Source organism: Bradyrhizobium sp. McL0616 (assembly GCF_049993385.1).
GTDB lineage: Bacteria > Pseudomonadota > Alphaproteobacteria > Rhizobiales > Xanthobacteraceae > Bradyrhizobium.
In genome coordinates, this window is sequence record NZ_CP188255.1 from 7684495 (window position 1) to 7738426 (window position 53932).

A 53932-nucleotide genomic window follows, 5' to 3' on the forward strand; every position below is an offset into this window, starting at 1 on the left:
GGCGAACTGTCAAAACCAAGACCAAAGGTGCCCACGCTGAGATTCGGGTTCTGGGCAGCGGCGCTGTCGATGCTCTTGGCGCTCTGGTTGGTCATGCCGACGTCGCCGCGCAGATACCAGCCGCCGAAATCGGAGGGCGGGGCGACCGGCGCGTACATGGGGGGCGGAGCCGCGATCGGCATATCGGCGGCGAACGCCATCGACGAGATCAGTGATGCCGCACCCGCGGCAAGGAGAGACTTCACGCTACGCATTGGCTTCGTCCTTTTGGCCGGTGAGGCAATACGGGCGCCTCACTTTCTGGAAACTCACAGGCCGGACGATCGCACCAAATGTTTAAGCGCCACTTAACCCTAATTTTTAAGGTTGATTTTTTCTGACTGCACACGCGGATGCGACAGAAGCGTTGCAAAAATGCGGCGCCCGCGCTCCGCATTTGCTAACGATTGATGAAGCCGCGTTGCGGCGAAACAGGATTTGTTAACGTACGTGCCGCGGCAGCTTCGGCAGGAACACGGCAAGCAGGCCGATCGCCGGCAGATAGGCGCAGACCTGATAGACGAACTCGATCGAGGTGTGATCGGCGAGCTTGCCGAGCACGGCGGCACCTAAGCCGCCGATGCCGAAGGCAACGCCGAAGAACACACCGGAGATCATGCCGAAGCGATGTGGCACCAGTTCCTGCGCGAACACGATGATCGACGACGTCGTCGAGGAGATGATCAGGCCGATGATGACTGACAGCACCGCGCTGGCGTAGAGGCCGACATGGGGCAGCGCCAGCGTGAACGGCAGCGCGCCCACGATCGAGATCCAGATCACGATCTTGCGGCCGAAGCGATCGCCCAAGGGGCCGCCGAAGAACGCGCCGACCGCGTTCGCCGCCAAGAAGATGAAGAGATAGATTTGCGCGGCCTGCGTCGACACACCGAAACGGTCGATCAGATAGAAGATGTAGTAGCTCGACAGGCTCGAGACGTAGAGCTGCTTCGAGAACAGCAGCGCCACGAGCACCAGAAGCGCAATTTTGACGCGGCGCGAACTCGGCGCGTCCGGATGGGCTTGGGCCACCGCCGTCTTCTTTGCCTTGATCTGCGGCTCGTACCAGCGGCCGATGCGCCACAGGATGACGATGGCCAGGAACGCTATCGAGGAGAACCAGGCGATGCTGCCCTGCCCAAACGGCACGACGATCAGCGCGGCCAATATCGGCCCCATCGAGGTGCCAAAACTGCCGCCGAGCTGGAACACCGATTGCGCGAAACCGTAACGGCCGCCGGAAGCGAGCCGCGCGATGCGCGCGGATTCGGGATGAAACACCGCCGAGCCGAGACCGACCAGGGCTGCGGCGATCAGGATGACGAGATACTGGTGCGCGGCGCTGAGCAGCAGCAGGCCGAAGAAGGTCGAGGCCATGCCGATCGAGAGCGAAAAAGGCTGCGCCTTCTTGTCGGTGTAGTGGCCGACCACCGGCTGAAGCAGCGAGGCCGTGAACTGGAAGGCCAGCGTGATCATGCCGATCTGCGCGAAGTCGAGCGCGTAGGTATCCTTCAGGATCGGATACACCGAGGCGATCAGCGACTGCATGGTGTCGTTGAGGAAGTGCGAGAAGCTGATGCCGGCAAGCACGACATAGGCCGGCCCTGCCGCGGCCGTGGCAGCCACATTGGCGACGGACGGTGCAACGTCGCTGACGACGACCGGCTCGGTCAGCGTTTCCGCAGATACGACGACTGGCTTGTTCAATGGAGCATCCCGGCAGGCGCGGCGAACCGCCGCATCCGCTAATTACGATGCAGGCGGCGGTGGAACCACCGCCAAACGTCGATGGCAGGAATGCGCGAGTGCCCGGATCACTGCGCAGCAGCGTAGCCTGCATGGTTCGCCCGGCGATGCAGAGCACCGTCCGGAGACGCCCGCTTAGGGCGCGCTCCTCACCATGAGGGCTTAGGATTTCGCCGAGCAGAAAGACCTCATCCTGAGGGCCCGCCAAAGGCGGGCGTCTCGAAGGATGGCTGCAAGCTCAGGCCGCGGCTTGTCCCAGCGCCGACACGATGGTGTCGACGACATCCTCGACCAGGATGCGGTCTTCGCCTTCGGCCATGACGCGGATCACGGGCTCGGTGCCGGAGGCGCGGATCAGCAGGCGGCCATGGCCGTTGAGCCGCTTCTCGCCATCGGAGATCGCCGACTTGACGTCGGAATCGTCGAGCGGCTTGCCGCCCTTGTGGCGGACGTTCTTGAGGATCTGCGGCAGCGGATCGAAGCGATGGCAGACCTCGGACACGGGCCGGCGCAGCCGCTGCACCACCGCCAGCACCTGCAAGGCCGCAACAAAGCCGTCGCCGGTGGTGGCATAGTCGGACAGGATGATGTGGCCGGACTGCTCGCCGCCGAGATTGTAGCCGCCGTTCAGCATCTGCTCGAGCACGTAACGATCGCCGACCGGCGTGCGCACGAGATCGAGCCCCTGCCCTTTCAGGAAACGCTCGAGCCCGAGATTGGACATCACGGTGGCGACGATGCCGGGACGCGACAGCCGCCCGTCTTCCTTCCAGCTCTGCGCGATCACCGCGAGCAGCTGGTCGCCGTCGACGAGGTGGCCGCGCTCGTCGACCAGAATGACGCGGTCGGCGTCGCCGTCGAGCGCAATGCCGATATCGGCGCGCATCTCGCGCACCTTCCTGGCCAGCGCCTCCGGCGAGGTCGAGCCGCATTCCTTGTTGATGTTGAAACCGTCGGGGTCGACGCCGATCGGGATCACGTCGGCGCCCAATTCCCACAGCGCTTCCGGCACCACCTTGTAGGCCGCGCCATTGGCGCAATCGACCACGACACGCAGGCCGTCGAGCGAGAGATCGCGCGGCAGCGTACGCTTGGCGAATTCGATGTAACGGTCATGGACGCCGTCGATACGGCGGGCGCGGCCGAGGCTCGCGCTTTGTGCGAGACGCTTGTCGATGGGCTCGTCGAGCAACTGCTCGATCTGCTTCTCGACGTCATCGGAAAGCTTGAAGCCCTGCGGGCCGAACAGCTTGATGCCATTGTCCTCGAACAGATTGTGCGAGGCCGAGATCATCACGCCGAGATCGGCGCGCATCGACTTGGTCAGCATCGCGACCGCCGGCGTCGGCATCGGGCCGACCAGCAGCACGTCCATGCCGACCGAGGTGAAGCCCGCGACCATCGCGTATTCGATCATGTAGCCGGACAGGCGGGTGTCCTTGCCGATCACGACCCGGTGGCGGTGCTCACCGCGCTGGAACGCAAGGCCTGCGGCCTGACCGACCTTGAGCGCGAGCTCCGGCGTGATCAGTCCGTTGGCGCGGCCCCGAATCCCGTCCGTCCCAAAATATTTGCGGCTCATATCGTCCCCCACGCAACAACCAGGGCTCCCCACTATACAACTAGCGGATGCCTTGTGCGGCTCCGCCATCCCTGATTACGCTGGGGTCTTTATAAAGCCTTCGCGGCTAACTTGGCTTCAAAAAATATGATGAATCATTACGGAACCGGGGTCGCCTTCGCCCCTGTAACTTATTGTTAATATTATATTTCCCAGTGAAGGGCCGGTTCGGGCCGGAACCCGCCTGCTAGTCCGTGCGCTTGACGTGGCGGTCCCCGCGGCTCGGCGCCGGCTGGGTGACGTTGACGGGATCGGAGCCCGGAAAGGTCTCTTCCAGGCCCTCTTCCAGCGCTTCCTCGAGGTCACGCTTCTCCTTGATTTCTTCCGGCGTCGGTCCGACGTGCGGCTTGGTCATGGCGCCCTCTCGCAAACGATTTGGCTGTGCATCCAACCATGCTAGATGACCCCTAAACCTTCCGATGCAAGACTTCCGATGCAAGACGGGCCGGGAAACGTTCATGAAGCACATCACCTGTATCGACGACCTTCGCACACTGCATAAGCGCCGCGTGCCGAAGGCGTTCTTCGATTATTGCGACCGCGGCTCCTATGCCGAGGAAACGCTGCGCGCCAACCGCGACGATCTCCAGGACATCAAGTTCCGCCAGCGCATCCTGGTCGACGTCTCCAAGCGCGACACCGCGACCACGATCCTCGGCGAGCCCTCGACCATGCCGCTGATCCTGGCGCCGGTTGGCCTCCTCGGCATGCAGCATGGCGACGGCGAGATCTACGCCTGCCGCGCCGCGCAAGCAGCCGGCATCCCGTTCACGCAATCGACGATGTCGATCTGCTCGATCGAGGACATCGCCGCCAATGTCGAGAAGCCGTTCTGGTTCCAGCTCTACGTGATGAAGGACCGCGGCTTCATCAAGGAACTGGTGCAGCGCGCGATCGCCGCGAAATGCAGCGCACTGGTGCTCACCGTCGATCTCCAGGTGATCGGACAGCGCCATGCCGACATCAAGAACGGCATGACGATCCCGCCCGAATGGACGCTGTCGAAATTCCTGGATTTCGCGACCAAGCCGGCCTGGGTCTCCGGCGTGCTGCGCGGCAAGCGCCGCACCTTCGGCAACATTGCCGGCCACGTGAAGAACACCGAGGACCTCAATCGCCTCGCCGAATGGACCGCGTCGCAGTTCGACACCTCGCTGAGCTGGAAGGATGTCGCGTGGATCCGGAGCATCTGGCCGGGCAAGCTCATCATCAAGGGTATTCTGGACGTCGAGGATGCCGAAGAAGCCGCCAAGACCGGCGCACAGGCGCTGGTGGTGTCGAACCATGGCGGTCGTCAACTCGACGGCGCACCGTCCTCGATCGAAGTGCTGCCGGAGATTGCGGACGCGGTCGGCTCCAAGATGGAGATCATGTTCGACGGCGGCATCCGCTCCGGCCAGGACGTGATGCGCGCGCTCGCGCTCGGCGCAAAGTCCTGCATGATCGGCCGCGCTTATGCTTACGGGCTCGGTGCCGGCGGCCAGGCCGGCGTCGCCAAGGCGATCGACATCATCCAGAAAGAACTGCTCACGACCATGGGCCTGTGCGGCGTCAACAGGGTCGAGGAGATCGACGATCACATCATTGCGGTGCCGTAGGGCGGTAGCCAACGAAAGCCGTCGCTACAAACTCCGCAGTCGTCCCGGCGAAGGCCGGGACCCGTAACCACATGGAGTGGTTTGGCGAAGACTGGTTGTTCAGTCTTCCGCGGTACTGATAGCTGCACCCAGCGATAGATCACGCGGTATGGGTCCCGGCCTTCGCCGGGACGACACCAAGCCTCACATCGGCGGTGTCACACCATCCCGGCCGACATTGACCCGGTTGGCTTCCAGCGAGCCGTCTTCCTTCTTCGTTGCACCGAAGATGATCAGCTTGGCACCCGGCTTGATCTCGGACTTGTCGCTGGCGACGAAGGTGACGATCGGGGTCTCCGGCGGCACCACGACTTTCTTCTCGCCGTCCTTGTATTTGACCGTGATGTTCTGGCCGTCGGTGCCTTTCACCGTCTGCGCCACAGTGGCGTTGGTCATGGTCGAATTGGCGCGGGCATCCCAGGGACGGAAGCCTTCGGCCGCGCCGCGCTGGTTCTCCGGGAAGATGTGCACGGCAATCGCCTTCTGCGTGCCGTCGGGCTCGGGCATGGCGGTGACGCCGATGTAGGAGCCTTCCTTGATCTCCGCGAGCGATGTCTTGACGACGGCGAAGACGGCGACGTTGTCGGTCATGTTCACCTTCACGTCGCTGCCCTCGCGGGTCTTGATGCCGAGCGTGTTGCCGTCGACGCTCTCGATGGTGCCGCGGATACGGACCGTCGGCGTCTGCTGCGCCGAGACGGACGAAACCGCGATAATGGTGGCGAAGGCAGCCACGACGGCGCGTGGCATCCAGTTGCTCTGTTTCGGCATGGGTCTCTCCAGACGTGTTGCGGCGATCACACGCAAACCCCGTGCGACCGCCTCTATTCCGTGACTTCCTGATCACATCGGCGGGGTCAGGCCGTCACGGCCGACGCTGACACGGTTGGTCTCGAACGAGCCGTCCGGCAATTGCTTCATGAAGGCGACGATCCTGGCGCCGGCCTTCAGGTCGGATTTGTCGCCGGGCACGAAGGTCACTACCGGTGTCATATCGGAGACGAACACCTTCTTCTCGCCCTCCTTGTACTTCACGAGCAAGGTATGGCCGTCATTGCCGACCACGCTCTCTGACACCGTCGCATTGGTCATGCTGGAGTTGGGTTTCAAATCGTAGGGCCGCGAGCCCTCGCCAGTGCCGCGCATGCTCTCCGGAAACACGTGCACCTCGACAGCGTTCTCGCCACCGTCCGGTCCCGGCACGGTGGTGGCGCCGACGAAAGAGCCGACCTTGATGTCGGTGAGAGAAATCTTGGTGACGCCGGCCACGCGCACGTCAGTTGCGATGTGGAGCTTGACGTCTTCACCGCTGCGCGACTTGACCAGCATCGTGTCGCCCTCGACGCTCTCGACGGTTCCGCGCACGCGGGTCGGCACCGGCGCCTTCTGCGCGAAGGCCGCGAAGGTCGAGATCGCCACCATCGCGACGGCAAGAATTGGGCGTGTGAAAGTGGCACGTTGAACAGGCATGACGGTCTCCAGATTGTCCCTACGAACATAGAACTCCGAAGACCGCGCGCTATTCGCTCAAGTCTTTGTGAGATCGGCCTCGACCAGCGCGCGCAGCTCTGCAGTCACCTCCGGCCTCCGGCCGAACCACAGCTCGAAGCCTCGCACGGCCTGGTGCAAGAGCATGCCGAGCCCGTCGGCGGTCTTCAGCCCGCGCGCCTTGGCTGCGGCCAGCAGCGGCGTCACCAGCGGGACATAGACGAGGTCGGCGACGACGGCCGCCTGCGGCAGGCCTGCCACATCGACCTCGAGCGGGGGCTGGCCGTGCATCCCGAGCGAGGTCGTGTTCACGAGAAGTTTTGCCCGCGGCAAGACCTCATCGATCCCGTCCCAGGAAAGCGGATGCACATTTGGCCCGAACTGCTTTGCCAGCGCCGCGGCCCGCGCAGGCGTGCGGTTGGCGAGATGGACGCGGCCAAAACCGCGTTCGAGCAGGCCGAACACGACCGCGCGCGAGGAGCCCCCGGCGCCGAGCACCAGCGCCTCTCCGGAGTCATCCCAGCCGGGCGCGCTGGCATCGAGATTGTTGATGAAGCCCTCGACGTCGGTGTTGGTCGAGCGCAGCTCGCCGTCCGCGAACCAGAGCGTGTTGGCGGCGCCGACGGCCTTTGCGCGCGCATCGGGCGCGGACAGCGCCAGCACGCCCTCCTTGTGCGGGATGGTGACGTTGGCGCCGACAAAACCGCGCAGCGACAGCCGCAGCACGAAGTCGCGGAGATCATCCGGCGGGACCGCCTCGATGACATAGCCGCCTGCGATCCCGAGCGTGCGCAGCCAATAATGATGGATCAGCGGCGAGCGCGAATGCGCTGCCGGCCATCCGATCAGACAGGCCGCGGGAGCCTTGGTCACGGTCATCCTTCCCTTAAGGAATGTGGGAGGCGATCCATTTCGCGTCCAGCCGGCGCTGTCAAGCGCGCGGGTGCCGCTCCTTTGCCGCGGCACCATCGGCAGCTGGCAGAGCCGCGCCGCCCTTGATATCGGCGACGGCGCGCGCGATCGTCGCGCGATAGCGTGCGCGCGGCGGCGTCACGCCATGGGTCAACAGCGCGCGGCGGACCGCGGGCGACGCCCCGGTGATGAACAGCCTGATGCCCTGGCGGTGAGCCTTGGCGGCGACGCGGCCGAGCACGTTCGCCGCCGTCGAATCCAGGAATGGCACCGCGGCAAAATCGACGACAAAACCCTTGCGGCTGTCGGCGATGCCGTCGAGCACGCCTCCGATCGCGGACGCGGCGCCGAAGAAGAACGCGCCCGTGATGCGATAGACCAGCACGTCAGCATCGACCGCGAGGCTGGGATCGTAGCGAACGCGCTCGCCATTGCCGTCATCGGGGCGATCGGTGGCCACCAGGGGCGAGCGCTCCTCGATCCCGGTCATCTCCGCCATGCGATGGATGAACAGTACCGCGCCGAGCGCGAAGCCGACCAGAATGCCTTCGGTCAGATCGCGGAAGATCGTGAGCAGGAAGGTTGCAAGCAGCACGATGGCGTCGCCCCATGAGGAGCGCAGCAGCGTGGCAAATTCGTGCTTCTCCGCCATGGTCCAGGCCACCACAACGAGCACGGCGGCGAGCGCGGCGAGCGGGATGTAGCTGGCGAGGGGTGCCGCGATCAGCATGAACAGCAGCAGGAACACCGAATGCAGCATGCCCGCGAGCGGCCCTCGCGCGCCCGCGCGGATATTGGTGGCGGTGCGCGCGATCAGGCCGGTGACGCAGATGCCGCCGAACAATGCCGAGCCGATATTGGCAACGCCTTGCGCGACCAACTCGCAATTGGAGCGGTGACGCCGTCCTGTCATGCCGTCGGCCACCACCGCCGACAGTAGCGATTCGATCGCGGCGAGCAGTGCGAACGCGATTGCATCGGGCAGCACCGCTTGCGCCTTCGCCAGCGAGAACGCAGGCAGCGCCGGCGACGGCAATTCGCGCGGAATTCCGCCGAAGCGGCTGCCGATCGTTTCAACCGGCAGCGACAGCAAGGAGCTCACCACCGCCGCGAGCACGACCGCGATCAGGATGCCCGGCCAGGACGGCCGCCAGCGCCGCAAGCCGGCGATGATGGCGATGCTGGCCATTGCGATGGCGACGGCGGACGGATTGACCGTGTGTAGACCCCCGGCCAGCGCGACGAGTTTCGCGACGAATTCGCTCGGCTCCTTCGAGGCCAGCGTGATCCCGCCGAGATCGCGGAGCTGGCTTGCGAAGATGATCACGGCGATGCCGGCGGTGAAGCCGACCGTCACCGGATAGGGAATGAACTTGATGTAGGTGCCGACGCGCAGGAAGCCGGCGGCGACCAGGAACAGCCCCGCCATCAGGGTGGCGAGGATCACGCCGTCGACGCCGTGACGGTCGGCGGTCGCCGCCACCAGCACAATGAAGGCGCCGGCCGGTCCGCCGATCTGGAACCGGCTGCCGCCGAGCAGCGACGCAATGAAGCCGCCGACCACGGCGGTGTAGAGGCCGCGATCTGGCGTCACGCCCGAGGCGATCGCGATCGCCATCGACAGCGGCAGCGCGACAATCGCAACGGTGAGGCCTGCGAATACGTCGGCCTGGAAATCCGAAAGGCCATAACCCTCGCGCCACACGGTCACGAGCTTCGGCAGATACAGTTCGGTAAAGGTTGGCTGACGAAGCTGGTGCAGCTTGCCCGCGTGTTCGCCCGTGATGCTCATGCCCCACAATGCTCCGATGCATCGTGCGGCCGCGGTCTCGGCGCGACGGTGCGTTAGCTCAGCCCGCTTGCGAGCATGATCATGGCGAGATCACGCTCCGATCCGACGCGGCGGCCCGGGCTCCCTCAGGCGAACGCCACGTCCTCCGCTTTCGCTGCGCGCCTGTTCGCCGATCAACTCGACGCCGGCCCGATCAAACGCATCGACCACCTTGATCAAGGTCTCGACCACGCCGCGAACGTTGCCGGTGCTGGCTTCCATCCGCTGGATGGTCGGCAGCGAAACGCCAGCGAGCTCGGCCAGGGTTTTCTGGTCAATGCCGAGCAGCGCACGGGCTGCCCGCATCTGGAACGAGGTGATCACCTTGGCCTCACGTATCAGATCCTATAAATGATATATCATACATATACAATGATGTAAAATACATCATTTCAAGGCAAACGCAAGCACGATCCAAGTCAGGGGAAGCTTCTGCGAATCCTTACATTGGCTTGACGCAAATCCGCGTCCACATGGTCATTGTGAGCACAGCGAAGCACTCCAGACTCCTCCGAGGAAGCAGTCTGGATTGCTTCGTCGCAAGAACTCCTCGCCAAGATCTCCTCACAATGACGGAGAGGAGGAGGCCGCGGGAGTTCAACTTTCACCGTGCACTCGCGGAGACAGCCCCTCACCACCCCCTCTCCCCGTAAAGAACGGGGAGAGGGGGTGAGCGAGCGATGCGTCCTTTACCGCGCGTGTCTGCTCACGCAGCGTGCTGATGCGCGGCGATGATCTGGTCGGCGGCGCGTCCGGTCACCTCGGCCATGTGGTCGAACTGACGGGTGAAGCTGCCGGCGCCGGCGGTAGCCGAGCGCAGCTCGACGATGAGCTCGCCGATCTCCGCTTCCGGCATCATGGCGCGGACGCAGTCCCAGCCGCTCCAGCCATCGCGGGTGTCGAAGCCGAGGATCTGGCCGCGCCGCGCCGACAGGATCGCGTTGATCTTGGCGGTGGCATCGGTCGGACAGACGATCTCGACCACGTGGATCGGCTCCAGCAGCACCGACTGGCATAGCGGCAGGCCTTCGTTGAGCCCGACCCGCGCCGCCGTGCGGAAGGCAAGGTCGGAGGAATCGACGCTGTGATAGGAGCCGTCGGTCAGCGTCACCTGCAGATCGGTCACGGGGAAGCCGAGCGGGCCGCGCCCGAGCCCGTCGACGACGCCCTCTTCGACCGCTCCGATGTAGTTGCGCGGCACCGCGCCGCCGACGACCTTTTCGGCGAACTTGAACCCCTCGCCGCGCGGCAGCGGCTTGATGTCGAGCACGACGTCGCCGAACTGGCCGTGGCCGCCGGATTGCTTCTTGTGGCGGCCGCGCTGGATGATCTGCTTGCGGATCGTCTCCTGGTAGCCGATCGCGGGCGGATGCGACGTGATCTTGACGCCGAAGCGGTCGCGCAGCCGCTCGCTGGCGACGCGAAGATGCATCTCGCCCTGGCCCCACAGCACAGTGTCGTGGGTCTGGGCGTTCTGCACGACGACGAGTGAGGGATCCTCCTCGTGCAGCCGCGCCAGCGCCTGGCCGAGCTTGACGTCGTCCTTGCGGTCGGTGGCCGCAACCGAAATCGCGAGCACCGGCGGCGTCGGCTCGAGAGCGGCCAACGCGGCCGGCTGGGTCTTGCCGCTCGAGACCGTGTCGCCGGTGTTGACCGGATCAAGCTTGGCGAGCGCCACCGTGTCGCCGGCTTCAGCCGAGGCACGCTTGGTCTCGTAGGCGCCGTTGACGGCGAGGATGCCGGAGATGCGGCTTGCTCCGCCGGAGGACGATTGCAACGTGGCGCCGTCCTCGAGGTGGCCGGCGAGCAGCCGCGTCAGCGACAGCTTTCCGCCGTGCTGCGAATGCAGCGTCTTGAAGACGAAGCCGAGCGCATCCTTGCTCTCGGGCGTGCCGAGACGTTTTGCGGTCTCCGCGATGCCCGGCGCCTCGTGGCGCAGCGCCTTCATCAAGCGCAGCACGCCATTTTCGCGCGCAGCCGCGCCTAACAACACAGGGCAGATCTGACCTTCGCGCAATTCACGGGCGAGATCGTCGAACACGGCATCGCGCGGCGGCTGAATGTCTTCGAGCAACTGCTCCATCAGCGCGTCGTCATGGTCGGCGAGCTTCTCCAGCATCGAGAAGCGGGCCTCCTTCTCGCGGTCGAGATCGCCGCCTTCGAGCGCGACCACTTCGGAGGCCTTGTGCTCGCGATAGATGAAGGCGCGCTCCAGCGCGAGATCGACGAAGCCTTCGATCAGCTCGTTCTTCCAGATCGGAATCTGGCGCAGCACCAGCGGCACGCGCGAGGCCGGCTGAAGCGTCGCGAGCGTCTCACGGATGCGCTTGTTGGCGCGATCGATCTTGTTGAGGAACAGAAAGCGCGGGATCTTCAGTTCCTCCAGCTCGCGCAGGATGATCTGAAGCTGCGGCAGCTTCTTTTCGTCGGCCTCGCAGACCACGACGGCAGCGTCGACCGCGGGAAGTGCGGCGCGCATGTCGTGGGCGAACTCGACGGAACCGGGACAATCCAGGAAGGTGTAGCTGTCGCCCATGAAACTCGTGGTGGCAGCAGTGAGGCCAACAGTCATCTTGTGATGACGGGCTTCGGCACTGGCGTCGCCGACAGAAGTTCCGGCATCGACGCTGCCTGCGCGGGGGATTGCGCCCGTTCGCGCCAGGATCGCTTCGAGAAGTGTGGTTTTACCGCTTTGGAAAGGGCCCACCAGCGCAATGCACCGTGGACCTCGGGGACTTCTGACGTCTTGTCCCATTTCGCCGCCTCCTTGGTGTGGAGCTCGGCCCATGATTGGGTCGGCAAGCGCAGATGCTCTGCCCGTCCCCAGGATTTGGCAAGCGTCAAACGTCGCTGCGGTGCGTCGTGTGATCGCGCCGATGGAACGGCGCGATCACACGTAAAATTGTTAACGGCCCGGACGGAGTTCCAGGCTTTCGAGGCCGGCCGCGACATTGAGACCGACTTGGCCCTGCACGCTGAGCGGTTGGAGTGCGATCGAATTGTTGGAGCCGCCGACCAGCACGTTGCCGCCGAGGCCGACGCCGACCGAGGCGCTGCCCTGCGCGCCCGCGTAGTTGCCGGAGAGGTCGCCCGGTCCGAGCCGGTTCACCGGCGCGAACACGCCCCAGGCAAGTGCCGTCTCCTCGGTGATGCCGAGGTCGAGACCGACCTTGCGGATCGTCGCGACGTAGCGGTCATCCGGCAAACCATCGACGCGGAGCACGCAGCCGAGATTGGTGACGGAGCCCACGATGAAGCCAACGCTGGCACCGCCGCGGCATTCGAGCACGCCCACCTGCACCATCCGCGACTGCGCGCTGGCGCCCGCGACGGAGGCAACGAGGCTGGCTGCGGTGAGCCCGGCGAGAAGGAGTGAGCGACGCATGAATTGTCTCCGGCGATGAATGTGATGCGAGCATTGGAGGGCGCGGTAGATGCCACGCGGGAGTTCTATGCCACAAGAGTCCGGTCGGTGCCAGATCACGCAGGCTTAAAGAAAAAAGAGCCCGCAGCAAGCGGGCCCTTTCATGTCACATCATTACCGCAGGCTTATCGCAGATTGCCGCAGAAGCGCTGGATGCGATTGCAGGCGTCTTCGAGATCCGAGGTCTTGGTCGCGTAGGAGATGCGGAACGCCGGGCCGAGGCCGAAGGCCGAACCCTGCACGACGGCAACGCCCTCGGTCTCCAGGAGCTCGGTGACGAACTGCTCGTCATTGCTGATCACGTTCCCCGACGGCGCTTTCTTGCCGATCGTGCCGGCGCAGGACGGATAGACGTAGAACGCGCCCTCGGGCCGCGGACACTCGATGCCGTTCGCCTGGTTCAGCATGGAGACGACGAGGTCGCGGCGCTCCTTGAACACCTTGTTGTTGGCGGGGATGAAATCCTGCGGACCGTTCAGCGCCTCGACCGCCGCCCATTGCGAGATCGAGGACGGGTTCGAGGTCGACTGCGACTGGATGGTCGACATCGCCTTGATGAGCTGCGCCGGGCCGCCGGCATAGCCGATGCGCCAGCCGGTCATGCAATAGGCCTTCGACACGCCGTTCACGGTGAGCGTGCGGTCGTAGAGTTTCGGCTCGACCTGCGCCACGGTGGTGAACTGGAAGTCGTCATAGACGAGGTGCTCGTACATGTCGTCGGTCATCACCCAGACGTGAGGATGGCGGACCAGCACGTCGGTGAGCACCTTCAGCTCGGCGCGCGTATAGGCAGCTCCCGTCGGGTTCGACGGCGAGCACAGGATCACCCATTTGGTCTTCGGCGTGATCGCGCGCTCGAGCGCTTCGGCCTGGAGCTTGAAGCCGGTCGCAGCGGTGCAGACCACCGGCACCGGCTCGCCGCCGGCGAGCGCCACCATCTCGGGATAGCTGACCCAGTAGGGCGCGGGGATGATCACCTCGTCGCCTGGATTGATGGTCGCCATCAACGCGTTGTAGAGCACCTGCTTGCCGCCGGTGCCGACGATCACCTGGTTCGGCTTGTAGACGACGCCGTTCTCGCGCTGAAACTTCGCGATGATCGCTTCCTTCAGCTCGGGAATGCCGTCGACCGCGGTGTACTTGGTCTTGCCGGATTCGATGGCGTGGATCGCCGCCAGCTTGATGTTGGCGGGCGTGTCGAAGTCGGGCTCGCCGGCGCCGAGGCCGATGACGTTGCGGCCCGCCGCTTTGAGCGCGCGTGCTTTATCCGTGACCGCGATGGTCGCGGACGGCTTCACACGGTCGAGCGCAGCGGCAAGAAAGGGCATCGTCATCTCCTGACAAGCATCGTGAACCCATGGGTAATCACGACTCTGATTGTGGGAATGAGCCACCCTAAAACGTGTGCCGCTGCACCGCAAGAAACTTCGGCCCGATCTCGAAAAAGTTTACGGATTTGAGCGTTTCCAGACGCGATTTCCCGCAATTTTCCGCAACTTTGCCGTTCAAATCGCTCATATCCGGCAAGGCATGTCCTCGGAGCAATTTTGCGCCTTCGGAGCGTCGCGAAACGGACGGCCGGCTGACGTTGCAAGGTGACGCGTTCGCATGGTGACGCAAGCGTGATCTGATTTGCAGCGTCGCACGAACACGATCTTCCGCGACGTTGCAGCGCGGTAGGGTTTTCGAGTTTTTCTATGGCCCGGCCCTTGCGGCGGATTCGCATCGGCATCATTGTTTAGCCGCGTTGCGGGGCAACAAGCGCCGCGCTCATCCCGTCCTCGGAATCGAACTCCCAGAATGTACAAGCTCTATTCGATGCAACGCTCCGGCAACAGCTACAAGGTTCGCCTTGCGCTGGCACTGTTGAACTTGCCTTACGAAGCAGTGGAGGTGGACATTTTGCGCGGCGAGAGCCGCACGCCGGACTTCCTGGCGAAGAATCCGTCCGGCCAGGTGCCGTTGCTCGAGGTCGGCGCCGACCGCTTCCTCGCCGAGTCCAACGCGATCCTCTGGTACGTCGCGGTGGGCACGCCGCTCGCGCCCGAGAACCGCATCGACCGCGCCGACGCGCTGCAATGGATGTTCTTCGAGCAGCACGCGCTCGAGCCGAATATCGGCGCCGCCTATTTCTGGCTGTCGCTGGTGAAGGGCGGCCGCGACCTCCAGACCCACGCGCTGGAAGACTGGATGGAGCGCGGCTATGGCGCGCTCCAGGTGATGGAGAACCACCTCAAGACCAACGCCTACTTCGCCGCCCGCCAGCTCACGGTCGCCGACATCGCGCTCTACGGCTACACCCATCTCGCCGAGCGCTGCGACTTCGACCTCTCGCCCTTCCCGGCGATCCAGAACTGGCTGAAGCGCGTCGAAGCGGCCCCCGGTTTCGTGGCGATGGACTGGCGGCCGGCCGACATCGACGACCCCGCCAGCATCGCGGCGGGCGCCTGAAGGCCCCCGGCGTTAAGAAATAGCGGGCATAGCGTTAACCTTTGCCGCAATCCCGCCATTTTTGGCGTCATAGCCGCCCCAATATTGCCGGTTGAAATTGTGAGGTTGTTCGGCGTGGCGGGTGATTCGCTCGCACGTTGAAGGATTTAGATCATGATTCGGGCGTCCGGCACGGTCGGCTTTCAGGGCCGATCCGTTATTGCCGCCTCCTCTCGGTTGACCCACGCGGTGGCGGCCTCGCTCGCCATCGCAGCGCTGTCGCTGTGTCTGATCGTCACCCTGACGGTGCTGTCGACCAAGGCGACCATGGCCATGGGTCTGCCCGTCTGATCGCCGTCTCCATCCTGGACCAGCCTTCTCGGCGCCCTGTGAGCACCCGCGCCGACCGGCATACGGCAAGATAGTCATCAGGACATCCATGAAGTCACCGGTGGTACTCGTTGCTATAACCCTGACCGCGGCCATCCTGGTCGCGGCATCGCTGTTGATCCTGACCGGCACACGCAAGTCCGTCGGCACATCGACGCTGAATGCCCCCATGCATCTCGTCCGCAACGCCGCGTGACGCCGGTTGATTTGGCCTAAAATCATTCGAAAACTTTGCGCCCGGCCCCAAGCACGCCTTAAGCACCGCGCGCGAAATCACAGCACGATCAGGCAACCATCGGTCAGTCTTGCGCTCTTAACTCGTTCAGGGAGTAGCGAGACAGGGCCATGCGATTCGGATGGCGTGCCATTTCCGGTCCCGTGCTCACGGCAGCAATTGCACTGCTGGCGATCCTGCTCGACCGTCATGCTCCCGCTCTCTCGCTTGCGCCGCTGTTCGTCTGCATCGTCGCCCTTGCCGGTTCGCTCTCGGGCTTTGCATCCGCGCTTGGCAGTGCCGCCATCGCTTTGATCGGCGCAGCGCTGCTCTCGCTCGGTCACCGCACCGGCTTTGCACCCGCTGATCTCGTGCAGTTCGGTCTGCTGGCGCTCACGACGGTCGCCACGGCTGCCATCACCGGCCTGATGCGCGAGCGCCTGATCGGTGCCTTCGCCGCCGAGCGGCACAACCACGCCACCGCCGCGCGGCTGTCGGCCGCGCTCGACCAGGTCAATATCGGCATCGTGCTGCTCGATGCCGATACCCGCGCCGAATTCATCAACCGCGCATTCCGCGATTATTTTGCGCTGCCGGACGAAAAGGCCGACGACAAGCCGCCCTTCATCGCGCTGATGTATCACGGCCGCGACACCGGCGCGTTCGAATTGCCGGAGGACGAATTGGGCGTCTTCATCGCGCAGCGCATGGAGATGGTGCGGATCGGCGACGCGACGCCGATCAACATCGGCCTGCGCAATGGGGAGGTGCTTCGCTTCGTCTGCACTGCGCTGCCTGACGGCGGCCGCATGCTGAGCTATACGCCGGTGACCGACCTCGTGCGCCACACCGATGCGCCCGCGCGCGCCGACTACTACCGCTCGCTGCGCGATCCCACGGGGCGCAAATTGATCCGCTATCTGCGGGTCGCGGAGTAAACACGACAGCACGATTGATCAACACGCCGCGCGTCGCGTATGAAGGACGCTTCATGGATCGTGGAATTTTCAGATGTCGCTCACCATTCGCTCCGTCACCCGGCAGGACTACGATCAATGGCTGCCGCTGTGGGACGGCTACAACGCCTTCTACGGCCGCTCCGGCCCGACCGCGCTGGCGGGCGAGATCACACGCGTGACCTGGCAACGCTTCTTCGATGCGTACGAGCCGGTGCATGCGCTGGTCGCCGAAAGTGACGGCCGCCTGCTCGGGCTGACGCATTATCTGTTTCATCGCAGCACCACCGCGATCGAGCCGTCGTGTTACTTGCAGGATCTGTTCACGCTGGAGTCCTCTCGCGGCAAGGGCGTCGCCTCGGCGCTGATCGACGGTGTCTATGAGCGCGCGAAGCTCGCAGGCTCGCCGCGCGTCTACTGGCAGACGCATGAGACCAATGTCACGGCGCAGAGCCTGTACGACAAGGTCGCGGAGCGTTCAGGGTTCATCGTCTATCGCAAGATCTTCTGATGCCGCTGCGGGCTGTTTTTCGAGCATGATCTTTTCGGAAAACCGCTGCGCACTTTTCCGGATCATGCTGCCTGTGGATAACTTTTCCTGTCACCGGCGCGTAACACTCCAGGCCTAGGTTGCGCCTGCGTCTGATCAGGCTCCCCGTCACCGATCAAACGCCCCAAGCGGTCCCCGTCAGTCGCCGCGTCTGACAGGGGCCGCATTTTTTTGTCCGCAGTTCCTTTCAGCATGGCAGCAACGCGGTGGACTGCTTGCCGGTGCGGCGCACGGCGGTCACAATGGGCCCCTGCTTTCTCCTGACAGGATCTCCCATGGAAATTCGTAATCTCGGCGGCTCCGGCCTGCGCGTCTCTGCCGTCGGGCTCGGCTGCAACAATTTCGGCCAGCGCACCGATCTGGAGACCTCGCGCAAGGTGATCCACCGCGCGATCGATCTCGGCATCACGCTGTTCGACACCGCCGACATCTATGCAGGGATGGGCGGCTCGGAGACGGTGCTCGGCGCCGTGCTCGGCGATCGCCGCAAGGACATCGTGCTCGCCACCAAATATTCAAAGCCGATGGCGAGCGACGGCACCAAGCAGGGCGCCTCGCGCGGCTACATCATGAACGCGGTCGAGGCCAGCCTGACGCGGCTCAAGACCGACTACATCGATCTCTACCAGCAGCACGATTACGACCCGCTGACGCCGATGGAAGAGACGCTGCGGGCGCTCGACGATCTCGTTCGCCAGGGCAAGATCCGCTACATCGGCCATTCCAACTTCCCGGCCTGGCGCATCGCGGAGGCCGAGTTCACCGCGCGTGCGATGAACGTCAGCCGCTTCGTCTCGGCCCAGGACGAATACAGCCTGGTGGTGCGCGACATCGAGAAGGATATGCTGCCCGCAGCGCAGGAGTACAAGCTCGGCCTGCTTCCGTTCTTCCCGCTCGCGAGCGGACTGCTCACCGGCAAGTACCAGCGCGGCGCAGCCGCGCCTGCCGACACGCGCTTTGGCAAGGCGCCGGCGCTGCGCGACCGCTACGTCACGCCGCGAAACGAGGACATCGTCGAAAAGCTGCAAGGTTTTGCGAAAGCGCGCGGGCACTCGATGCTCGAGCTCGCCTTCTCATGGCTCGCCGCGCGTCCGCAAGTGTCGAGCGTGATCGCCGGCGCGACCCGCGTCGAGCAGATCGAGGAGAACGTCAAGGCGATCGCGTGGAAGCTCGGCGCGGAGGATCTCGCCGAGATCGACAAGATCACCAAAGGCTGACGTTAGCAGCGCGGCGCGTTATTTCGCGCCGCGTCCCACTGTCTGCATCACCTCGAAGCCTTCGAACTGGGGATGGCCGAGATACAGCGGCTTGTTGTCGCCGGCCCGCTGATGCGCCGCACGAAACGCCTCCGACTGGGTCCAGGCCTCGAACGCCGCGTGGTTGGCCCAGACGGTGTGCGAGGCATACAGCGTGTGATCCTCGAGCTCGGGCCCGCGCAGCAGATGGAATTCGACAAAGCCCGGCACCTTGTCCAGATGAGTGTCGCGCGACAACCAGACCTGCTCGAAGGCGGCCTCGGAGCCCTTGGTGACGCGGAAGCGGTTCATGGCGATGTACATGGGTGGTCTCTCCTGATGCTCCGCCGATCATGTCGTCATTCCGGGATGCGCCGCAAGGCGCGGGCCCGGAATGTCGGCTTACGCCACCAGCCCCTTCATCGGCCGTGCGCTGGCGCTATCCGGGAACACCGTCTCGGCCAGCACGCGATCGCTGAGGCCGAACTGGGATTGCAGCACACTCTTGATCACGGAGCGGAGGTCGGTGGTGGGCTTGAGGTCGCGGCCCTCAAAGAGGTTGGCTAGCTTGAGGCCGGGCCAGTCGGAGATAACGCGGCCGCCCTTCACCGCGCCGCCGGCGAGCAGCGCGATGGTGCCGGTGCCGTGGTCGGTGCCGTCGGTGCCGTTGATGCGCGCGGTGCGGCCGAATTCGGTGGCGACGACCACTACAGTTTCGCGCCAACGATCACCCAAGCCGCTCTCGAATTCGGCGAGCGCGCCGTCGAGCCCGCCGAGCAGGAACGCAAGACGCCCCACAGGGCCGCCTTCATTGGCGTGGGTGTCCCAGCCGTCGAATGCGAGTGCGGCGATGCGCGGGCCGTCGTCGGCCGCCATCAGCTTTGCGGCGCCGCGCGCCACCTGCCGCATCTGCGCGACCTGGTTGCCGGGCTTTGGCTTCATGTCGTCGCCGGATGCCGCCTTTTCGAGCTGGAGTCCCTGCGACAGCGCCGCAGCCAGCGTGGGATCGCGGTGGCGATAGAGCTCGACCAGCCGCATCGCGGTGTCGTCGTCGGCCTGCGGCAGCGCGACCGGCGCCCAGCCGACGGTCGGCGCATTGCCGCGCAGCACCAGCGGCGTGGTCGGACCGACCGCGAGCGCGCTCGACACGCGCTCGCCGCGCGGTAGCGCTTCCAGCGCACGGTTGAGCCAGCCGGACTGCACCCGGCCCGGGCCGGCATAGCCGCTTTCGAGCACGTCCTGGCCGTCGAAATGCGAACGGTCGCGATAGGGCGTGGCCACCGCATGAATCACCGCGGCGTGCGTCGCGCGATACATGCGCGCGAATTCAGGCATCGCCGGATGCAGCGCGAAGAATGAGTCGAGCATGATGGCGGGGTGCGCGCCATCCGACGTGAGCGCGATCGAACCGTGCAGGCCGGCGTAATCGGGATCGCCGACCGGCGCGACAGTCGAGAGCCCGTCGAGCGCACCGCGCAGGATCACCACGACCAGCCGCGGATCGCGCCCGTCCGCGGCGCGCGCGAATTTCGGCAAATACGCCCAGGCCGCGAAGGAGGCGCCGCCGAGCAGGAGGCCGCGGCGCGAGGTGAGGAGCCGGTTTTCGACGCAGTCGATCATCATCATCTCCTCTGCATTTCCGGCGACATCAACAGCAGCGCCAGCGCTTGCTGGCGCGATTCCGCACGCTCGATGGTTCGTCGTGTTTCGACCGAGGCCGCATCGGCTGCGGCGAATTCCAGCAGGTCGTGCGGATCGATATTGTTGCCGAGCCGCGCGCCCATCTGCGAGGCGATGTCGAGCCGGAGCTTCATGCCCTCGGGCGCGGCCCACGCCGCGCTGGTGTCGGGAAAACCATTCGGCCCAGCCGGTGTCCACAGCGGTTGGCCGAGCAGATTCAGATTGTTGAGAGTGCCGCCGGGATCCTCCGGCACGCGCGCGAGCAGCCGCCCGCTCGCGATCACGAAATCATAGGGCGAACGCATTTTTGTCAGCGGCGCTTGCCAGGCTTCGTCGGAATCGACCAGCGCCGTTGCGAGCGCCTTGAGATCGCCGTCGGTCTTGATGAAGACGTCGCGCAAACGCGCAACCAAAGCCGGCGGCGGATCGTCGGCAACGAAATGACGGACGAATTTGGTGGCGACGAAATTCGCCGTCGAGGGATGGCGCGCGATGTCGGCGAGCGCGGCCTCGCCCTGTGATAGCCCCGTCGCCTCATAGGTCTTGCCGAGCAGCATTTGCGGCCCCGGCTGGTGCGCATTGGTGTTGAACACGAAGGAGCCGGGCACCCCGAGCTGGCCCTGCCGGCCTGCAAAGGTCCAGCCGGTGATGATGCGCGCGAGCGAGGTGACGTCTTCCTGGGTGTAGCCGCCGCCGACGCCGAGCGTATGCAGCTCCATGATCTCGCGCGCGAGATTTTCGTTGAGCCCGCGCTTGCGGTTTTGCCCGGCGCGCGAGTCCGGTCCGAGCGATTGCTGGTTGTCGAGAAAGAACAGCATTGCCGGATGCTGCTCGACGGCCTTCAGCATGTCGGCGAAGCGCCCGAGCACGTGCGGGCGGATCGCCTCGCGCTCGAATGCACCGGCCCACATCCGCGCCAGCTCGCCCTTACTCGCGGAGATGCAGAAATGATTCGACCAGAACACGACGAGCCGCTCGGTGAAGCCGCAATCGACCAGCGTCGCGCGCTGCAGGCGTGCCAGCGCTTCCGCGCGATAGGTTTTCTGGATGACGTTGAGCGGCTGCGGCGACGGCTTGGCGGCAGGCGGTACGGCGGCACTCGGCTGCATCGTGTCCGGCTTCATCGCATTATCGGCCGACTTGCTGTCGGCAGGTTTGGCCTCGGCCATCTGGCCGGCGGCGATCTCGGTCGCGACCGTGTTCAGCGAGAGATTGCGGCGCAGCTTCTGATCGGCCGGCGCCTGCGGCGGCGATTCAGGCGGCGTGCCGGCCTTGGCAGCAGCCTCGCGCGCCTGCTTGACCTGGTCCTGATAGGCGAACACGGCCTGCCCAAGCTGCGGCGTCGATTGCAGGCCCGGGGCCTCCAGCAGCACGCCATAGGGGCGGGCCAGCTCCGCCTTGACGAAACCACGCGGATCGGAAGCCGCATTGATGAGATCGCCGGATGCCCCGCCACGGGCGCCGAAGCCGAATCGATTCAGCGCAACGAGGGCGGCTTGCGAATCGCGGGCCATCAATTTGTCCTCCGCGCGTTGCCAACCGCTTCCCTAAGTCTGTGCGCAGCGCTTAATATACCGCGGCGGGAGATGAACCCGACATGAAAATGACGGCCAGGCTTTTGCGCAAATCATGACAATTCCGAAAGAATTTCCATTGCCGGAACCGCGCCGCCTCGCCTGCTCCCGCTGCGGCACCGAATTCGGCTGCGACCTCTCGGGCGACTGCTGGTGCGCGGAGGAGACTGCAAGACTGCCGATGCCGGTAAAAGGCGAGGATTGCCTGTGCCGGGCGTGTTTGCGCGAGGCGGCGGCGGAGCGCGAGCACGCGCAACATATTCAGTGTCGTCCCGGCGCAGGCCGGGACCCATAACCCCAGGGAGAAGTTTGGCGAAGACCCGTCGTTCGATACTAATACCGATCACGACCGATGGATCACGCGGTATGGGTCCCGGCCTTCGCCGGGACGACGCGGGGGCTACACCGCAAACCCCGGCGACTTCCGAGCCATGCCGTCGAACGCATCCAGCAGCTTTTCCCGCCACGCATAAACCGGGTCATCCGCCTCCAGCAGCTTGAACGGGCTGACCACGCGCGACCATTGGAAGCCGCCGAACACGATGTAGTCGGCATAGTTCGGCGCGTCGCCGCCGATGAAGGGCTGCTTCTTCAACGTCTGGCGCATCACCTCGAGCGATTTGCGGAATGCGATCACGCCGGTATCGCGGCTCGCCATGATCTCTTCCAGCGGCTTGCCGCCAAAACGCGCCTCGCGCGATTTGCGGAAATAGGCGGCATCGACTTCGGCGAGATTTTTCGGGATGTCGGCGATGATCAGCGGAAAGATGCCGCCGACGATCGCGATGTCGCCCCAGGCATTGAGCATGCGCGCCATGGCGCGGCCGCCCTCGCCGCCGAACAGCGACGGGCGGTCCGGGAAATTATCTTCGAGATAGTTCGCGATCGCCCAGGAATCGACCACCGGCCTGTCATGATGCAGCAGCACCGGAACCTTCTCCGAGTCGTGCGGCGCGATCGCGCTCTTCTCGGTGAAGCGCCACGGCAGCGATTCCGCCGACAGCCCCTTGTGCGCAAGCGCCATCCGCGTCCGCCAGCAATACGGGCTGAAGGGGCGCGCGGCGTCGGTGCCGACGAGTTCGTAGAGTTTGAGCGACATGAATGGTGTTCCGTGATTGCGAGCGCGGCGAAGCAATCCGGTCTGCCGCCGCAGAGACATTCTGGATTGCTTCGCTTGCGCTCGCAATGTTGATGTGGAGAGAGCCCTACCGCACCACCGACGCGGTCTGCCCGAACAGGATCTTGCGCTCCTCGTCGGTGCGGATCGCGGGCTTGCCGAAGTTCGGATTGACCTCTTTCGCTAGCGCATACGCACGCTCGGTGGCGGGACGGGCGCGGATGGCCTCTAACCAGCGCTTCAGATGCGGGAAGTCGTCAATGTTCTGGCCCTGGTTGGCGTGGCCGACCACCCAGGGATAGGACGCCATGTCGGCGATCGAATACGCGCCGGCGACGAATTCGCGATCGGCGAGACGCTTGTTGAGCACACCATAGAGGCGGTTGGTCTCGTTGACGTAGCGATCGATCGCGTAGGGAATCTTCTCCTGCGCGTAGTTGCGAAAATGGTGGTTCTGGCCGGCCATCGGGCCGAGCCCGCCCATCTGCCAGAACGTCCACTGGATGACGTCGTAATGCGCGTAGAAATCGGTCGGGAGAAACTGGCCGGTCTTCTCGGCGAGATAAAGCAGGATCGCGCCGGACTCGAAAAGCGACAGCGGCTTGGTACCGCCCTTCGGTTCGTCGTCGACGATCGCGGGAATGCGGTTGTTGGGCGCGACGGCGAGAAACTCCGGTGTGAACTGCTCGCCTTTGCCGATGTTGACCGGGATGACCTTGTATTTGAGCCCGGTCTCTTCGAGGAACATCGTGACCTTGTGGCCGTTCGGCGTGGACCAATAATGCAGGTCGATCATGGCTGGATATCCCGGGCTGAAGAGTTGCGCTCGCAAGAACATGCGATTGCATGAACCTCGCGCCGAGCGCGGTTCAAGTCAATGGTTCCGGCAATGACGGCCGCGTGAAGTCAGCGCCCGTTTGCGCGCAGGAACTTCGCACCATCCTGCGTGACCGCGATGGTCAGCCCGATTCCGGGCCGCGTCTCGCGCGCGACAAGTCCACGATCGGCGGCGTCTTCCCAGATGGTGAGGCGCGGACACGAGGTCTTCCAGGTCGCGATCACCTCGGCATAGGCGCGCGGCTCGCGCGCAATCCATTCGACGAAATCCAGCACCAGTGGATCGGCGGTCTCGCTCATTGCAAACCTCCCTTGCCGAAGGCAGCCAGCACCGGGATACGAAGCAGGAGCCAGCCGCCATAGGCGATGTAATAGCAGGCGATGGTGGTGATCAGCTTGTTCGACCAGGCGATGAACTGCTGGTCGGTCATCGCTTCGAGCAGGCGCCGCGCCAGCGTCGTGCCGAGCATCGAGGCTGCGATCGCGACGCCCGCCAGCACCGGATCGAGCGTGGCGGCCTGGTCGATGACGCCGCCGAAATAGATCAGCTTGGTGAAGTGGCTGACGAGCTGGCACATCGCCTTGGTCGCGACCTTCTCGCGCCGGCCGAAGTCGCCGCCGAGGAAGAAAGTGTCGAGCAGCGGACCGGAGACGCCGGTCATCAGCATCAAGCCCATGCAGATCGTGCCATAGATGGTGCCCTGCCAGAGGCGGTCCGGATCGGGCTTGATGTTCGCCGGCAGCAGTCGCGCCATGAACGGCGTGATGCCGAGCAGCAGCAGCGCCATTGGCTTGTCCGGCACATAGCGCGTGAGCGACCAGGCTGCGAGCGCGATAGCGCATCCGACCAGATAGTTCGCGACCGGCCGCCAACGGATATGCGCCCGCCAGAGCAAGGCGCGCCAGCCGTTCGAGGCCATCTGTGTAATCGCATGCAGCACCATCGCGGTCGGCAGCGGCATCAGCGCGAGCAGCACGCCGATCAGGATCAGCCCGCCCGCCATGCCGAACAGCCCCGACAGGAACGCGGTGCCGACCATCAGCAATCCGAGGGCAGCGATCATGATAGGCGTCACGAGGGGTCTCCGGTGGGTAGCTGCGGCAAGTCAGGGACGCGACGCTGGTTCACTCCCTCGCCCCGCTTGCGGGGAGAGGGTGGGGTGAGGGGGAGTCTGCGCCGGGACGCTAGCAGTGAGACTCGCGGAGACTCCCCCTCACACGCCACGCTTCGCGCGTCGGCCTCTCCCCGCACGCGGGGAGAGGCGAAGGAGAAAGTGCCCCGCTTGCTCCCCTCGCGCAAACTGAGTTATCTTGCCCTGGCATCAGCTTTTCTGAGGGTCGGACATTTGCGGCGGCTGCTCTTTCTCAACGGCATCAAGGCATTCGAGGCGGCGGCGCGGACCGGCAGCTTTGCCGCGGCCGGGCTCGAGCTGAGCGTGTCGGCGGCCGCCGTCAGCCGCATGGTGCATCTCCTGGAAGAGCGGCTCGGCGTTGCGCTATTCGAGCGCAAGGCCAACAGGCTGTTGCTGACGCAGGCAGGGCGCGCCTATCAGAGCGGGCTGACGCCGATCTTCGATGCGCTGGCTAGCCTCACCGCGCAGGTGACCGCTCCCTCCAGCGTCCGCGTGCTCACCATCGGCGTCGGGCATACTTTTGCGATGCGCTGGCTGATCCCGCGGCTGTCGGAGTTTCGCAACGAGGAGCCCGACATCGAGGTGCGCTTCACCACCGGCGGCGCCGAAGTCTCATTCGGTGAGGACTGGAGCTGCGGCATCAAGCTCGGCACCGGCGACTGGCCCGGGCTGGTCGCCGAGCCACTGTTCGCCGGCGACCTCACCCCGGTCTGCGTGCCCCGGCTCGCCGCGAGCCTGAAGCGGCCGGCCGATCTCAAGGGCCCCAGCCTGATCCGCGTCACGCATTCCACCGAGGACTGGCCGATCTGGCTCAGGGCCGCAGGCGTCACCCGGATCAATGCACGCGGGCCGGAGTTCCAGTTCTACGGCCAGGCGCTCCAGGCCGCCGCCGACGGGCTCGGCATCGCCATGGGCATCCGACCCTATATCGACGACGATCTCGCCGCCGGCCGGCTGGTGGCGCCGTTCGACCTCTCGGTGCCCAAGGGCATGCGCTGGTACCTGCTCTATCGCAGTTTTCAGACCGAGCAGCGCGATTTTGCCGCCTTCCGCCGCTGGATCATGCGCGCGGCGGCCGAGCCCGCAGCTCGTCCCGTGCGCCGGATCGGGCGAACTACGGCGCGGAACTGACGGCGCGCGGCAAAAAAGCCGACCGCTTGTGAACGGCTTCACATATCCAAATCAGCAAATGTGGTCCCCTGACCCTCCAACAAGACCCTTACGCGACACTTCAAGACACTTGGGGACTACCAATGACGACCCTGTACGACGGCTTTGACATCGAATCCTTCGAAGCTGGCAAGGGACTGTGGCACGCCCGGATCCGGCGCGCCGATTTCAGCCCGGTTGCCATCGACGGCGTGCTGTTCCCGGCCATGGAGGTCGGCTTCGCCTGGCCCGATCCCGACGCCGCGATCGCCGATGCCAAGCACCACATCGATCGCTTCCGCCGGCGTGCCGACGACAGCGACGACGAATAAGCAACAGGATTTCAAACCGGCCAGGGACGGCGCGCCACAACAGGGGGAACCGGTCATGTCAGTCATCGACATCGAAGACGCACCGCGGCCGAGGATTTACGCGCGTACTGTGCTGTCGAAATGTCCGGAATGCGACGGCGATCTCACGGTGCTCCGCGTGATCGGCGGCCGCGCCGGATCCGAATACTGGACCATGCGCTGCACCGATTGCGGCGGGATCCATCTCGACATCCTCGAGCCGCGTTTGACGGTCGTGGACGGCGACGGGCCGCTGCCGGCGGCGTAATCGCCGAGGCTGCTGCCAACCTGCTGTCAGCAGCCTGAGCACGGACGGGCATTCGCCCTTTTCTGAGGGGCGGACTCGTCCCATATTCGGGGCATGGCGAAGAAACCTGCTCCCCCAAAATCTCCCAAATCCAAAGCCCCAAACTCAAAGGCGCATCGGCCTGACGTGCAGCCGATCGGGCCGGCGCTGGCCGAATTGCTCAATCCCGCGATCAATCGCGGCGATGCCGGACTTGGCTCGGGCACCGGCCTCCAGCCGCCGCCGGACAATTCGCGCGACCGGCGTTCCGGCGGCGAGGCCGCCGCGCATCGCGCACGCGCCTCGACGCCGAAGGACTTTCCGCAAGACACCACGCGACCGATGCCGCTGCGGCCCAATCCTCAGCCGGCGGGGGCGCGCGAGAGCGGCGGTTTCGACGAGGCGCCGCAGGCGAATTACGGCACCTCGGCCACGATCCCGACACTCGATCCGGAACTGGCTCGTCAGTTGGGAATGCCGACAGAGGAGGACGATGCCGAAGCGCTCGCGCGTCCGCCGCGCAACAAGATGGAGGCGCTCGGCGTCAAGGCGACGGCAGATGCGCTGGAATCGCTGATCCGCGAGGGCCGGCCCGAGTTCCGCAAGGACGACGGTAGCTTGCGGGTCTGGACGCCCCACCGGCCGCCGCGGCCGGAAAAGTCCGAAGGCGGCGTGCGCTTCGAGATCAAGTCGGAATACCAGCCGCGCGGCGACCAGCCGACCGCGATCGCCGAGCTGGTCGAAGGCATCCAGCGCAACGACCGCTCGCAAGTGCTGCTCGGCGTCACCGGCTCCGGCAAGACCTACACCATGGCCAAGGTGATCGAGGCGACGCAGCGCCCCGCCATCATCCTGGCGCCGAACAAGACGCTCGCAGCCCAGCTCTATGGCGAGTTCAAGAGCTTCTTCCCGGACAACGCGGTCGAATATTTCGTCTCGTATTACGACTACTACCAGCCGGAAGCCTATGTCCCCCGCACGGACACCTACATAGAAAAGGACTCGTCGATCAACGAGCAGATCGACCGCATGCGCCATTCGGCGACGCGCGCGCTGCTCGAACGCGACGACGTCATCATCGTGGCCTCGGTGTCCTGCATCTACGGTATCGGCTCGGTCGAGACCTATACCGCGATGACGTTCGCGCTGAAGAAGGGCGAGCGCATCGACCAGCGCCAGCTCATCGCCGACCTCGTCGCGCTCCAGTACAAGCGCACCCAGGCCGACTTTACCCGCGGCACCTTCCGGGTCCGTGGCGACGTCATCGACATCTTTCCGGCGCACTATGAAGACCGTGCCTGGCGCGTGAATTTGTTCGGCGACACCGTCGAGAACATCGAAGAATTCGATCCGCTCACCGGCCACAAGCAGGATGAGCTCGAATTCATCAAGATCTACGCCAATTCGCACTATGTGACGCCGCGTCCGACGCTGGTGCAGGCGATCAAGTCGATCAAATCCGAATTGAAGATGCGGCTCGACCAGCTCCACGACCAGGGCCGCCTGCTGGAAGCGCAGCGGCTGGAGCAGCGCACCACCTTCGACCTCGAGATGATGGAGGCGACGGGAAGCTGTGCCGGCATCGAGAACTATTCGCGCTATCTCACCGGGCGCCTGCCCGGCGAGCCACCGCCGACGCTGTTCGAATACGTGCCCGACAACGCGCTGGTGTTCGCCGACGAGAGCCACGTCACTGTCCCTCAGATCGGCGCCATGTTCAAAGGCGACTTCCGCCGCAAGGCGACGCTGGCCGAATACGGCTTCCGCCTGCCCTCCTGCATGGACAACCGCCCGCTACGTTTCGAGGAGTGGGACATGATGCGGCCGCAGACGGTCGCGGTGTCGGCGACGCCGAGCGGCTGGGAGCTGAACGAAAGCGGCGGCGTGTTCGTCGAGCAGGTGATCCGCCCGACCGGCTTGATCGATCCGCCCGTCAACATCCGTCCCGCCCGCACCCAGGTCGACGATCTCGTCGGCGAGGTCCGCGCCACCGCGCAGGCCGGCTATCGCTCGCTGGTCACGGTGCTGACCAAGCGCATGGCCGAAGACCTCACCGAATATCTGCATGAGCAGGGCATCCGCGTCCGCTACATGCACTCTGATATCGACACCATCGAGCGCATCGAGATCATCCGCGATCTTCGCTTGGGCGCGTTCGACGCGCTGGTCGGCATCAACCTGCTCCGCGAAGGCCTCGACATTCCCGAATGCGCGCTGGTCGCGATCCTGGACGCCGACAAGGAAGGTTTTCTGCGCAGCGAGACCTCGCTGATCCAGACGATCGGCCGCGCCGCGCGCAATGTCGACGGCAAGGTGATCCTCTATGCCGACCAGGTGACGGGATCGATGGAGCGCGCCATCGCCGAAACCGACCGCCGCCGCGAGAAGCAGGTCGAGTACAACACGGCGCATGGCATCACGCCGGAGAGCATCAAGAAGTCGATCGGCGACATCATGAACAGCGTCTACGAGCGCGACCATGTGCTGGTCGAAATCGGCGGCCACGACATGACCGACGACGTCATCTCGATCGGCCACAATTTCGAGGCCGTGCTCGGCGATCTCGAAACGCGGATGCGCGAGGCCGCAGCCGACCTGAACTTCGAGGAAGCCGCGCGCCTGCGCGACGAAGTCAAGCGCCTGCGCGCCACCGAACTCGCCGTGGTCGACGACCCCACCGTCAAGCAGCGCACCGTGCAGGGAAAGGCCGGCGCCTATGCCGGCGCGAAAAAATACGGCGATGCCGCGAACCTGCCCGTCAGCGCCATGAAGAAAAAGACCGTGAGCTCGGCGCTGAAAGCGAGTGGCGGAGGTGGCGGCTCGAAGGTGCACAAGCCGCATCTCGACGAGATGCACGGCCCGGAATCGTTGCCCTATCGTGCGGATCGCGCGCTGCCGTCAAAGCCGTTCGGCGGCGAGAGCCGGATCATCCAGCCGACGGATTCGCGGCAGTCGAGACCGGAGTTCGGGCCGGCGCCGAAGTCGACGGGCGGGATGCCGGGGCATAGGGGTGGGTGGAAGAAGAGGTAGGGGAGCGTCGTACCATCCGCGCCATTCGCGGTCATGGATTCCGGGCTCGCCGCTTTGCGCGCCCCGGAATGACAAGTACCCCTCACCCTGCAATCGTCGCCAGCAGCGACAGCAGCAGCACCGAGGCCACGAGCTGCACCGACGTCGCCGGCTTCCCGCGCCAGCGGGCGATTTTTTCCGAGAAGGACAGGCTCGCGTCGAAGAACTGCGCCTCGTAGCCGTTCTTGAAGACTCTCGGGAATGCTGACACGACCGAGACGACGAAGATGCTGTAGAAGATTGACGCCGGCGCGATAGTGAAGACGGGACTGCTTCCGCGGTCATTCCCCAGAAGCTTCACCATCAGCGAAGCGGCGGCGAAGATCGGGAAGCCCTGAAGGATTGTGGTGAGCGCAAAGCCTTCGAGCCAGTTGAGCGGGCCGAATTTCGGCGCGGTGATTGAGGTCATGACGCCCTCATCCCACGCTCGCCGTCACCACGGCCAGCACCGACAGCAGCAGCACGATGGTCACGAGTTGGAGCGATGCGACGGGCTGGGTGCGCCATGCGGTGATCTTGTCGGCAAGCGACAGGGTGGGATCGAAGAAGCTCGGCTCGTAGAGGAGCCTGGAGAGCGCCGCCGGAATCACCGGCCCTAGCGTCACCGCGATCACTGCATGAACCAGCGAGGCCAAGGCGACGAAGATGGCGACGCCGGGGTCGCCGACGAGGTCGTGATTGCCGAACAGTTTGAGCAGCAGCGCGGCGGCGGCGAAGGTCGGAAAGCTCTGGAGGATCGCGGTCAGCGCAAAGCCTTCGAGCGCGTTGTGCAGGCGGGACTTTCTCGCGGCGGCGGTGACGGCCATGGCACGTCTCCCTGATGACATGCGGATGATGTTAGCCGCATCGGGAGACGGGTGATGTGAGATGGGTCACAAGTTGCTCTTCACCTCGCCCCGCTTGCGGGGAGAGGTCGAAATCCGCGCTTCGCGGATTTCGGGTGAGGGGGAGTCTCCGCGAATCCAACTGTCGCCGTCCCCGGGGAGACTCCCCCTCACCCCAACCCTCTCCCCGCAAGCGGGGCGAGGGAGCGCACCGCCGATGCGGTGACGGGCGCCTTACAGCTTGCCTTGCCCGTTCACCTGGCTCTGCTGTTGCTGCTGCTTGTCCTGCTGCTGTTCCTGTTCTTTGGCCTGGTGGCGACCGTAGAGGCAGCCGGCGGCGGCACCGAGCACGCCGTGATGGCCGGCATAGTGGCCGGCGACGCCGCCGACGACGGCGCCCTTGATGCAGCCCTTGGCGTTGGCGGCGGAGGTTGCGCCGAGCATGAGGAGCGCGGCGGCGATGGCGGCGAAGGATTTCATGGGTCGATGTCTCCGGATGAGGTGTTGCCGCCTCAACGAGCGCGGGTGGGTTCGGGTTCCACGCTCGCGGCACGTTGAAACGCGCCGGCTACACTGCGCGAGACGTCAAAGCCACGACTCCAATTCGCGCATGCGGATAGATGCGCAACCCGCCCTTGCATGGTGTGAACCCCGGTCCATCGCAACGTGACCAATCGCAGCATTGTCGGTGTTTCTGCGGATTGATGGATCCGCGAGCGGCGCGATAGCGTTGGCAATTCACGGCCAATAAGGGCGGGAGCAGTATGACGGTTGAATCGCTGAACAGGCAACGCGTGCTGCATCTGCTGGACACCTTCGCGCGCGGCGATCTCGAGGCCGCGCTGGCGTGCTGCACCGACGACGTCGACTTCCTCACCCACGCACCGATCGACGTGCTGCCGCATATGGGCCGGCGCCACGGCAAAGCGGAATTGCGTGCGCTCTGGCAGACGGTCTGGTCACGCTATTCGGAGATCCGCTACGAGGCGCCGCGCATCATCGCCGAGGGCGACGCGGTCGCGACCTATCTGCTTACCTATTTCAGGAAGCGCAGCAACGACCGCATCGTGCAGTTCGACATGGCGGTGTTCTACACTTTTCGCGACGGGCTGGTGTCGGAGATCCGCGAGATCATCGATTCCTACGATCTGGTGCAGCAGGTGCTGGAGCGGGAGATCGGTCCGCTGATCGTGGGAGTGCCGGTGGATGGCGGGTAACCCGTGCCGGCGCGATGCGCGACGGCACGATCGCAGTCGAGCGGGAACCCGCTACCGGACCAGCATGCGGCCGGGACCGGTAAAATACGGGGTTCTATTGTAAAATTCACAAAGTGCGCTCACTTGTGCATTGCAAAATCGTGATTTGCATTTTCGCAAATCGAGCCTATTTTGTTTGTACACTAATGAATTGAGCAGCCCTCCGGCACCTTACTGTGCATGGGGTTGTTTTTCGTTTTTTTGCATGCAGTCCCAGGACGTCCCAAATGACAGAGCACAGCCTCTGGCGTTTTTCGCGCGCGTTGCACCGTGCGATCAACGACCGGCATTTCGAGGATATCGAGGCCCTGATCGACGAGGACGTCGATTGGGCGGTCTACGGCCCGATCGACATGTTTCCGTTCCTGGGCGCGCGCCAGGGCAAGCTCGCTGTGCTCGACGTCATCCATCAGCTCGCCGACAACTTCCGCGTCCGCCGCTTCGACCGCGAGAGCATCATGCTGGGTGTCGATTCCGCCTCCTCGATGCTGCGCTATTCGCTCACCGCGCTGGATTCCGACAAGCCGATTAGCTTGCGGGTCGCGCAGTTCGCCCAGTTCAAAGCCGACCGGCTCGTCAACATGCGTGTGCTGATCGACACTTTCGACCTGGTCGAGCAGGCACTCGGCCGCGCCATTCATCTGCCGAAGATGACCAGCGTCGGCTGAGGGGGACACCAACGGGCCCCGCAATGCGGGACCGATGGATTGATGCTCCCCCGACGCGTCCTGGCCTCCAGCCCCGCCAGATGCCGTCGTGGAGAAGCTCGTCGTCGGGCGCGCGCCTTTCGCGCGGCCCGTTGGTTCGTTATTCTATTGTTTGAGCATGATCTTTTCGGAAAACCGCTGCACGCTTTTCCGGATCATGCTCTGGGCGAGGCGAACGCCACAATTTTGCAACGATAGTTCCGCATCCTTCGCGCGAACTGGGCTCGCGGGCAGGACGATGGAATTCTCGACAGGTTTTGGCTGGACCCGGCTGCCGCTGGCGGCTGCGTTCATTTTCGGCTCGGTCCTGACCGCCTCGGCGCAGATCATTCCGCCCTTCTCCCCTGCCCCCGCCGCGACCGCGCCTGACGAGGAGTCCGACGCCGCTGATGCCCCCGACGTCAACGACCCCGACGTGCTCAAGGGCATCGACGTCGACAAGCTCGACTGGGGACAGCTCGCCATCGACGCCGGCACGCTCAACGACATCATCGCCGCCAAGAAGCGCGCCCAGGCCGCGGCCAGGGACGGGATGGACTGGTCGTCCAACGCCAATGCCAACGGCTCCTCGGGGGTGAAGGTCAAGCAGTCGGTCTCCTCGTTCTGGGACACCCGCGTAGGCGCCGACATGACGGTGGCGAAAGAGCCGACCACGATGTCGGAGCTCTTGGCCCAGAAGGCCGCCAATGGCGGCAACCTGCCGCAATCCTCCGGCAGCGCCTGGGCGGCTGCGACCGCCCCGGGCGCGGGCCCCGTCTGGGACAAGACCGCGGTGGAAGGCCGCATCGATCCCGGCTCCGAGCAGAGCAAGATCGGCGCGTCGCTGACCAAGTCAGTGCCGCTGGCAGGCGACACGTCGCTGACGCTCCAGAACGGCTACAGCGTCAACCAGCAGGGCACCACCGCGCTCCCCGGGATAGCCGGCCGCACCACGCGCAATTACGAGACCGACCAGTCCGCCAAGGTCGAGATCACCGGCACCGGAACCAGCGTCACCGCCGGCCAGACGCTGTCGACCACCGACGACAAATGGCTGCGCAAGTTCGGCGCCGAGCAGAAGCTGTTCGACAACGTCACCGTCTCCGGCTCGGTCGGCGAGACCTCGCAAGGCGCGATCAACAAGAGGCTGACCGCGGGCTTCAAGAAGAGCTGGTGAATTTTCTTTAGACTCTCGTAACCAAACGCCACGGCAAAGCCCCCGAATGGTCCGCCCTTGCCGCATCTTTGCCCCGTTGCTGTCAAAATCCGACGCCCTGATGGGTTGGCCTGACACACATCGTCGTGCGGGGGACACTCGCGCTGCGTCAACGCGAACAGGGGAACAACGATGAACGCCACGCGTCCGGAAAAGACCGAAGCCACCGAGACCGAGACGGTCGACAACAACCTCGCCGCTGTGACGGAAGTCGAAGCCGGCATCCGCGATTTCGTCCGCAACGACATCGCCTATCTGCGCCGTCCGGCAGCAACGACCGCCGACGCACCGCCGCTCGACGCGACCGCGGAAGCCACCGTCACCAACGTCAACTCGCTGATCCAGCGCGTCGCCGGCACGTCGCTTGCCGAGATCGAGAATTTGATTTCGGAGCTCGAGAGCCTGCGCGACCTGCTCCATGCCGAAGGCCAGCGCGTCCAGCGCGAGATCTCCGGCTACGCCCAGCTCAGTCAGGCCGCGATGAAGTCGACCCGCATGATCGCCGACAACGTCACCCAGTGGAAACGCGCCGCCGACGGCCTGCGCAACAGCTGATCCCACACGTCTCGCATCACCGGCCGCCGCGTTCCGAAAAGGGCGCGGCGGTTTTGATTCCAGGGGTGAGTGCCCCGCCGTTGAACCCTCCGCCCATCCCCGGCGACCAATGCCAAGCGCTCACGGCCGCCTACGGCCGGGCCCGGGGACATTCATTTATGGAAAGCATTCGGCCCGATAACACGGACCCGATACCGCTGCGGCCGGCGCCGAACCAGTTCGGCACGATCATGCTGCGCTTTGTCGGATTGCTGGCTGTTGCGATTGCGGTGCTGGCGTTCGTCTATAGCCGCTGAGTGCGGAGGCCACTTCGCGGCCCCGCGGAGTTAACGATCTCTTAACGGCTCGCGTCGATCGTCGAGGCTTCCAGGGTGTAGCCGCCATCGGCATAGCCCTTCACCACCATGCCGGCGACCAGCATCACGGCCAGCGTGGCGGTAGCGAAGATAAATCCGACCAGCTTGAGTGCGCCGCGGTCTGCCATGGTGCTCGTCCCCTGTACTCTGCCCAGTTCAAATAGACAGCGACAGGTTCATAATTGGTTAGCAACTCGATGGTTCCGGCGGATGCTTCGCAGACCGGCCATCTCGAAAAGGCTTATGGCAGCAGCCCCGAATCGCGTCCATAGCCCGCGGGCAACACTCACGCGCTCTTTTCGGCTGTTCATCCTGGAACGGATCTAACCGCCCTTCCCGCGCATCGGCACGAAGGCGCTGGCGGTGATGGAATAGACCTCTTCGCCGCGCTGGTTGGTGCCGGTGGTGCGGGCGGTCAGAATGCCCCAGCCGGGACGCGAGCCGGAGGCGCGCTTGTCGACGACGACATTGGCGTAAGCGACGGTGTCGCCGGCGAGCACCGGCTTGATCCAGCGCAGGTCGCGGAAGCCCGGCGACGGCCCCCACACCGCGACTTCATCGCCGCGTGCAATCGCCTCCTTCGTCAGGCGCTGGCCGTCCGCGACAAGCAGACTCATGCAGGCCGAGCCGACATGCCAGCCGGACGCTGCGAGCCCGCCGAACAGCGAGTTCTTGCCTTCCTCCTCGTCGAGATGGAAGCGCTGCGGATCGAATTTCGCGGCGAAAGTCTTGATGGACTCTGCGGTGAAGGTATAAGCGCCGACCTCGCGGCGATGGCCGATCGCGATCTCCTCGAAGAACCACATCAGGCCGCTCCCTCGCGCCGCTCGATCAGGATCGGCGAGGTCATCTCGCACAGCGCCTCGCCCCTGGCGTTGCGCACGGTGCATTTGAACTTGACGATGCCGAGTTCGGGACGGCTCTTCGAGGCGCGCGCCTCCACGACATCGACGTCGAGCGTGAGGTCGTCGCCGGGCCGTAACGGAGACAGCCAGCGTACCTCATCGACGCCGGGCGAGCCGAGCGACGCGGCACGCGTGATGAAGCCATCGGCCATCATCCGCATCATCAGCGAGCAGAGGTGCCAGCCCGAGCCCGACAGGCCGCGCAGCATGCTCTTGGCTGCGGCCTCCTCGTCCAGATGCATCGGCTGCGGATCGAACTCGGCGGCAAAGGCCAGGATCTCGTCGCGGGTGACATGGCGCGGGCCGAACGTGCCGAACCGGCCGGGTGGGAAATCTTCGAAGGTCAGGGTCATCTTGGGAAAGCTTTGGAGGAAGGACAGATTGTGGCCGCACTTTGCGGCAATCTCAACCCGCCGGCCCGCATGGCTCGTGCTACATTCGGCGAGTCGGGCCGGACCAGCCTCATCGTCGGATTGACGCGGCCGGGAGGCGCGATTTGCCCGGGGGAAAGAGATGTTTTCATTCAGCGATCTGTTTCAATGGGACCGCTTCATCACGCCGACGATCATCAAGACCTTCTACTGGCTGGTGATCGGCGTAATCTGCCTATTCGGACTCTCCGGAATCTTTGCTGGTCTCCAGGTGATGGCGATCAGCCCGTTCGCCGGCTTCCTGGTGGTGCTGGAGTCGATCGCGGGTGTCGTCGTCGGCATCGTGTTCTCGCGCATCGCCGCGGAGCTGATCCTGATCATCTTCCGCATCAACGAGCATCTCGGCGCGATCCGGGACCAGGGCGGCGGGTTGCGGTAGATCGTCATTCCCGGGCGCGCGAAGCGCGAACCCGGAATCCATCGGGCCTCAGAGTGAATGGATGAATCGATTCCGGGTTCGCGCCAAGAGGCGCGCCCCGGAATGACAACGAGACCTTACGTATTAAACCGGAAATGCATCACGTCGCCGTCGGCGACGGTGTATTCCTTGCCTTCGAGGCGCAGCTTGCCGGCATCGCGGGCGCCGGCTTCGCCGTTGAGCGCGACGTAATCCTCATACGCAATCGTCTCGGCGCGGATAAAGCCCTTCTCGAAATCGGTGTGAATCACCCCGGCCGCACCCGGCGCCTTGGTGCCGCGGTAAATGGTCCAGGCGCGCGCTTCCTTCGGCCCCACCGTGAAATAGGTGATGAGGTCGAGCAGCGTGTAGCCGGCGCGGATCAAGCGATCGAGACCGGCCTCCTCCAGGCCCAGCGTCTCCAGGAAATCGGCGCGCTCGTCACGCGAGATCGTCGCAATCTCGGATTCGATTTTTGCAGAGATGACGACGGCGACCGCGCCCTCTTTCGCCGCCTGCTCTTCGACTGCCTTGGAGAATCCGTTGCCGGTAGCAGCCGAACCCTCTTCGACATTGCAGACGTAAAGCACGGGCTTTGACGACAGCAAGCCGAGCATCGAGAAAGCTCGCTCCTCCTCGGCCTTGCGCTCGACCAGGCGCGCGGGCTTGCCCTCGCGCAGCAGCACCAGCGTGCGGTTGACGAGGTCGAGCTGCTCCTTGGCGTCCTTGTCGTTGCCCTTGGCCTTCTTGGCGAGATTGTCGACGCGCTTCTCGAGGCTGTCGAGGTCGGCGAGCATCAGCTCGGTCTCGATGGTCTCGATGTCGGCGAGCGGGGCAATCTTGCCCTCGACATGGGTGATGTCGGAATCTTCAAAGCAGCGCACGACATGCGCGATGGCGTCGACCTCGCGGATGTTGGCGAGGAACTGGTTGCCGAGGCCTTCGCCCTTCGAGGCGCCGCGCACCAGGCCCGCGATGTCGACGAAGGTCAGCCGGGTCGGAATGATCTGCGCTGATTTCGCAATCGCCGACAGCTTGTCCAGCCGCGGATCGGGCACCGCGACCTCGCCGACATTCGGCTCGATGGTGCAGAACGGATAGTTCGCCGCTTGTGCGGCGGCCGTCTCGGTCAGCGCATTGAACAAGGTCGACTTGCCGACATTGGGCAACCCGACAATCCCGCATTTAAATCCCATGGTGTCCTCGTAGGGCAGTGCGCAGGGTGGGCTAGCAAACGCACCCTACTCTTTGCCGTTGTCGTCCTTGGTCAAAAATCCCTTCGCCTGCATGGCGAGATGCACCCTGTTGGCGAAGGTCGCGTCCGTGCCCTTGACGATCAGTGCGGCGTGTTCGGCCACCGCGTCGCAGAGCGTCGCCACCCAGTCGTTGTCGGCCTTGGCGAAGTCCGACAGCACATGGCCGTGCACCATCTCCTTGACGCCGGGATGACCGATGCCGAGCCGCACCCGGCGGTACTCGTTGCCGATATGGGCGGAGATCGAGCGCAGGCCGTTATGGCCGGCAATGCCGCCGCCGATCTTCACCCGCACCTTGCCCGGCGGCAGTTCGAGTTCGTCGTGGAACACGGTGACGTCACCGGGCGCGATCTTGAAGAAGCTTGCCGCCTCCTGAACGCTACGGCCCGAGTCGTTCATATAGGTCGTCGGCTTGAGCAGAATCACGCGCTCAGTGCCGAGCGCGCCCTCCGAGGTCTCGCCCTGAAAGCGACGGCGCCACGGTGCGAAACCATGACGCCGCGCGACCTCGTCCACGGCCATGAAGCCGATATTGTGCCGGTTACGTGCGTATTTCGCGCCGGGATTGCCGAGCCCAACAAACAGTCGCATGACGCGGCGCGCCCCTCGCTCGGCGCGCGATCAGAGATCGCGCGCCAGCTTTGAGAGATTACTTCTTTTTGTCGCCGCCGGCGGGAGCCTTGGCAGCCGGAGCCTTGGCCGCCGGAGCCTTGGCAGCCGCTGCCGGAGCAGCAGCACCCGCAGCAGGCGCGGCCGCGCCAGCCGCCGGAGCAGCCGCAGCGCCCGGAGCCGCACCACCAGCCGCAGCCGTAGCCGCCGCCTTCTGCTCTTCGGCGTAGCCGGAGGGCGGAACGATGGTGACGAGGGTCGCGTCCTCGCGGGTCAGCGCCTTCACGCCGGTCGGCAGCTTGATGTCCGACAGATGGAGCGAGTGACCGATTTCGAGCGAGCCGACATCGGCCTCGATGAACTGCGGGATGTTCTCGACGCCGCATTCGAGCTCGATCGCGTGCGCGACGATGTTGACGGCGCCGCCGCGCTTCACGCCGGGCGAGCCTTCCGCCTTCACCACGTGCAGGGGCACGCTGATGCGGATGGTGGCGCCTTCGCCGAGCCGCATGAAGTCGACATGGATCGGGAAGTCCTTGACCGGATCGAGGTGGAAGTCGCGCGGAATCACGCGGTGCTTCTTGCCGTCGAGGTCGATGTCGACCAGCGTGGTCAGGAACCGGCCGGCGAGGATGCGCTGGCGCAGTTCGCGATCATCAACCGAGATCGTGAGCGGGGGTTGCTTGTTGCCATAGATCACTCCGGGCACTTTCCCGGCGCGACGCTCAGCCCGGGCGGCCCCCTTGCCGCTGTTCGGACGTGCGGTCGCCTTCAATTCCTTGACGGTCGTCGCCATAACGTTAAGTCCTTGTTTTTGCAAAAGTTAATGGGCCGCAACGCGGCCCATGGTGCAGTTCGCAGCAAGCCTCCAGGGGTGCGGGGGCCACGAACTGGCGGGCTTTTAGCCGGAAGACGCGGAAATGACAAGGAGAATGGGCCGGCCGCAGGGGTTCCCTACCCTCCCCTGGAGGGGAGAGTAAGACGACCTCTACCCGCCGAGCTTGGCCTCCAGCGCCGCGATCCGCGCCTTCAGCGCCTCGTTTTCCTCACGCGCCAGGCGGGCCATGTCCTTGACCGCCTCGAACTCCTCGCGCTTGACCAGATCCATGTCGCGCAGGAATTTTTCGGCCTGGTTGCGCAGCACCGTGTCGAACTCGCGCTTGGCGCCCTGCGCGGCACCGGCGGCGTCGTTCATCAGGCGGCCGATCTCGTCGAAAAACCGGTTGGTGGTCTGGGTCATGTCGGTCTCCTGGCGGCTCTCGATAAACTTTGCGCGAGCGCTCCGAAACACAATGGCAATCCGGACCGGCCGGTTCAAGAGCCGAGCGGCGGTATCCTTGTCATGCCCCGGTTTCCTTGCAATCGTATTCAACGTCCCTGCATAACAAGAATCACAAAGCGGAACGCAAGACATGATCGAGCAGCAGATCGCAATTCCAACCAAAGACGGTCACACCGCAACCTTCATCGCTCATCCCGAGCGCGGCGGGCCGTTCCCGGTCATCCTGTTCTACATGGACGCGCCGGCGATCCGCGAAGAGCTGCGCGACATGGCGCGCCGGTTCGCGACATCCGGCTATTACGTGATGCTGCCGAACCTCTACTACCGCTCCGGCGCGATGGAGCTCGGCGCGCTGCCGGCCGATCCGAACGCGCCTGAGCGCAAGCGCATGTTCGCGCTGATGGCCTCGATCAACATTCCCATGATCATGGATGACACCAGGGCGCTGCTCACCTATGCCGAGGGCCAGACGGCCGCGAACACGAAGATCGTCGGCACCGTCGGCTATTGCATGAGCGGCCGCTACGCCGTGAACGCCGCCACGCATCTTGCCGATCGCGTCAAGGCCGCCGCCTCGATCTACGGAACGCATCTGGCAACCGACGAGGACAACAGCCCGCATCTCGCCGCCGGCAAAACCAAGGCCGAACTCTATTTCGCCTGCGCCGAGACCGACATCTACGCGCCCACGGAGATCATCGAGAAGGTAAAGCAAGGCATGAAGGGCGCCAACGCCGAGGTCGAGATCTACCCCGGCACCCATCACGGCTTCGCCTTCCCCAAACGCCCGGTCTATGACCGCGACGCGGCCGAGCGGCATTGGGAGCGGCTGCTCGCGCTCTATCGCCGCAACCTCGTCTAGCCCCTCGAAGGCGCGATGCCCTTTCTGCTGATCGACTTCCCATCCTTCAATCCGATCGCAGTCGCGATCGGACCGTTCGCGATCCGCTGGTACGCGCTCGCCTATATCGGCGGCATCGTGCTCGGCTGGCTCTATGCCCGCTCGCTCCTGAAGAAGGAGCGCCTGTGGGGCGGACCCGCGCCGATCTCGCTGCTCCAGATCGACGACTTCATCCTCTGGGTCACGCTCGGCATCATCCTGGGCGGCCGCGCCGGATACGTGCTGTTCTACAATCTGCCCTTCTTCATCGACCATCCCACCGCGATCTTCCGATTGTGGGAGGGCGGCATGTCGTTCCATGGCGGCTTCCTCGGCTGCGTCATCGCAGCGATCTTGTTTGCCCGCCGCAACGGCATCCCGATCCTGTCGCTCGGCGATGTTGCTCTTGCCGTCGGCCCGATCGGGCTATTCCTCGGGCGGATCGCCAATTTCATCAACGGCGAATTGTGGGGCCGCGCGACCGATCCGAGCCTGCCGTGGGCGATGATCTTCCCCAACGACCCAACCCACCTGCCGCGCCATCCGAGCCAGCTCTATGAGGCCGGGATGGAGGGTATTTTGCTCTTCGTGGTGCTCGCGGTGATGATCCGTCTCGGCGCTTTGAAGCGGCCCGGCATGGTCGTCGGTGCCTTTATCTTCATCTATGGCCTGACCCGGATCGTCGGCGAGCAATTCCGTGAACCTGACGCTCAGCTCGGATTCCTCTGGGGCGGATTAACCATGGGTATGCTGTTGTCGATCCCGATGCTTATCGTCGGCGGGATACTTATTGTAAGGGCAGTGCGGCGTGGTACGCCGAGGCCCATCGAGGCCATTCGTTAATTCACTTCGAGAAAGCAGGCCGTGACCGACTCGCCGCTGTTGAACGAGATCAAGGCGCTGATCAAATCCTCGGGCCCCATGCCGGTCTGGCGGTACATGGAACTGTGCCTGATGCATCCGCGCTACGGCTATTACGTCTCGCGCGATCCGCTCGGGCGCGAGGGCGACTTCACCACCGCGCCCGAGGTCAGCCAGATGTTCGGCGAGCTGCTCGGCCTGTGGACCGCGTCGGTGTGGAAACAGATGGGCTCGCCGCAGTTTTTGCGGCTGATCGAGATCGGCCCCGGCCGCGGCACCATGATGGCGGATGCACTGCGCGCATTGCGCGTGCTGCCGCCGCTCTACCAGGCGCTTCATATCGACCTGGTCGAGGTCAATCCGGTCCTGCGCGACCGGCAGAGCGCGACGCTGGCGGGCGTGCGCAACATCGCCTGGCACGACAGCATCGACGACGTGCCCGAAGGCCCGAGCATCATCCTCGCCAACGAATATTTCGACGTGCTGCCGATCCACCAGATGGTGAAGCTCGAGAACGGCTGGCACGAGCGCGTGATCGAGATCGACCCCAACGGCAAGCTTCAGTTCGGCGCAGCGTCCGAGCCGACGCCGCGCTTCGACGTGCTGCTGCCGCCCTTGGTGCGCGCGGCCCCCGTCGGCGCCGTGTTCGAATGGCGGCCGGATTCCGAGATCATGAAGCTCGCCACGCGGGTGCGCGACCAGGACGGTGCCGCGCTGATCATCGATTACGGCCATCTGCGCAGCGATGCCGGCGACACCTTCCAGGCGATTGCGCGCCATACCTTCACCGATCCGCTGAAGGCGCCGGGCCAGGCCGATGTCACCGCCCACGTCGACTTCCAGGCGCTGGCGCGGGCGGCGGAGGACGTCGGTGCCCTCGTGCACGGCCCGGTAACGCAGGGTGATTTCCTCAAGCGCGTCGGCATCGACACCCGCGCGGCGGCGCTGATGCAGAAGGCGGCGCCGGAGGTCGCCACCGACATTTCCATTGCGCTGAAGCGACTGACCGAAACCGGGCGCAGCGGCATGGGTTCGATGTTCAAGGTGCTTGGCATCTCCGAGCCGCGGCTGACTGGACTAGCGGGCCTTAGCGATCTCGAACGAGCCGGACACGCATCATGACGCTTGCTTCGTCGCTGCTGTCAGCGGTCCCCGGCTTGCGCCATTCCTTCTTCACCCGTGAAGGCGGCGTTTCGGGCGGCATCTATGCCGCGCTCAACGGCGGGCTCGGTTCCAACGACGATCCCTCGCATGTCGCGGAAAACCGGCGCCGCATGGCCGAGCATGTCGGCGTCGCATCGGACCGTTTTCTCAGCCTGCACCAGATCCACTCGCCCGACGTTCTCGTCGCAGAGGCCCCGTGGCCGAACGGGCCGCGGCCGAAGGGCGATGCGCTGGTCACCAAAACGCCCGGCATTGCGCTTGGCGTCTCCACCGCCGATTGCGGGCCGGTGCTGTTCGTCGATCCCAACGCGCGGGTGATTGGCGGCGCTCATGCCGGCTGGAAGGGCGCGCTGACCGGCGTGCTGGAATCCACGATTGCAGCGATGGAAAAGCTCGGCGCCTCGCGCAGCGGCATCATCGCCGCGATCGGCCCGCTGATCCGGCAGGACAGCTATGAAGTCGGCAACGAGTTCGTGGCGCGCTTCATCGAGGCGGACGCGGAGAACGCGGTCTACTTCATCCCGTCGGTCCGCGACGGCCATGCGATGTTCGACCTTGCAGGCTTCATTCGGAAGCGGCTGGAGGCCGCCGGCATCCTGATGATCGACGATCTCGGTCTCGACACCTATGCCGACGACCGCTTCTTCAGTTATCGCCGCTCGGTGCACCGCAAGGAGCCGGATTACGGCCGCCACATCCACGCGATCGCGCTGGAGGGGTGAACACACTGGCAACGTCGTGTCATTCCGGGGCGATGCTCAAACATTGCCCCTGCAATGCCCCGGGTCTGTGGCGCCCCTGCCCTAGACGTTAATGCGTTTTAACGATATCGCTGCCCTCCAATGAGGGACGCGTCATCCATCTTGCGCCGCGCGGGCTCGCGCGTGCTGGCGGTCATGCTGCTGGCGACGGCGACCGCGCTTGGCGGCTGCGCTGGCGGCAACGTGCCCAGCAACTCCTATGCGATGGCGCCGAGCGCCGGCTCAGGGGCGACGGTTGCCTTTGAATCGATCGACGGGCCGCCGCCGCAGGTGTTCGACCGCATGGTCGGCGTGCTCGACAGCGAATCCAAGCTTCGCAGCCTGTCCGTCGTCTCCCGCGAGGGGACGGCTGCCTATCGCGTGCGCAGCTACCTCTCCGCCCAAGTGGTGCGCGGCAAGACCGTGATCGCCTGGGTCTGGGACGTCTACGACGCTAACCAGCAGCGGGCGCTGCGCCTCTCGGGGGAGGAACCGACCTCCGCCAAGGGCGGCCGTGATCCCTGGCAGGCCGCCGACGACCTGGTGCTGCGGAGGATCGCCCAGGCCGGATTCAGCGGACTTTCCAACATGATCAACGGAACGCCGGCGGATGCGCCGGGCCCTGTTCCGGGGCTGCGCGGGCCGGCGGTGGCGAGCGTGACCCCGGCGGTCCCGGCGCCGGACATGCAGGCCTCCGCGCTCGGCTACGCCGAGCGATAACCCCCGCTAAACCACGGCCCCAACTCCGGGCCAAACCGTTGGCACGACTCAGGATTTCGAAGGGAAAACGTAGCATGCCGGGTTGCCATCGCAGCCCCCGGCCTGATATTTCCTCGCCGGTCATAACCGTGCTTCCCAGTGGGTATTCTGTGATGTTGAACGTCGTATCCAGCAAAGCGCGGGAGGAAGCGTCCATGTCGGCCAAGAACGGCTCCATCAAGCTCGTCGCCGGCAACTCCAATCCGGCTCTTGCCCAGGCCATCGCGCAGGGCCTCGACCTGCCGCTGACCAAGGCGGTGGTACGGCGCTTCGCCGACATGGAGATCTTCGTCGAGATCCAGGAAAACGTCCGCGGCTCGGATGCCTTCATCATCCAGTCGACCTCGTTCCCGGCGAACGACCATCTGATGGAATTGCTCATCATCACCGACGCGCTGCGCCGCTCCTCGGCACGCCGCATCACCGCGGTGCTGCCCTATTTCGGCTACGCCCGGCAGGACCGCAAATCGGGCTCGCGCACGCCGATCTCGGCAAAACTCGTCGCCAACCTGATCACGCAGGCCGGCGTCGACCGCGTCATGACGCTCGACCTGCACGCCGGCCAGATCCAGGGCTTCTTCGACATCCCGACCGACAATCTCTACGCGGCGCCGCTGATGGTGCGCGACATCAAGGACAAGTTCGACCTCTCCAAGACGATGGTGATCTCGCCTGACGTCGGCGGCGTGGCGCGCGCACGCGGCCTTGCCAAGCGCATCAACACCCCGCTCGCGATCGTCGACAAGCGCCGCGAGAGGGCTGGCGAATCCGAGGTCATGAACGTGATCGGTGACGTCGCCGGGTACACCTGCATCCTGATCGACGATATCGTGGACTCCGGCGGCACGCTGGTGAACGCGGCCGATGCGCTGATCGCCAAGGGCGCCAAGGACGTCTACGCCTATATCACGCATGGCGTCCTCTCCGGCGGCGCGGCGGCCCGCATCACCAACTCGAAGCTGAAAGAGCTCGTGATCACCGACTCGATCCTGCCGACGGATGCGGTGATCAAGGCGCCGAACATCCGCACGCTGCCGATCGCCAGCCTGATCTCGGACGCGATCGCACGCACGGCAGCGGAAGAGTCGGTGTCGAGCCTGTTCGACTGATTTTTCTTCGCCTTTCCCCGCTTGCGGGGAGAGGCTGGAATTCGAGTGAAGCTGGAATTCCGGGTGAGGGGGACTCTCCACGAGTCCAACTCTCACCTTCCCTGTGGAAACTCCCCCTCACCCCACCCTCTCCCCGCAAGCGGGGCGAGGGAGCGCACGGCCTGTCCGTCCCTCACGCCTCAGCCTTCGCGCTCACCACGTCGGCAAACGACTTGAAGAATTCGCCGGCAAGCTTCGTCGCGGTCGAGTTGATCAGTCGTGCACCCAACTGCGCGAGCTTGCCGCCGATCTGCGCATCGACCTCGTAATGCAGTACCGTGACATTGGCGTCCTCGGATTCCAGCCGCACCAATGCGCCGCCCTTGGCAAAGCCGGCGACGCCACCGGAGCCCTCGCCGGAGATACGATAGGAATTGGGCGGGTCGAAATCGGACAGCGTCACCTTGCCGCCGAAGGTGGCCTTCACCGGGCCGACCCTGAAGATCACGGTCGCGGTCATCTCGTTCGGAGCCGTCACCTCAAGCGACTGACAGCCGGGGATACACTGCTTCAGCACAGCGGGATCGTTCAGCGCCGCCCACACCTGTTCGCGTGACGCCGGGATACGCTGGCTGTCATTCATCTGCATGATTGGTTCTCACTCTCTGCTTGCTGCCTGATTGGCGGCGCGCTGGCCGCGCCTTCGGTCCCGGGTGATCTCGGCGAGGATCGACATCGCGATCTCCTCCGGGGTGATGGCGCCGAGATCGAGCCCGGCGGGCGCCTTGACGTCATCGAGAGCAGCGGCGGTGACGCCCTCGGCAATCAGCTTGGCCCGCAGCGAAGCCATCTTGCGGCGGCTGCCGACGAAGGCGTGATAGTCGGCTTTTGTTGCGACCGCCGCGCGCAGCGCAGCCTCATCGCCCTTGCCCTGCGTCGAGACCACAACGAAGCGCTTTGCATCGTTGAGCTCGCCGAGCTGATAGCCGTCGATAATGGTGTCGGCATCCGGCTGCGCCGTGAGATCGCCCGATGGCGCGGCGAGCGTAACGTGATAGCCGAGCGTACGCGCCTGCGCGGCGAGCGACAGCGCCACCGGGCTCGCACCGAGAATGACGAGCGAGGGATGCGGCAGCACCGGCTCGACGAAAATGTCCATGGTGCCCTTGCTCGGGCACATGTTGGTAGCGAAGCGGATACCGTCGCGATTGTCGCCTGCACGCACACCCAATTCAGCGAGCAGGTTTTCCGGCTGCACCGAGACCATACGCGGCTCACCGTCGGCCAGCGCCTCGCGGGCCGCCTTCAGCACCGCGCCCTTGGCGCAGCCGCCGCCGATCCAACCCGCGACGATGGTGCCGTCGGCCGCGATGATCGCCTTGGCGCCGGCCTTCGCCGCGGTCACCGACACCGTACGCACCACGGTCGCGAGCACGAAGGCGCGCTCGGCGGCCTTCATCTGCGCCACGAGATCCAGCACTTCGACGTGACTTGTCATCGGCGTGTCCTCAGAGCTTCGCCAGATAGGGTTCGAGCGCGCGCAGGCTGTTCAGCGAATTCGCCGGCGCGTAGAGATCGATATGCGGCAGCGCTGCCTTGATGCCCCGGGCTTCGGGCGCGTAGCCCTCCCAAGCCATCATCGGATTGAGCCAGACGATGCGGCGGCAGCGCCGCGCCAGCGCGGCCATTTCGCGTCCGAGCAAGGCCGCATCGCCGGTCTCATAGCCGTCGGACACGATCATCACGCAGCTGCGCGAATGGATCACGCGCGCCGCATGCCAGCGGTTGAAGGTTTGCAGGCTCTCGCCGATCTTTGTGCCGCCACCCGCGCCCTGGGCCATGATCGAGAGCCGGTCGAGCGCGCGGCCTGCGTCCTTTTCCTTCATCGCATCCGAGACGTAGGCGAGGCGCGTGTGGAACAGGAACGCCTCCGCCTCGCGGAATTCATCAAGCACGCCGTGGATGAAGCGCAGGAACACGGAGGTGTACATGCTCATCGAGCCCGATGCGTCGAGCAGCACGATCAGCCGCAGCGGCTTGTCCTTGCGTTGCCGCTTCACGAGCGCGATCGGCACGCCGCCATGGCTGATGTTGCGATGGATGGTGCGGCGGAGATCGAGCCGGTAGCCGCACCGGCGCGCCAGATCGCGCCGCGTCAGCCGCGTGCGCATCACCCGTGCGAGCGTTGCTGCGGCCTCATGGGCCTGCACGACCTGGTCGGGATCGCTGAGCTTTCTGAAATCGACCTCGGCCAGATTGTCGGCGCGCGAGGCGCCTTCCATACGGCCCTCGCCGGAGCGGCCTTCCGGTGCCTCATCGGACGACGGAAGCTGATCGGTGACGGACTGGCTGCCGCCCTGCTCGGCCGTCTTGTCCTGCAAGCTCTTCAGCGACGGGTTGCTGGCGCCGGGAGCCGAGCCGATGGTGCGGGAGCGCGACCGCGCGCGCTTGCCCAGCCAAAACGCATCGAACAGCCCGTCGAACTTGTCCCAGTCGGTTTTGCGCGCCGAGAACAGATGCTTGAACGCCGCGCGCAGCAGGCCCGGCCGCCCCGCGTAACCGGCGGACATCAGCGTCGCTGCATCCTGCCCTTCGGCGAGCCCGACGCGAAAGCCGGCATCGCGCAGCGTGCGCAGGAAGGCGGCAAGCTTCGCGGACACGAGGCGGGAGACCTCATTGAGGCCGTCGTACCCCGGGCTGGAGCCACAGCAGCTCATGCGACCTTCCCCAAAAGGCGCTGCGTCACCTCGCCCGTGACGCGCGCACGGTCTTCATGGGTCTTCAGCAGGCAGATCATCGTGTCATGCACGGTCTCGGGTGCGTCGTGGAGATCGCGGACATCAAGGCCGACGAGCGCTGCCGCCCAATCCAGCGTCTCGGCCACGCCCGGGACTTTTCGCAGCTCTTCTTTCCGGACGCCCTCGACCATGCGCGCGATCTGGAGCGACAGCGACGGGCTCACCCCGGCGATCCGCGCCAGAATGATGCGGGTCTCGCGGTCGACGTCGGGATAATCGACGTAATGATAGAGGCAACGACGGCGCAACGCGTCGGACAGCTCGCGCGTGCCGTTCGAGGTCAGCACCACATGCGGAATGGTGATCGCCGAAATGGTGCCGAGCTCGGGGATCGAGATCTGGAAGTCGGAGAGCAGCTCCAGCAGGAACGCCTCGAACTCGTCGTCGGCGCGGTCGATCTCGTCGATCAGCAGCACCGGCGCCTGCGCGCGACGGATCGCGGCGAGTAGGGGACGCTCCAGCAGGTATTTTTCCGAGAACACCCGGTCCTCGATGCTGTCGGCGCCGCGATGGGCCTGGATCGCCAGCAGTTGGCGCTGATAGTTCCATTCATAGAGCGCGGAGGACTGGTCCAGCCCCTCATAACATTGCAGCCGGATCAGCTCGGTCGCGTGCACTTTTGCGAGTGCCTTTGCGACTTCCGTCTTGCCGACGCCCGCCTCGCCTTCGAGCAGCAACGGACGCCGCAGCAATTGCATCAGCGAGATCGCGGTCGCCAGATCCGCATCGGCGATGTAGCCGGATGCGGCCAAGGCTTGCGCGATCTCGTCTCGGCCTTTCACTACGCCACCGCTCCCAAATCCTTCGCCGCCTTCCAATTGCGCCAGAAATCGTGCGGCATCTGGATGTGCTTGGACCCGAGGAATGAGAACGCGTCGTTGACGGCGTTGGAGAAGGCGGGGACGCCGCCGACATTCGGACTTTCGCCGACGCCCTTGGCGCCGATCGGGTGATGCGGCGACGGGGTGACGGTGAAGTCGGTTTCCCAATGCGGCGTCTCGACGGCGGTCGGCATGAAGAAATCCATGAACGAGCCGGTGACGACGTTGCCGACCTCGTCGTAGCGGATCTCCTGGCCCATCGCGATGGCGAAGGCTTCGGTGAGGCCGCCATGCACCTGACCCTCGATGATCATCGGGTTGATGCGAGTGCCGCAATCGTCGAGCGCGTAGAAGCGCCGGACCTTGTACACGCCGGTATCGACGTCGATGTCCATCACGCAAAGATAAGCGCCGAACGGATAGGTCATGTTAGGCGGATCGTAATAGCTGACCGCCTCCAGCCCGGGCTCCATGCCCGGCGGCACCGAGTTGTACGCCGCCCAGCAGATATCCTTCATCGACATGAATTTTTCCGGCAGGCCCCTGACCCGGAAGCCGTCGATGTCGAATTCGAGATCGTCCTCGTGCACCTCGAGCTTGTAGGCCGCGATCATCTGCGCCTTGGCCTTGATCTTTCGTGCGGCCATGGCGATCGCCGCGCCCGCCACCGGCGTCGAGCGCGAGCCGTAGGTGCCGAGCCCGTAGGGCGCGGTGTCGGTGTTGCCTTCTTCCACCATGATGTTGTCGGCGGGAATGCCGATCTCGGTCGCGATGATCTGGGCCCAGGTGGTCTCGTGGCCCTGGCCCTGGCTCTTGGTGCCGACCCGTGCGATGCCAGCTCCGGTCGGGTGCATCCGGATCTCGCAGGAGTCGAACATGGCAATGCCGAGGATGTCGCAGTTCTTCGACGGCCCGGCGCCGACGATCTCGGTGAAGAAGGAGATGCCGAGCCCCATGATGTCGCGGGTCTCGCCGCGCGCGAAGGCCGCACGCTTCTCGGCCTGCTCTTTCCGGAGCGCGGCGTAGCCGGTGGTCTCCATCATTTTGCGCATGGCGGTGTGATAGTCGCCGGAATCGTATTCCCAGCCCAAGGCCGAGTGATACGGAAACTGCTCCGTCTTGATGAAGTTCTTCAGTCGCAGCTCGGCCGGATCCATGTTGAGCTTCTGCGCCAGAATATCCATGGCGCGCTCGATGCAGTAAGCCGCCTCCGTGACGCGGAACGAACAACGGTAGGCGACGCCGCCGGGTGCCTTGTTGGTGTAGACGCCGTCCACCGCCAGATGCGCGGTCGGGAAGTCATAGGAGCCGGTGACGATGTTGAAGAAGCCGGCCGGCCATTTCGACGGGTCGGCGCAGGCGTCGAACGCGCCGTGATCGGCGAGCACGTGGACGCGCAGGCCGGTGACCTTGCCCTCCTTGGTCGCCGCGATCTCGGTCGTCATGTGGTAGTCGCGCGCGAACGAGGTCGCGGTGAGGTTCTCGATGCGATCCTCGACCCATTTCACCGGCTTGCCGGTGACGATGGAGGCCACCGCCGCACAGATGTAGCCAGGATAGGCGCCGACCTTGTTGCCGAAGCCGCCGCCGATGTCGGGCGCGATGACGTGGATCTTGTGCTCCGGAATCTTTGCGATCAGCGCCACCACGGTGCGGATTACGTGCGGGGCCTGGAATGTGCCGTAGATCGTCAGCTCACCCTTGATCTTGTCGAAGGAGCAGACGCACTGGCAGGTCTCCAGCGGTGACGGATGGGTGCGGTGATAGGAGATCATCTCCTTGATCGTCACCTCCGCCTTCTTGAAGGCGGCGTCTGTAAGGTCCTTGTCGCCGACGGTCCATTCAAAGATGTGGTTGTCGTGCTTGCGCGGCCCGTGCGCCCCGGACATCTTGCCGACGAGGTCCTCGCGCAGCACCGGGGCGTCCGCGTCCATCGCCTTGAAGGGATCAACCAATGGCGGCAACGGCTCGTATTCGACGATGACCGCGTTGATGCCGTCATCGGCTGCGTAGCGGTCGGTCGCGACCACGAAGGCGACCTCCTGGTTCTGGAACAGCACCTTGCCGTCGGCCAGCACCATCTGGACGTCGCCGGCGAGCGTCGGCATCCAGGCGAGGTTCACGGTCTTCAGCGTCTCGGCGGTGATGACCGCGAGCACGCCGGGCACTTTCAGCGCCTCCGTGTCGTCGATTTTCTTGACGCGCGCATGCGGATGCGGCGAACGGACGAAATCACCGTGCAGCATGCCGGGCAGCTTGACGTCGTCGACATAATTACCCCGGCCTTGCGTGAAGCGGATGTCCTCGACGCGCTTGCGCTTGCAGCCCATGCCTTCGAGTGCGGCGGTGCGTTGTTCCCGCGTGGGAGTGAGGTCATTCATTCTGCGGCCTCCTGGAATTCCACGCCGTTGATCTTGGCGCTAGCGTATTGAATCGCCTTGACGATGTTCTGGTAGCCGGTACAGCGGCAGATGTTGCCGGAGATGCCCATCCGGATTTCCGGCTCGCTCGGCGAGGGGTTCTCTTTCAGCAGCCGATGCGCGCGCACGATCATGCCGGGCGTGCAGAAGCCGCATTGCAGGCCGTGCATCATGCGGAACCCCTCCTGCAGCGCCGACAACGTGCCGTCAGCATTGGCGATGCCCTCGATCGTGATGATGTCGGAGCCATCAGCCTGCACTGCGAACATGGTGCAGGACTTCACCGACATGCCGTCGATATCGACGGTGCAGGCGCCGCAATGCGTGGTCTCACAGCCGATATGGGTGCCGGTCAGCTGCAAATTTTCGCGGATGAAATGCACCAGCAGCGTACGCGGCTCGACGAGGCCTTCGACCTCGGCACCGTTCACCTTCATGGTCACATGTGTTTTCGCCATCGGTCCCCTCCTCTATTTCGCGACGGCGGCGGCGCGCTGGAGCGCCCGCATCACCATGATGCCGCCGACATGTTTGCGGTATTCGACGGGACCGCGGGCATCCGCGGCCGGCGACATGATCGCCGAGGCCGCAGCGGCCGCCTTTTTCAGCGTGGCCGGATCGAGGCTGGTGCCGATCACGGCGTTGGCGGCATCGGTCGCGAGCAGCGGCGTCTCGTGAACATTGGTGAGCCCGATGACGCAGGTCGCGACCTTGCCGCCCGCCATGGTCAGCACGACCGCGGCCGCGGCCGTGGCGTAGTCGCCGACCTTACGCTTGAGTTTTTCGTAGGCGTAGCCGTGGCCGGCGGCGGGCACAGGGAATGAGACAGAAGTGAGGATCTCGCCGGGTTCGAGCGCCGTAAAATAGGCGCCCTGGTAGAACTCGGCTGCGGCAACATCACGGGCGCCATTGGGCCCTTCGAGGCGATAGCTCGCGCCCAGCGTCATCATCAGCGCCGGCATGTCGTTGCCGGGGTCGCCATTGGCGATATTGCCGCCGATCGTGCCGCGGTAGCGCACCTGCGGATCGGCGATCAGCAGCGCCGCCTCGTGCAGGATCGGCGCCGATTTCGCGATCTCCTCGGACGCCAGCAGATCATGCTGGGTGGTCATCGCGCCGATGACGAGATTGGTGCCGTCGCGGCGGATACCCTTGAGGTTTGCAATACCGTGCAGGTCGATCAGATGGGCAGGGGTCGCGAGCCGAAGCTTCATCATCGGCACCAGACTGTGCCCGCCGGCCAGTGGCCGCGCATCCTCGCCGAGGTCGACCAAGAGTTTGACGGCATCGGCGACGCTCGCCGGCCGGTGATAGCTGAATGAGCCCGGGATCATCATCTCCTCCCACAATCGTCCTTGGCGCGTGACGGCGCGGACGTTGGCGGGACGGTCTCTCCCGGAGGGGCGGGCCGCAATCGCTGGGGCACGGAACAGCGGATTTCGCACGAGTTGCGGGTTGGAACGCACGAATTGCGTCAGGAGAAGCGACGTATGGCGCGGCTTGCTCCGCTGCAACCTCTCCCGCTTGCGGGGGAGGTCGGTGCGAAGCGCCGGGTGGGGGCTCTCTCCTGTGGGGAGTCTCTCTGCGGAGACACCCTCTCCCCAACCCTCCCCCGCAAGCGGGGGAGGGAGCACTCCGCCCGTGCAGCTACGCGTGCCGCCGGTTCACCAGTCCCAGCCTCGCCTTCACCTCGGCGATCTTGGCCCGGCTCACCGGCACCCGGTGCGGCGATGGGCCGTCGAGCTCGAGCACGGCGCCGTCGCCTTCTTTCCGGACCAGCGCGACATGGGGGATGGCGACGATATGGCTGCGGTGCACGCGGAGGAAGAGCGAGGGATCGAGCTGCGCCTCGGCCTCCGAGATCGACCACGGGCACATCCGCTCCCGGGTGCCGTCATGAACCCGCGTGTAGTGCGCGTCGGCGCGGACGCTGCGGACATCGGCCGTGTCAATGAAGTGGGTACCGTCGGCACTTTCGACCGGCAGCCGGGGAACGGGTGCCCGCGGCGGCTGGCCGAGGCCGCCGAGCGGCGCGGACATCGGCCGCGGCGAAGCGGCCGCTTGAGCCACCGGCTCGGGCACAATAGGCGAGGAGATCGTATCCATCGTTGCCGCGGCCGCCGGCTGCCGCCGATCCGGCACCAGCGAGAGCAGGAAGCCGGCGGCGATCACGAAGCAGAGCACGGCAACGACGATGGACAGGATTTGCTGCGACGCGGCAAGCCCGCCACCGAGATGCTGATGCCCGCTTCCTGTCAGCGGCTCGAAATGCATCCCGAGCATCGCGGTGTAGTGCATGCCGGAGACGGCGACGCCGAAGGCGATCGCGCTGACGATCAGCCGAACGCCTTCCTGCTGCGCCAGGAAGGCGCGCAGGCCGCCATAGGCGGTGACAACAGCGACCAGGACCGACAGCAGCACCATCGTCCGGTCGTGCGCGATGGCGAAGGGCCCGGCCAGGCCGTGAATCCCGACATAATGCATGCTGGCAATGCCGACGCCGAGCAAGACGGCCGACGACGCCACCCTCTTTAATGACGGCTCGCCGATCGAGACGAAGAACAGGGAGATGCCGACCACCAGTGCGCAGATCAAGAACGAGATGATGGTGGGCAGGACCAGATAGACGGTGTCCGGTGGCAGCGGCGCGGCCAGCATGCCGACGAAATGCATGGTCCAGATGCCGACGGCCAGAAACGCGGCCGCACCCGCGAGCAGCAAGCGGTTACTGACGCCGGGCGTATTGCGGATGCGAGCCGCAAGGGCAAAGCCGGTATAGCCACCCAGGCTCGCGATCGCCACAGAGAGCGCGACGAGATAGGGATCGTGTCCTTCGAACATGATCTTGTCGGCCGCCCGTCTCCACGGCACGGCCTCCTCCCGCCGCCGACTTTATAGGGACGGCGACGGGATTGACAATCAGTGGCGTGTGAAGGGGCCTCCTCACACAATTCCCGCCG

At 64.9% G+C, this 53932-nt stretch carries 62 protein-coding genes (2 of these 62 running past the window's edge); 24 read left to right on the top strand and 38 right to left on the bottom strand.

Annotation, left to right across the window (positions count from 1 at the left end):
- The 4 genes from ACPPVR_RS37030 to ACPPVR_RS37045 all read right to left on the bottom strand — a co-directional run.
- Window positions 1-254 carry the 5' end (the start) of an outer membrane beta-barrel protein gene (locus ACPPVR_RS37030; protein WP_426611427.1) on the bottom strand. Its footprint begins 595 nt before the window's first position, so the window shows 254 of its 849 coding nt (coding positions 1-254); the start codon lies at window positions 252-254; the stop codon falls past the left edge of the window.
- 226 nt (window positions 255-480) lie between these two features.
- Entirely contained in the window at window positions 481-1746 is a 1266-nt protein-coding gene (locus ACPPVR_RS37035; protein WP_426611428.1) for an MFS transporter, read from the bottom strand.
- Between the two features lie 277 nt (window positions 1747-2023).
- Window positions 2024-3367, bottom strand: a complete 1344-nt coding sequence (glmM, locus tag ACPPVR_RS37040; protein WP_426611429.1) for a phosphoglucosamine mutase — start codon at window positions 3365-3367, stop codon at window positions 2024-2026.
- Window positions 3368-3593: 226 nt separating this feature from the next.
- The gene (locus ACPPVR_RS37045) at window positions 3594-3761 is read right to left on the bottom strand and encodes a hypothetical protein (RefSeq protein ID WP_426611430.1); all 168 of its coding nucleotides are present in this window, start codon (window positions 3759-3761) and stop codon (window positions 3594-3596) included.
- Between the two features lie 103 nt (window positions 3762-3864).
- Between ACPPVR_RS37045 and ACPPVR_RS37050 the strand changes: the two genes are divergently transcribed.
- Window positions 3865-5004 (top strand): alpha-hydroxy acid oxidase, encoded by a 1140-nt coding sequence (locus ACPPVR_RS37050; protein ID WP_426611431.1) that lies wholly within the window; start codon window positions 3865-3867, stop codon window positions 5002-5004.
- Between the two features lie 183 nt (window positions 5005-5187).
- On the opposite strand, the gene ACPPVR_RS37055 is transcribed toward ACPPVR_RS37050, so the two are convergent.
- The 8 genes from ACPPVR_RS37055 to ACPPVR_RS37090 all read right to left on the bottom strand — a co-directional run bounded on the left by ACPPVR_RS37055 (window position 5188) and on the right by ACPPVR_RS37090 (window position 14026).
- Window positions 5188-5793, bottom strand: a complete 606-nt coding sequence (locus ACPPVR_RS37055; protein ID WP_426616260.1) for a hypothetical protein — start codon at window positions 5791-5793, stop codon at window positions 5188-5190.
- Between the two features lie 93 nt (window positions 5794-5886).
- Window positions 5887-6513, bottom strand: coding sequence for a hypothetical protein (locus ACPPVR_RS37060; protein ID WP_426611432.1), 627 nt, complete (start codon window positions 6511-6513; stop codon window positions 5887-5889).
- A 57-nt stretch (window positions 6514-6570) separates the two neighbouring features.
- Window positions 6571-7410, bottom strand: coding sequence for a shikimate dehydrogenase (locus ACPPVR_RS37065; RefSeq protein ID WP_426611433.1), 840 nt, complete (start codon window positions 7408-7410; stop codon window positions 6571-6573).
- Between the two features lie 52 nt (window positions 7411-7462).
- On the bottom strand, window positions 7463-9235 hold the full coding sequence (locus tag ACPPVR_RS37070) for a SulP family inorganic anion transporter (RefSeq protein ID WP_426611434.1): 1773 nt from the start codon (window positions 9233-9235) through the stop codon (window positions 7463-7465).
- A 90-nt stretch (window positions 9236-9325) separates the two neighbouring features.
- Window positions 9326-9598 (bottom strand): helix-turn-helix domain-containing protein, encoded by a 273-nt coding sequence (locus ACPPVR_RS37075; RefSeq protein ID WP_426611435.1) that lies wholly within the window; start codon window positions 9596-9598, stop codon window positions 9326-9328.
- 382 nt (window positions 9599-9980) lie between these two features.
- Window positions 9981-12029, bottom strand: a complete 2049-nt coding sequence (locus ACPPVR_RS37080; RefSeq protein ID WP_426611436.1) for an elongation factor G — start codon at window positions 12027-12029, stop codon at window positions 9981-9983.
- Window positions 12030-12179: 150 nt separating this feature from the next.
- Window positions 12180-12659 (bottom strand): DUF992 domain-containing protein, encoded by a 480-nt coding sequence (locus tag ACPPVR_RS37085; protein WP_426611437.1) that lies wholly within the window; start codon window positions 12657-12659, stop codon window positions 12180-12182.
- A 164-nt stretch (window positions 12660-12823) separates the two neighbouring features.
- Window positions 12824-14026 carry a pyridoxal phosphate-dependent aminotransferase gene (locus ACPPVR_RS37090; protein ID WP_426611438.1) on the bottom strand — a complete coding sequence of 401 codons (1203 nt, stop codon included), beginning with the start codon at window positions 14024-14026 and terminating at the stop codon, window positions 12824-12826.
- Window positions 14027-14498: 472 nt separating this feature from the next.
- On the opposite strand from ACPPVR_RS37090, the gene ACPPVR_RS37095 reads away from it, so the two are divergent.
- The 6 genes from ACPPVR_RS37095 (at window position 14499) to ACPPVR_RS37120 (ending at window position 18455) form a co-directional block, all read left to right on the top strand.
- Window positions 14499-15149, top strand: coding sequence for a glutathione S-transferase family protein (locus ACPPVR_RS37095; RefSeq protein WP_426611439.1), 651 nt, complete (start codon window positions 14499-14501; stop codon window positions 15147-15149).
- Between the two features lie 153 nt (window positions 15150-15302).
- Window positions 15303-15479, top strand: a complete 177-nt coding sequence (locus tag ACPPVR_RS37100) for a hypothetical protein (protein WP_426611440.1) — start codon at window positions 15303-15305, stop codon at window positions 15477-15479.
- An 88-nt stretch (window positions 15480-15567) separates the two neighbouring features.
- The gene (locus ACPPVR_RS37105; RefSeq protein WP_426611441.1) at window positions 15568-15714 is read left to right on the top strand and encodes a hypothetical protein; all 147 of its coding nucleotides are present in this window, start codon (window positions 15568-15570) and stop codon (window positions 15712-15714) included.
- A gap of 149 nt (window positions 15715-15863) precedes the next feature.
- The gene (locus ACPPVR_RS37110) at window positions 15864-16670 is read left to right on the top strand and encodes a PAS-domain containing protein (RefSeq protein WP_426611442.1); all 807 of its coding nucleotides are present in this window, start codon (window positions 15864-15866) and stop codon (window positions 16668-16670) included.
- A 73-nt stretch (window positions 16671-16743) separates the two neighbouring features.
- Window positions 16744-17199 (top strand): N-acetyltransferase family protein, encoded by a 456-nt coding sequence (locus tag ACPPVR_RS37115; protein WP_426611443.1) that lies wholly within the window; start codon window positions 16744-16746, stop codon window positions 17197-17199.
- A gap of 314 nt (window positions 17200-17513) precedes the next feature.
- Window positions 17514-18455 carry an aldo/keto reductase gene (locus tag ACPPVR_RS37120; protein WP_426611444.1) on the top strand — a complete coding sequence of 314 codons (942 nt, stop codon included), beginning with the start codon at window positions 17514-17516 and terminating at the stop codon, window positions 18453-18455.
- Window positions 18456-18473: 18 nt separating this feature from the next.
- On the opposite strand, the gene ACPPVR_RS37125 is transcribed toward ACPPVR_RS37120, so the two are convergent.
- The 3 genes from ACPPVR_RS37125 to ACPPVR_RS37135 form a co-directional block, all read right to left on the bottom strand.
- A complete protein-coding gene (locus ACPPVR_RS37125; RefSeq protein WP_426611445.1) occupies window positions 18474-18797 on the bottom strand; it encodes an antibiotic biosynthesis monooxygenase family protein in 324 nt (107 codons plus the stop codon).
- Window positions 18798-18875: 78 nt separating this feature from the next.
- On the bottom strand, window positions 18876-20093 hold the full coding sequence (locus ACPPVR_RS37130) for a DUF1501 domain-containing protein (RefSeq protein ID WP_426611446.1): 1218 nt from the start codon (window positions 20091-20093) through the stop codon (window positions 18876-18878).
- A gap of 2 nt (window positions 20094-20095) precedes the next feature.
- The gene (locus tag ACPPVR_RS37135; protein ID WP_426611447.1) at window positions 20096-21667 is read right to left on the bottom strand and encodes a DUF1800 domain-containing protein; all 1572 of its coding nucleotides are present in this window, start codon (window positions 21665-21667) and stop codon (window positions 20096-20098) included.
- A 115-nt stretch (window positions 21668-21782) separates the two neighbouring features.
- Between ACPPVR_RS37135 and ACPPVR_RS37140 the strand changes: the two genes are divergently transcribed.
- Window positions 21783-22022, top strand: coding sequence for a cysteine-rich CWC family protein (locus ACPPVR_RS37140; RefSeq protein WP_426611448.1), 240 nt, complete (start codon window positions 21783-21785; stop codon window positions 22020-22022).
- A gap of 105 nt (window positions 22023-22127) precedes the next feature.
- Here ACPPVR_RS37140 and ACPPVR_RS37145 read toward each other — a convergent pair whose 3' ends face one another.
- From ACPPVR_RS37145 to ACPPVR_RS37160, 4 genes are all read right to left on the bottom strand, one after another.
- Entirely contained in the window at window positions 22128-22826 is a 699-nt protein-coding gene (locus tag ACPPVR_RS37145) for a glutathione S-transferase family protein (RefSeq protein WP_426611449.1), read from the bottom strand.
- Between the two features lie 106 nt (window positions 22827-22932).
- Window positions 22933-23640, bottom strand: coding sequence for a glutathione S-transferase N-terminal domain-containing protein (locus ACPPVR_RS37150; protein WP_426611450.1), 708 nt, complete (start codon window positions 23638-23640; stop codon window positions 22933-22935).
- 110 nt (window positions 23641-23750) lie between these two features.
- Window positions 23751-23981 carry a hypothetical protein gene (locus tag ACPPVR_RS37155; protein WP_426611451.1) on the bottom strand — a complete coding sequence of 77 codons (231 nt, stop codon included), beginning with the start codon at window positions 23979-23981 and terminating at the stop codon, window positions 23751-23753.
- Entirely contained in the window at window positions 23978-24757 is a 780-nt protein-coding gene (locus tag ACPPVR_RS37160; RefSeq protein ID WP_426611452.1) for a TSUP family transporter, read from the bottom strand. The genes ACPPVR_RS37155 and ACPPVR_RS37160 overlap by 4 nt, the downstream gene beginning before the upstream one ends.
- A gap of 270 nt (window positions 24758-25027) precedes the next feature.
- Here ACPPVR_RS37160 and ACPPVR_RS37165 point away from each other — a divergent pair, with 270 nt between their 5' ends.
- The 4 genes from ACPPVR_RS37165 to uvrB all read left to right on the top strand — a co-directional run bounded on the left by ACPPVR_RS37165 (window position 25028) and on the right by uvrB (window position 29629).
- Complete coding sequence (locus ACPPVR_RS37165; RefSeq protein WP_426611453.1) at window positions 25028-25945, top strand: LysR substrate-binding domain-containing protein; 918 nt, start codon at window positions 25028-25030, stop codon at window positions 25943-25945.
- Window positions 25946-26067: 122 nt separating this feature from the next.
- Window positions 26068-26295 carry a hypothetical protein gene (locus ACPPVR_RS37170; RefSeq protein WP_027534256.1) on the top strand — a complete coding sequence of 76 codons (228 nt, stop codon included), beginning with the start codon at window positions 26068-26070 and terminating at the stop codon, window positions 26293-26295.
- 55 nt (window positions 26296-26350) lie between these two features.
- On the top strand, window positions 26351-26581 hold the full coding sequence (locus ACPPVR_RS37175; RefSeq protein ID WP_426611454.1) for a hypothetical protein: 231 nt from the start codon (window positions 26351-26353) through the stop codon (window positions 26579-26581).
- Between the two features lie 93 nt (window positions 26582-26674).
- Window positions 26675-29629 carry an excinuclease ABC subunit UvrB gene (gene uvrB, locus ACPPVR_RS37180; RefSeq protein WP_426611455.1) on the top strand — a complete coding sequence of 985 codons (2955 nt, stop codon included), beginning with the start codon at window positions 26675-26677 and terminating at the stop codon, window positions 29627-29629.
- An 82-nt stretch (window positions 29630-29711) separates the two neighbouring features.
- On the opposite strand, the gene ACPPVR_RS37185 is transcribed toward uvrB, so the two are convergent.
- From ACPPVR_RS37185 to ACPPVR_RS37195, 3 genes are all read right to left on the bottom strand, one after another.
- Window positions 29712-30077 carry a hypothetical protein gene (locus tag ACPPVR_RS37185; protein ID WP_426611456.1) on the bottom strand — a complete coding sequence of 122 codons (366 nt, stop codon included), beginning with the start codon at window positions 30075-30077 and terminating at the stop codon, window positions 29712-29714.
- A gap of 7 nt (window positions 30078-30084) precedes the next feature.
- A complete protein-coding gene (locus ACPPVR_RS37190) occupies window positions 30085-30474 on the bottom strand; it encodes a hypothetical protein (protein WP_426611457.1) in 390 nt (129 codons plus the stop codon).
- Window positions 30475-30726: 252 nt separating this feature from the next.
- Window positions 30727-30972 carry a hypothetical protein gene (locus ACPPVR_RS37195; protein WP_426611458.1) on the bottom strand — a complete coding sequence of 82 codons (246 nt, stop codon included), beginning with the start codon at window positions 30970-30972 and terminating at the stop codon, window positions 30727-30729.
- A 284-nt stretch (window positions 30973-31256) separates the two neighbouring features.
- Here ACPPVR_RS37195 and ACPPVR_RS37200 point away from each other — a divergent pair, with 284 nt between their 5' ends.
- The 5 genes from ACPPVR_RS37200 (at window position 31257) to ACPPVR_RS37220 (ending at window position 34501) form a co-directional block, all read left to right on the top strand.
- The gene (locus ACPPVR_RS37200; RefSeq protein ID WP_426611459.1) at window positions 31257-31709 is read left to right on the top strand and encodes a nuclear transport factor 2 family protein; all 453 of its coding nucleotides are present in this window, start codon (window positions 31257-31259) and stop codon (window positions 31707-31709) included.
- A 266-nt stretch (window positions 31710-31975) separates the two neighbouring features.
- The gene (locus ACPPVR_RS37205; protein WP_426611460.1) at window positions 31976-32416 is read left to right on the top strand and encodes a nuclear transport factor 2 family protein; all 441 of its coding nucleotides are present in this window, start codon (window positions 31976-31978) and stop codon (window positions 32414-32416) included.
- 277 nt (window positions 32417-32693) lie between these two features.
- Window positions 32694-33611, top strand: a complete 918-nt coding sequence (locus tag ACPPVR_RS37210) for a hypothetical protein (protein ID WP_426611461.1) — start codon at window positions 32694-32696, stop codon at window positions 33609-33611.
- Window positions 33612-33782: 171 nt separating this feature from the next.
- Entirely contained in the window at window positions 33783-34205 is a 423-nt protein-coding gene (locus ACPPVR_RS37215) for a hypothetical protein (protein ID WP_426611462.1), read from the top strand.
- 158 nt (window positions 34206-34363) lie between these two features.
- On the top strand, window positions 34364-34501 hold the full coding sequence (locus ACPPVR_RS37220) for a hypothetical protein (protein ID WP_014492018.1): 138 nt from the start codon (window positions 34364-34366) through the stop codon (window positions 34499-34501).
- Between the two features lie 41 nt (window positions 34502-34542).
- Here ACPPVR_RS37220 and ACPPVR_RS37225 read toward each other — a convergent pair whose 3' ends face one another.
- The 3 genes from ACPPVR_RS37225 to ACPPVR_RS37235 all read right to left on the bottom strand — a co-directional run bounded on the left by ACPPVR_RS37225 (window position 34543) and on the right by ACPPVR_RS37235 (window position 35819).
- Complete coding sequence (locus ACPPVR_RS37225; protein WP_045003736.1) at window positions 34543-34689, bottom strand: hypothetical protein; 147 nt, start codon at window positions 34687-34689, stop codon at window positions 34543-34545.
- A 195-nt stretch (window positions 34690-34884) separates the two neighbouring features.
- A complete protein-coding gene (locus ACPPVR_RS37230) occupies window positions 34885-35367 on the bottom strand; it encodes a MaoC family dehydratase (RefSeq protein WP_426611463.1) in 483 nt (160 codons plus the stop codon).
- Window positions 35367-35819: a MaoC family dehydratase gene (locus tag ACPPVR_RS37235; RefSeq protein WP_426611464.1), complete on the bottom strand. Its 453-nt coding sequence runs from the start codon at window positions 35817-35819 to the stop codon at window positions 35367-35369. Before ACPPVR_RS37235 ends, ACPPVR_RS37230 begins: the two co-directional genes overlap by 1 nt.
- A 160-nt stretch (window positions 35820-35979) precedes the next feature.
- Between ACPPVR_RS37235 and ACPPVR_RS37240 the strand changes: the two genes are divergently transcribed.
- Window positions 35980-36276 carry a DUF4282 domain-containing protein gene (locus ACPPVR_RS37240; RefSeq protein ID WP_426611465.1) on the top strand — a complete coding sequence of 99 codons (297 nt, stop codon included), beginning with the start codon at window positions 35980-35982 and terminating at the stop codon, window positions 36274-36276.
- Between the two features lie 116 nt (window positions 36277-36392).
- Here the strand turns inward: ACPPVR_RS37240 and ychF are convergent, their stop codons facing one another.
- From ychF to ACPPVR_RS37260, 4 genes are all read right to left on the bottom strand, one after another.
- On the bottom strand, window positions 36393-37490 hold the full coding sequence (gene ychF, locus ACPPVR_RS37245; RefSeq protein ID WP_426611466.1) for a redox-regulated ATPase YchF: 1098 nt from the start codon (window positions 37488-37490) through the stop codon (window positions 36393-36395).
- A 45-nt stretch (window positions 37491-37535) separates the two neighbouring features.
- Window positions 37536-38141 carry an aminoacyl-tRNA hydrolase gene (pth, locus tag ACPPVR_RS37250; protein WP_426611467.1) on the bottom strand — a complete coding sequence of 202 codons (606 nt, stop codon included), beginning with the start codon at window positions 38139-38141 and terminating at the stop codon, window positions 37536-37538.
- Between the two features lie 58 nt (window positions 38142-38199).
- Window positions 38200-38955, bottom strand: a complete 756-nt coding sequence (locus ACPPVR_RS37255; protein ID WP_426611468.1) for a 50S ribosomal protein L25/general stress protein Ctc — start codon at window positions 38953-38955, stop codon at window positions 38200-38202.
- A gap of 192 nt (window positions 38956-39147) precedes the next feature.
- The gene (locus tag ACPPVR_RS37260; protein ID WP_128953911.1) at window positions 39148-39399 is read right to left on the bottom strand and encodes an accessory factor UbiK family protein; all 252 of its coding nucleotides are present in this window, start codon (window positions 39397-39399) and stop codon (window positions 39148-39150) included.
- Between the two features lie 172 nt (window positions 39400-39571).
- Between ACPPVR_RS37260 and ACPPVR_RS37265 the strand changes: the two genes are divergently transcribed.
- The 6 genes from ACPPVR_RS37265 (at window position 39572) to ACPPVR_RS37290 (ending at window position 44954) form a co-directional block, all read left to right on the top strand.
- Window positions 39572-40303 (top strand): dienelactone hydrolase family protein, encoded by a 732-nt coding sequence (locus tag ACPPVR_RS37265; protein WP_426611469.1) that lies wholly within the window; start codon window positions 39572-39574, stop codon window positions 40301-40303.
- Between the two features lie 15 nt (window positions 40304-40318).
- Window positions 40319-41164: a prolipoprotein diacylglyceryl transferase gene (gene lgt / locus ACPPVR_RS37270; protein WP_426611470.1), complete on the top strand. Its 846-nt coding sequence runs from the start codon at window positions 40319-40321 to the stop codon at window positions 41162-41164.
- A gap of 21 nt (window positions 41165-41185) precedes the next feature.
- Window positions 41186-42304 (top strand): class I SAM-dependent methyltransferase, encoded by a 1119-nt coding sequence (locus tag ACPPVR_RS37275; protein WP_426611471.1) that lies wholly within the window; start codon window positions 41186-41188, stop codon window positions 42302-42304.
- The gene (pgeF, locus tag ACPPVR_RS37280) at window positions 42301-43068 is read left to right on the top strand and encodes a peptidoglycan editing factor PgeF (protein ID WP_426611472.1); all 768 of its coding nucleotides are present in this window, start codon (window positions 42301-42303) and stop codon (window positions 43066-43068) included. Before ACPPVR_RS37275 ends, pgeF begins: the two co-directional genes overlap by 4 nt.
- Window positions 43069-43188: 120 nt before the next feature.
- The gene (locus tag ACPPVR_RS37285) at window positions 43189-43806 is read left to right on the top strand and encodes a hypothetical protein (RefSeq protein WP_426611473.1); all 618 of its coding nucleotides are present in this window, start codon (window positions 43189-43191) and stop codon (window positions 43804-43806) included.
- Window positions 43807-44000: 194 nt separating this feature from the next.
- Window positions 44001-44954 (top strand): ribose-phosphate pyrophosphokinase, encoded by a 954-nt coding sequence (locus ACPPVR_RS37290; protein WP_426611474.1) that lies wholly within the window; start codon window positions 44001-44003, stop codon window positions 44952-44954.
- A gap of 172 nt (window positions 44955-45126) precedes the next feature.
- Here ACPPVR_RS37290 and ACPPVR_RS37295 read toward each other — a convergent pair whose 3' ends face one another.
- The 9 genes from ACPPVR_RS37295 to ACPPVR_RS37335 all read right to left on the bottom strand — a co-directional run.
- Complete coding sequence (locus ACPPVR_RS37295) at window positions 45127-45582, bottom strand: SRPBCC family protein (RefSeq protein ID WP_426611475.1); 456 nt, start codon at window positions 45580-45582, stop codon at window positions 45127-45129.
- A 9-nt stretch (window positions 45583-45591) separates the two neighbouring features.
- Window positions 45592-46431 carry an XdhC family protein gene (locus tag ACPPVR_RS37300; RefSeq protein WP_426611476.1) on the bottom strand — a complete coding sequence of 280 codons (840 nt, stop codon included), beginning with the start codon at window positions 46429-46431 and terminating at the stop codon, window positions 45592-45594.
- A 10-nt stretch (window positions 46432-46441) separates the two neighbouring features.
- Window positions 46442-47650: a vWA domain-containing protein gene (locus tag ACPPVR_RS37305; protein WP_426611477.1), complete on the bottom strand. Its 1209-nt coding sequence runs from the start codon at window positions 47648-47650 to the stop codon at window positions 46442-46444.
- Entirely contained in the window at window positions 47647-48513 is an 867-nt protein-coding gene (locus tag ACPPVR_RS37310; RefSeq protein WP_426611478.1) for an AAA family ATPase, read from the bottom strand. The genes ACPPVR_RS37305 and ACPPVR_RS37310 overlap by 4 nt, the downstream gene beginning before the upstream one ends.
- Window positions 48513-50933: an aerobic carbon-monoxide dehydrogenase large subunit gene (locus ACPPVR_RS37315; RefSeq protein ID WP_426611479.1), complete on the bottom strand. Its 2421-nt coding sequence runs from the start codon at window positions 50931-50933 to the stop codon at window positions 48513-48515. Before ACPPVR_RS37315 ends, ACPPVR_RS37310 begins: the two co-directional genes overlap by 1 nt.
- Entirely contained in the window at window positions 50930-51430 is a 501-nt protein-coding gene (locus tag ACPPVR_RS37320) for a (2Fe-2S)-binding protein (RefSeq protein WP_426611480.1), read from the bottom strand. Before ACPPVR_RS37320 ends, ACPPVR_RS37315 begins: the two co-directional genes overlap by 4 nt.
- A gap of 12 nt (window positions 51431-51442) precedes the next feature.
- On the bottom strand, window positions 51443-52306 hold the full coding sequence (locus ACPPVR_RS37325; RefSeq protein ID WP_426611481.1) for an FAD binding domain-containing protein: 864 nt from the start codon (window positions 52304-52306) through the stop codon (window positions 51443-51445).
- Window positions 52307-52619: 313 nt separating this feature from the next.
- Window positions 52620-53813 (bottom strand): MHYT domain-containing protein, encoded by a 1194-nt coding sequence (locus tag ACPPVR_RS37330; protein WP_426616261.1) that lies wholly within the window; start codon window positions 53811-53813, stop codon window positions 52620-52622.
- Between the two features lie 102 nt (window positions 53814-53915).
- A protein-coding gene (locus ACPPVR_RS37335) for a 6,7-dimethyl-8-ribityllumazine synthase (RefSeq protein ID WP_426611482.1) crosses the window boundary here: on the bottom strand, window positions 53916-53932 show its end. It continues 577 nt past the right edge of the window; 17 of the gene's 594 nt are visible here — the last part of the coding sequence; its start codon lies off the right edge, out of view — the gene reads right to left on this strand; its stop codon occupies window positions 53916-53918.

Bases quoted from the DNA above. Each gene is read 5' to 3' on its own strand.
- glmM (WP_426611429.1), bottom strand. From the start codon at position 3,367: ATGAGCCGCAAATATTTTGGGACGGACGGGATTCGGGGCCGCGCCAAC.
- ACPPVR_RS37045 (WP_426611430.1), bottom strand. From the start codon at position 3,761: ATGACCAAGCCGCACGTCGGACCGACGCCGGAAGAAATCAAGGAGAAG.
- ACPPVR_RS37050 (WP_426611431.1), top strand. From the start codon at position 3,865: ATGAAGCACATCACCTGTATCGACGACCTTCGCACACTGCATAAGCGC.
- ACPPVR_RS37055 (WP_426616260.1), bottom strand. From the start codon at position 5,793: ATGCCACGCGCCGTCGTGGCTGCCTTCGCCACCATTATCGCGGTTTCG.
- ACPPVR_RS37060 (WP_426611432.1), bottom strand. From the start codon at position 6,513: ATGCCTGTTCAACGTGCCACTTTCACACGCCCAATTCTTGCCGTCGCG.
- ACPPVR_RS37065 (WP_426611433.1), bottom strand. From the start codon at position 7,410: ATGACCGTGACCAAGGCTCCCGCGGCCTGTCTGATCGGATGGCCGGCA.
- ACPPVR_RS37070 (WP_426611434.1), bottom strand. From the start codon at position 9,235: ATGAGCATCACGGGCGAACACGCGGGCAAGCTGCACCAGCTTCGTCAG.
- ACPPVR_RS37080 (WP_426611436.1), bottom strand. From the start codon at position 12,029: ATGGGACAAGACGTCAGAAGTCCCCGAGGTCCACGGTGCATTGCGCTG.
- ACPPVR_RS37085 (WP_426611437.1), bottom strand. From the start codon at position 12,659: ATGCGTCGCTCACTCCTTCTCGCCGGGCTCACCGCAGCCAGCCTCGTT.
- ACPPVR_RS37090 (WP_426611438.1), bottom strand. From the start codon at position 14,026: ATGCCCTTTCTTGCCGCTGCGCTCGACCGTGTGAAGCCGTCCGCGACC.
- ACPPVR_RS37095 (WP_426611439.1), top strand. From the start codon at position 14,499: ATGTACAAGCTCTATTCGATGCAACGCTCCGGCAACAGCTACAAGGTT.
- ACPPVR_RS37100 (WP_426611440.1), top strand. From the start codon at position 15,303: ATGATTCGGGCGTCCGGCACGGTCGGCTTTCAGGGCCGATCCGTTATT.
- ACPPVR_RS37105 (WP_426611441.1), top strand. From the start codon at position 15,568: ATGAAGTCACCGGTGGTACTCGTTGCTATAACCCTGACCGCGGCCATC.
- ACPPVR_RS37110 (WP_426611442.1), top strand. From the start codon at position 15,864: ATGCGATTCGGATGGCGTGCCATTTCCGGTCCCGTGCTCACGGCAGCA.
- ACPPVR_RS37115 (WP_426611443.1), top strand. From the start codon at position 16,744: ATGTCGCTCACCATTCGCTCCGTCACCCGGCAGGACTACGATCAATGG.
- ACPPVR_RS37120 (WP_426611444.1), top strand. From the start codon at position 17,514: ATGGAAATTCGTAATCTCGGCGGCTCCGGCCTGCGCGTCTCTGCCGTC.
- ACPPVR_RS37125 (WP_426611445.1), bottom strand. From the start codon at position 18,797: ATGTACATCGCCATGAACCGCTTCCGCGTCACCAAGGGCTCCGAGGCC.
- ACPPVR_RS37130 (WP_426611446.1), bottom strand. From the start codon at position 20,093: ATGATCGACTGCGTCGAAAACCGGCTCCTCACCTCGCGCCGCGGCCTC.
- ACPPVR_RS37135 (WP_426611447.1), bottom strand. From the start codon at position 21,667: ATGGCCCGCGATTCGCAAGCCGCCCTCGTTGCGCTGAATCGATTCGGC.
- ACPPVR_RS37140 (WP_426611448.1), top strand. From the start codon at position 21,783: ATGACAATTCCGAAAGAATTTCCATTGCCGGAACCGCGCCGCCTCGCC.
- ACPPVR_RS37145 (WP_426611449.1), bottom strand. From the start codon at position 22,826: ATGTCGCTCAAACTCTACGAACTCGTCGGCACCGACGCCGCGCGCCCC.
- ACPPVR_RS37150 (WP_426611450.1), bottom strand. From the start codon at position 23,640: ATGATCGACCTGCATTATTGGTCCACGCCGAACGGCCACAAGGTCACG.
- ACPPVR_RS37155 (WP_426611451.1), bottom strand. From the start codon at position 23,981: ATGAGCGAGACCGCCGATCCACTGGTGCTGGATTTCGTCGAATGGATT.
- ACPPVR_RS37170 (WP_027534256.1), top strand. From the start codon at position 26,068: ATGACGACCCTGTACGACGGCTTTGACATCGAATCCTTCGAAGCTGGC.
- ACPPVR_RS37175 (WP_426611454.1), top strand. From the start codon at position 26,351: ATGTCAGTCATCGACATCGAAGACGCACCGCGGCCGAGGATTTACGCG.
- uvrB (WP_426611455.1), top strand. From the start codon at position 26,675: ATGGCGAAGAAACCTGCTCCCCCAAAATCTCCCAAATCCAAAGCCCCA.
- ACPPVR_RS37185 (WP_426611456.1), bottom strand. From the start codon at position 30,077: ATGACCTCAATCACCGCGCCGAAATTCGGCCCGCTCAACTGGCTCGAA.
- ACPPVR_RS37190 (WP_426611457.1), bottom strand. From the start codon at position 30,474: ATGGCCGTCACCGCCGCCGCGAGAAAGTCCCGCCTGCACAACGCGCTC.
- ACPPVR_RS37195 (WP_426611458.1), bottom strand. From the start codon at position 30,972: ATGAAATCCTTCGCCGCCATCGCCGCCGCGCTCCTCATGCTCGGCGCA.
- ACPPVR_RS37200 (WP_426611459.1), top strand. From the start codon at position 31,257: ATGACGGTTGAATCGCTGAACAGGCAACGCGTGCTGCATCTGCTGGAC.
- ACPPVR_RS37205 (WP_426611460.1), top strand. From the start codon at position 31,976: ATGACAGAGCACAGCCTCTGGCGTTTTTCGCGCGCGTTGCACCGTGCG.
- ACPPVR_RS37210 (WP_426611461.1), top strand. From the start codon at position 32,694: ATGGAATTCTCGACAGGTTTTGGCTGGACCCGGCTGCCGCTGGCGGCT.
- ACPPVR_RS37215 (WP_426611462.1), top strand. From the start codon at position 33,783: ATGAACGCCACGCGTCCGGAAAAGACCGAAGCCACCGAGACCGAGACG.
- ACPPVR_RS37220 (WP_014492018.1), top strand. From the start codon at position 34,364: ATGGAAAGCATTCGGCCCGATAACACGGACCCGATACCGCTGCGGCCG.
- ACPPVR_RS37225 (WP_045003736.1), bottom strand. From the start codon at position 34,689: ATGGCAGACCGCGGCGCACTCAAGCTGGTCGGATTTATCTTCGCTACC.
- ACPPVR_RS37230 (WP_426611463.1), bottom strand. From the start codon at position 35,367: ATGTGGTTCTTCGAGGAGATCGCGATCGGCCATCGCCGCGAGGTCGGC.
- ACPPVR_RS37235 (WP_426611464.1), bottom strand. From the start codon at position 35,819: ATGACCCTGACCTTCGAAGATTTCCCACCCGGCCGGTTCGGCACGTTC.
- ACPPVR_RS37240 (WP_426611465.1), top strand. From the start codon at position 35,980: ATGTTTTCATTCAGCGATCTGTTTCAATGGGACCGCTTCATCACGCCG.
- ychF (WP_426611466.1), bottom strand. From the start codon at position 37,490: ATGGGATTTAAATGCGGGATTGTCGGGTTGCCCAATGTCGGCAAGTCG.
- pth (WP_426611467.1), bottom strand. From the start codon at position 38,141: ATGCGACTGTTTGTTGGGCTCGGCAATCCCGGCGCGAAATACGCACGT.
- ACPPVR_RS37255 (WP_426611468.1), bottom strand. From the start codon at position 38,955: ATGGCGACGACCGTCAAGGAATTGAAGGCGACCGCACGTCCGAACAGC.
- ACPPVR_RS37260 (WP_128953911.1), bottom strand. From the start codon at position 39,399: ATGACCCAGACCACCAACCGGTTTTTCGACGAGATCGGCCGCCTGATG.
- ACPPVR_RS37265 (WP_426611469.1), top strand. From the start codon at position 39,572: ATGATCGAGCAGCAGATCGCAATTCCAACCAAAGACGGTCACACCGCA.
- lgt (WP_426611470.1), top strand. From the start codon at position 40,319: ATGCCCTTTCTGCTGATCGACTTCCCATCCTTCAATCCGATCGCAGTC.
- pgeF (WP_426611472.1), top strand. From the start codon at position 42,301: ATGACGCTTGCTTCGTCGCTGCTGTCAGCGGTCCCCGGCTTGCGCCAT.
- ACPPVR_RS37285 (WP_426611473.1), top strand. From the start codon at position 43,189: ATGAGGGACGCGTCATCCATCTTGCGCCGCGCGGGCTCGCGCGTGCTG.
- ACPPVR_RS37290 (WP_426611474.1), top strand. From the start codon at position 44,001: ATGTCGGCCAAGAACGGCTCCATCAAGCTCGTCGCCGGCAACTCCAAT.
- ACPPVR_RS37295 (WP_426611475.1), bottom strand. From the start codon at position 45,582: ATGCAGATGAATGACAGCCAGCGTATCCCGGCGTCACGCGAACAGGTG.
- ACPPVR_RS37300 (WP_426611476.1), bottom strand. From the start codon at position 46,431: ATGACAAGTCACGTCGAAGTGCTGGATCTCGTGGCGCAGATGAAGGCC.
- ACPPVR_RS37305 (WP_426611477.1), bottom strand. From the start codon at position 47,650: ATGAGCTGCTGTGGCTCCAGCCCGGGGTACGACGGCCTCAATGAGGTC.
- ACPPVR_RS37315 (WP_426611479.1), bottom strand. From the start codon at position 50,933: ATGAATGACCTCACTCCCACGCGGGAACAACGCACCGCCGCACTCGAA.
- ACPPVR_RS37320 (WP_426611480.1), bottom strand. From the start codon at position 51,430: ATGGCGAAAACACATGTGACCATGAAGGTGAACGGTGCCGAGGTCGAA.
- ACPPVR_RS37325 (WP_426611481.1), bottom strand. From the start codon at position 52,306: ATGATCCCGGGCTCATTCAGCTATCACCGGCCGGCGAGCGTCGCCGAT.
- ACPPVR_RS37330 (WP_426616261.1), bottom strand. From the start codon at position 53,813: ATGTTCGAAGGACACGATCCCTATCTCGTCGCGCTCTCTGTGGCGATC.